We start from the raw sequence: 55,488 nt of genomic DNA on the forward strand, positions 1-55,488 counted from the left end.
GGGCGAATTCAATTCAGCCCCACAACACAGGCTTCGCCACCATCAGCCAAAACGTGGCGATCACGGCGAGGAAGGCTGGCCAGCCCAGCGCGAACCAGGTACGCATGCAGCGATGGTAGGCCGGCGGCAGGGCGGTGCCGTCGCGTAGTGCGGCGGCGGCGAGGTTGCGCGCTTTCCATTGCAGCCAGACCACCGGCAGCCAGCAGGCGCCGGTCAGCAGGTACAGCGCGATGGCGGCCTGCAGCCACGGCGTGTGCAGGTCGAAACCCATCAGGCGCATCAGCAGGTAGCCGGACAGCGGCTGCACGATCACCGCCGGCGTGGTGAACAGGAAGTCCGCGCGCACGGTCAGCCGCGTGGCCACCGCGATGGCGGGGAGCTGGCCGCTGCGGTGGGTGAGCCACATGAAGAAGGCCGTGCCCAGTCCGGTGCCGAACAGCAGGGTGGACGAGAGGATGTGCACGGTTTTCAGCAGCACGTAGGCATTCATCGGCGTTGTTCCGTCGCCAGCAGCAGTACCAGCGCCGCGATCAGCGGCAGGTTCTTCAGCAGGCCGCCGAACGGGTCCAGCCAGTGGACGGGCCAGGCGATGCCGATGCCGAAGGTGTAGCCGAGCAGCATCGCCAGCATCAGGCCCAGCACCAGATGCGGCCGCCAGCGCAGCAGGCACAGCGTGCCCAGCAGCAGGTCGGCGCTGGCGGTGGTGCGCGCCAGCGCGAGCAGGCTGCCGGCGGCGAGTGAACTGCCGGGCGCGGCGGCCACCACGTCGGTTGCCGGGGTCAGCCAGCCGACCACGCCCGAACCGATCCACAGCAAAGTCATCGATACGCGCAGCAGCGGCAGGCAGAAATACAACCGCGCATGCCAGCGGTCCTGCACGTGGCTGGGCGCTTCGGCCAGCGCGCGTTGCAGCGTTCGCGGCTGCAGGCCGAGGCGTTCGCGCAGCTGGACGACGGCATTGGCAGCGCCCACGTTGCCGCGTTCCAGCATACGCCCGATGGTGTTGCCGAGCGGGCCGTTGCCGAGGTGTTCGCCCAGCGCGCAGGCCAGTCGCACCAGCGGCATCGGCACGGCGAGCGCGTATGCGCGCCCGAAGCCGAGCCAGCGTCGCCAGGCCAGCAGGTAGTCGCGCAGGGTCAGCACCTCGGGGCCGACCAGTTCGAGCATCTCGCGGGCGACTTGCGGCCGGGCCAGCGCAGCGACGACGGCCAGGCCGACGTCTTCGGCGGCGATCGGCTGCAGCGGCTGCGCGCCGCGGCCGGGCAGGGGCAGCAGGCCGGGCAGCCCGGCCTGTGCACGCAGCAGCGAACTGCCGCCGTACGAGCCATGTGCGCTGTAGACCAGCGACGGGCGCAGCACCAGCCAGTCCAATTCCAGCGCGGCCAGCGCCGCATCGCCACGATGCTTGGAGGCGATGAACTCGCCGTCGGCGGGATCGCCCAGTGCGGAGACCTGGATCACCCGCCGCACGCCGGCCTGCACGCAGGCGCGGAACAGGGCCAGCGGCGCCTGCTCGTGCACCGCCGCGTAGCTGTCCGCGCCGCGCTCGCGCAGGATGCCTGCACAGTTGACCACCGCCTCGATGCCGGCGAGGCGGGGCAGCCAGTCCTCGCTGCGCACGTCGCGGGCCATGTCGCAGGCGATCGCGTCGAGTCCGGGGAAGCGCGTGTCGACACGCGCGCCACGCACGGCGCAGACGACGTCATGGCCGGCCGCGACCAGCGCCGCCACGATGTGCGCGCCGATGAAGCCGTAGGCGCCGGTGACCAGCACGCGCATGGACACTCCCTGGTTTGCCTTGCGGGGAACGATGACGGTGCGCTTCAGGCGTAGCGGTCGGCCAGCCGATCCGTCGCCTGCACCAGCTGGTCGACGATCGCCGGGTCGGTGGCGCTGTGGCCGGCCAGCACCACGTGCAGGTCCGCCTCGGGCCAGGCCTGGCTGAGGTCGTATGCGCTCGTCATCGGGCAGATGATGTCGTAGCGGCCGTGCACGATGGTGGCGGGGATGTGCCGGATGCGCTCGATGTCGCGCAGCAGCTGGTTCGGTTCGAGGAAGATGCGGTGGCGGAAGTAGTGCGCTTCCATGATCGCCAGGCTCACCGCCTTGTGCGGGTCCTCGAAGTCGCCGCCGCCGTGGGGATCGTGCAGCAAGGTGGTGCTGCCGCCTTCCCACGCGCTCCACGCCTGCGCTGCGGCAAGCCGGGTCGCCTCGTCATTGCTGGTGAGCCGGCGCCAGTAGGCTTCCAGCATCGAGTCGCGCTCGGCTTCGGGAATGAAGGCGAGGAAGCGCGCCCAGCGCTCGGGGAAGATCTGCGAAGCGCCGCCATCGACTTCGTTGAACCAGCGCAGTTCCGGTTCGCGGCCGAGGAAGATCCCGCGCAGCACCAGGCCGAGCACGCGCTCCGGATGCGTCTGCGCATAGGCCAGCGCCAGCGTGGAGCCCCACGAGCCACCGAACACCACCCAGCGCTCGATACCAAGCTGTTCGCGGATCGTCTCGATGTCGGCGACCAGGTGCCAGGTGGTGTTGTCGGTGAGTTCGGCGAATGGCGTGGACTGCCCGGCGCCGCGCTGGTCGAACAGCACGATGCGGTAGCGCGCCGGATCGAAGAAGCGACGGTGATAGGCGGACAGGCCGGCACCGGGGCCGCCGTGCAGGAACACCACCGGCAAACCGTCAGGGTTGCCGCATTCCTCGACGTGCAGGGTGTGGATCGCATCGACGGCGAGGCGATGGGTCTGGTAGGGCTCGATGGCAGGGTAGAAGTCGCGCATGGGGATCTTGGCGTGTCGCTGGAAAGGTGCAGCTTACGGGGAAATCGGCTTCGATGAAGTTCGACGCGGCGTGGACCCCACCCCTGCCCTCCCCTGCGGAGCAGGGGAGGGTGTCACGGCGGCGATGGAGTTTCGGGGGGGGCTCGCTTTGCTCCTCCCCCTGCCTGCAGGGGGGGGCGGGAGGGGCTCAGGCGTCGAACTGCAGCGCCGCGGTGAGGTCGCCGGGTGGCGGGCCGCCGGCGGCGATCATCGAGGCGTCGCGCAGTTTCAGGCCGGGCAGTTGCTTGAGGCCGAAGCGGCGGGTGAGGAAGCGCAGGATCGAGCCGGTGTCGTAGAGGGTGTGGTCGACGAAACCCTTCTTCGCGTGGGGCGACACGATGATCGCGGGGATGCGCGAACCCGGTCCCCAGCGATCGCCCTTCGGCGGCGCCACGTGATCCCACCAGCCGCCGTTCTCGTCCACGGTGACCACCACCAGCATGTTCGGCCACAGCGGACTTTTCTGCAGCGCCGCTACCACCTGCGCCAGGTGTTCGTCGCCGGCATCCACGCTGGAATAGCCCGCGTGCATGTTGAGGTCGCCCTGGGGTTTGTAGAACGACACCGGCGGCAGCGTGCCGGCTTCGATCGCGGCGATGAAGTGGTTGCTGTCGGCGCGGTTGCCCACGCCGGCGTCGCGCAGGTGCTGCGCGCGTGCCGGCGTGCCCGGCGCGAAGCTGCGGAAGTAGTTGAGCGGCTGGTGGTGGATCTGGAAGTTCGGTATTTCCGGGAACGCCTTGTGGTCGCCGTCTCCATGGCCGTCCAGCGCCAGCTGCCAGCCGCCGGCGTACCAGGCCCAGTTGACGCCGGCGTCGGACAGCGCATCGCCGATGCTGGCGTGCACCTGCGGCGGCAAGGTGTTGTGGCTGTCCGGATCGGCGAAGCGCGGGTCGCGCTTGTCGTGGCTGAAGGCGGGCGCGTAGGCCGGCCCCATCGTGTTGACCGCCCAGAAGTCCGGCGTCAGTGCATCGCGCGAGGCGAACTCCGGCCGACCCTGCATCGCGCTGGCGGGGGAATCCTCGGCCATCACGCGCTGGAGGCCGGTCGGGTCGTCGCCTTCGACGGTGGCGATCTGGATCTTCGCCGGGTGCCGGTCGGCGTGCGGGAAATACGGCGGCTGCGCGGCGGCCAGGTATTGATGGTTGAGGAAGGAACCGCCGAACGCGCCCATGAAGAAGTTGTCGCACAGGGTGAATTGTTCGGCGAGCTTCCACAGCCGCAGGTTGGCCGCGCCGTCGCCGTAGTGGCCCATCGTCATCGCGCCGGTGTTGCCCCAGGCCACGAAGCCGTCGTTCCTGCCGCCGTTGATCTGCAGCTGGTTCTCGTAGAAGCGGTGCACCAGGTCGCGGGTGATCACCCCGTGCGGCAGTGCGTCGCCCTCGGGCGTGCGCAGGACGAACGGACGGTTGGGCAGGCCGCGGATCGCGTCTTCCCCGATCTGGTAGTGGCGGCCGTCGACGGTCTGCGCGTGTGGCGCCAGGCCACCCCATACCGGCGGCAATTCGTCGAGTAATCGACCATCGCGATCGCGCTGGCGGTAGGCGGGCGAGTCGAGCGCCTGCAGCGGTTGCGCCAGCCCGGGGAAGTTCGCGAACAGGTTGTTGAAGCTGCGGTTCTCGGCGTACAGCACCACCACGTGATGGATGTGCTGGCGCAGTTGCGCATCGAGTGCCGCGTCGCCTGCGCCCGGCGCCGTGGCTGCGCGGCGCTCGCCGAACGGCTGGCAACCGCTCACGCCGAGCGCGGCACCGGCCATCGCGAGGCCGCCGAGCAGGCGGCGGCGTTGCGGATCGGCGGGCGCGTCGGTGGTGGTCGAAGGGGGCGGGGTGGTGGGCTTGTCGGTCATGGGATGGGTCGCAGGGGAGAGGGTCAGTCGCGTGACGCGGCGAGTGCGGCGTTCCACATCGCGCGGGTCAGCGGGCGGTGTTCGTGCGGCGTCTGCAGCACGATCAGGGTGGTGGTGCTGTTGCTGGCGCCGGTCTTGAGCAGGCGGTCGAGCACCGATTCCAGGTGGCCGATCGACATCGCCACCACGTGCAGCAGGGCGGAATCCTCGCCGGCCAGGCGGCGACACTCAAGCACCTCGGGGATGTCCTCCACCAGTGCGCCGATGCGCGCGCAGGTGACGCCGTCGCAACGCAACCGGATCATCGCGCTGATGCCGTAGCCCAGCCGCCGGGGGTTCACCGTGGCGCGGTAGCCGCTGATCACGCCGGCCTCCTCCAGCCGCTTCACCCGCTCGGCGACCGCCGGTGCGGACAACCGCACCTTGCGGCCCAGCTCGGCGTAACCCAGGCGCGCGTCCTGCTGCAGCGCTTCGAGCAGCTGCCAGTCCTTCGCGTCCAGTTCGAGCTTTGATTCCATGACTTTCGATTCCAAGGCAAGGTCAGCCATCGATGGATTCGATCGCTGGCGAAACGGCGCGAAAACGCTTCGGTGCATTATTCCTCGGCGCGGCCGGCAAGACTAGGATGCGCACTTCCCCGTTTCAGGAATGCGTCCCCATGGGTACCGTTGAACGTCTCGATGGCCGCGCGCTGCTGGCCATCGCGATCGCCCTGCTCACCTGGTCGTCGGCGTATGCCGCGATCGCCTATGCGTTGCCCTCGTTCACGCCGGGCGAGGTGGCCTTTGCGCGGCTGCTGACCGGCTCGCTGTGTTTCGCCGTCCTGCTGTGGGTGAAGCGGGTACCCCTGCCGGCGCCGCGTGACTGGCCGCAACTGGCGTTGCTCGGCGTGCTCGGCCTCACCGTCTATCACCTGTGCCTGAACTACGCCGAGACGCGGATCGCCAGCGGCACCGCCTCGATCCTGATCTCGCTGGTGCCGGCGGCCACCGCGGCGGTGTCGGCGTTCTGGATTGGCGAGCGGCTGACCCTGCGTACCTGGATCGGCCTGGCGCTGGCCCTGCTCGGCACGGTGCTGGTGGTGCTGGCCAGTGGGCAGCGGGTGGAGGTGGACCCGCATGCCTTGCTGGTGCTGGTTTGCGTCGCCGTCTCGGCGATCTTCTTCGTGGGCCAGAAGGCGCTGTTCGCCCGCAGCAGCATGGTCGGCGTCACCGCGTTCGCGATGTTCGCCGGCACGCTCGGCGCGCTGCCGTTCGGCTGGCATCTGCCGCAGGCGCTGGTGGCCGCGTCGTGGTCGCACATCGGCGCGCTGCTGTGGCTGGGCATCGCGCCCACCTTCATCGGCTACCTGGCCTGGAACATGGCGGTGAACCGCGCCTCGGCATCGCAGGTCAGCAGCTTCATCTACCTGTCGCCGCCGATCGCGCTGCTGATCGGCTGGCTGTGGCTGCGCGAGGTGCCGAACGCGCTGATCCTGGTGGGCGGCGCGGTCACCATCGGCGGCGTGGTGCTGGCCAACGCGCGGCGGCGGCCCGTGCGGGTCGCGCCGCCGATCGAAACCTGCGAACAGAACTGACTGACCCGGGAGGACTGGCCACATGTATCAGCTGCACATCGCCAACAAGAACTATTCGTCGTGGTCGTTGCGGCCGTGGCTGCTGCTCAGCGAGCTGGGCATTCCGTTCGAAGAACACCTGGTGACGTTTGCCCAGGGCAACGGCGCCAGCTGGCAGGCGTTCCGCGCCTTCTCGCCCAGCGGCAAGGTGCCGTGCCTGCACGACGGCGAGCGCGTGGTGTGGGATTCGCTGGCGATCGCCGAATACCTGGCCGAGCGGCATATGGACGTCTGGCCATCCGATCCGGACGCGCGTGCCTGGGCGCGTTGCGCCGCCGCGGAAATGCACGCGGGCTTCGCGGCCCTGCGCAACCAGTGCGGCATGAACTGCGGCCTGCGCATCCGCCTGCCCGAAGAGCTGCCGGCGGCGTTGCAGGGCGACATCGCACGCATCGATGAATTGTGGAGAGAAGGACTGGCACGGTTTGGCGGACCGTTCCTGGCCGGCGCGAAATTCGGCGCCGTCGATGCATTCTTCGCGCCGGTGGCCTTCCGCATCCAGAGCTACGGCCTGCAGCTGGGCGCGCCAGCCTCGGAGTATGCGCAACGGCTGCTGGCGCTGCCCGGCATGCGCCGCTGGTATGACGCCGCGCTGCAGGAGAGCTGGCGCGACGAGGAGCACGAGCGCGAGGCACGGCAGTCGGGCACGGTCTGGCAGGACCTGCGCGCGTCGGCCAGCTGAGGCGCGCCGCGCTCAGTTCAACCGCGTCACGCGAACGACGGCGGGATCGTCGGCATGCTCCAGCAGCAGGCACTTCACCCGCTCCTGCCACGCCTGGCCAAAGGCCGCGCGCTGTTCCGGCGTGGCCTGCGGATCGAGCGCTGCCCCCAGCAGCGGACGCAGGCTGGCCGGCGCGGGGACATCGCCGAGATCCAGCTCCACCGACACGCTTTTCCCGTTGTCGCGTCGATGCACCCGCAGGCCTGCACCTGCGTCAGGCGTGGAGAAGTGCAACAGCGAATGCCGGGCGAAGCGGCCGGCAATGCCGTGGAAGCCGTTGGCTGCGGCGGCGCCGGTGACCAGGGTGAACACCTGGCCGATCACGCCGTTGACGCCCTCGTCTTCCGCGCCGCTCATTTCCACGCTGACTCCGCCGCGTTCGGCGGGGCCATCGGGATAAAGCGCGCGCAGCGCGGCACGCGCCATCAGCCAGGCGCCGGCCACAGTGGGACAGGAGTGGCCGGCCAGCCGCACGGCGTCGATGTAGCGGTAGTCGATCAGGCCGTCGTCGGCGGCGCCAAGCAGGTCCGCCAGCGGATCGCGCAAGGTGATCGCCGGCGCCTCGTCGAAGAAGGGCGGGTAGCGCATCACTCCACCGGCAGGCCGGTGATGCCGAAGTCGATCACCACCGCGTCCGCATCGCGCTGGCGGTAGGTCACGCTGAGGTTGTCGCCGAGGCGTTCGCGCAACTGGGCGATCAGCGGAATCGGATCGTGGTCGTTGACGAAGCGCATCGTCTCGCCCGAACGCAGCGCGCCGATCGCGCCGAAGATCGCCGAATGGCGGAAGCGGCGGGCCACCCCGCGCGCATCGAAAAGGTGGGTGTTCTGTTCTGCAATGATGTCGCTGGACATGGGGCGGGCTCGTCGGGAAAGGAAGCCCAACATACGCCGCGCGTCGCGGCAGGCCACTGATCTGGATCAGGACGATCCCGGTCGCGGTTGAGGCCGCTGCCGGCTGATGCCCGCGTCTGCGGTGATTTGCTTCCGGATTCGCGACGGCATGAGCGGAAACCGCGGTTGTCGAGGCGTATATTCCCGCAAAGATTCCGCCTGCCCGTGCAGCGCCCGACGCATCGCGCCGAGGTGGCCCGGACGAGCCTGCCCGTGACACCACTGACGAAGGAATGGAGTTCGCAAGATGCGTCTTGGCTATCTTGGATTACTGGCGCTGGTGCTTCCGGCCGCCCATGCAACGAGTCCGTCCCTGTTGCGGCTGGACACCACGCCCGCCCGGGCGGCCATGGTGAGCCCGGCCAGGACACCTGTGGTGCTTGATGAAAACGCCGCGCTTGCCGCGATGCAGACTGGTGGCCTGTGGCTGGACAATCCGACGGGCGGACGCAGCTATGTCCGTTACGTGCGGCATGAAACCTTTCCCGATGGCGACTGGACCTGGATCGGCAGTGTCGATACGCAGCATGGTCCGCAGTCGGTGGTGCTGACTTTCGGCGCGCATGCCAGTTTCGGCAATATCCCGCAGGCTACCGGCGCCTCCTTGCGCATCTACACGGATCGCAAGGGCAGCTGGCTGATGGCGCCGGCGGCGCAGTCGCGACTGCGCCTGCGCGCGTTGGGACCGGGCCGCAACGATGCGCGGATTCCCCCACGCGACGCGCGAAAGGCATCGTTCGCGACCGCAGAAGTGAGCCTGGCGGCACAGCAGGCGGCGATCAGCCCGCCAACCTCCCCGCCGACCGGCACCACCCTGGTCGACGTGCTGGTGGCCTACACACCGGACATGGTCCAGCAGCTGGGTTCCACCGACAACGTGCTGACCCGCATCCATTACCTGATCAGCTACGCCAACCAGGCCTATGCAAACAGCCAGGTCGACATGCGCGTGCGGCTGGCGCGCGCGGTCCCCGTCGACTACACCGCCTCCACGTCCAACGAGCAGGCACTGGACGACCTGACCACGGTCGGCGGCACCACGGCGCTGGAACCGTTGCATGCGCTGCGCGACCGTTACGGTGCCGATCTCGTCGCGCTGTTGCGTCACTTCGACAACGCACGGGATGGCAGCTGCGGCAATGGCTGGCTCAGTGGCGGCGACGGAACCTCGATCACCGACTACTACGATTTCTCCGCCGGCTATGGCTTTTCGGTGGTGAGCGACGGTTCCGACGAGAGCGGTTACTACTGCGAAGACAAGTCCTTTACCCACGAACTTGGCCACAACATGGGCCTGGCCCATGACGTGGACAACGCCGACGGCACCGGCGCCTATCCGTATGCCTACGGTTACAAGAAGACGGTCGGCTCGGGCGGCTTCGGCACCATCATGGCCTACGAGGACGCGGGGCAGGATTCGACCCAGGTGTTCTCCAGCCCGCAGCTGACGATCTGCCAGAATTTCCCCTGCGGCGTGCAGGATCAGGCTGACAACGCGCGCGCGCTGCGGCAGACCGACTGGCTCATCGGGGGCTTCCGGCACAACCGGATCGCGCCATTCAACGCCGATGGCGACACCACCTCCGACCTGCTCTGGCACAACCCGAATGATGGCCGGATGGTGTATTGGCCGATGCTTGGGGCAGCCCACGATGGTTATCGCAACCAGTCAGTCAGCACCTCGCTGCGGCTGCTCGGTACCGGCGATTTCAATGGTGACGGCTTCGTCGACCTGTTGTGGGCCGACAGCAGTCGTCGCATGACCATCTGGCTTGGCGGTCGGAATGCCGGCAAGAGCGACTATGTCGCCAGCAGCTTCGGCACTTACAACAGCAATGACTGGTATCTGGCCGGCATCGGCGATGTCGACGGCGACGGCAAGGACGATCTGGTCTGGCACAACCAGGTGCAGGGCACGCTCGCCTACTGGCTGATGGACGGTCCCGGCAGGAAGTCGGCGCGCAGCATCGACGTCAACAAGGCCTACCGTGTTCTGGGCGTCGGTGATTTCAACGGTGACGGGCTGGTCGACGTCCTGTGGGGCAATGCGCAACGCACGATGTATGTGTGGCTGGGCAATGGCAGCACGTTCTCGATCAATGCCTTCGGTTCCTACAACGCCGGTGGCTGGAAGCTGAAGGGCACCGGTGACGTCGACGGCGACGGCAAGGACGACCTGCTCTGGTACAACCAGAGCCAGGGCACGTTCGCCTACTGGACGATGAATGGCGCCAGCAGGAAGGGAGCGAAGAGCTTCACGGTCAATGCGGCTTACGACGTGCTGGCCACCGGCGACTTTGACGGTAACGGCGTGGTCGACATCATGTGGGGCAATGCTTCGCGAGTGCTGTACGCCTGGCTCGGCAATGGCAACACCTTCGACGTACAGGCGGCCGGAAGCTACTCGACGGGCGGCTGGAAGGCGATCAATCGCAAGGGCGTGACCGACGCGGACATGGCGACACCCTGAAGCGAGGAAAGGTCGCAGCGGCGCGACCGTCTCCGTTCCGGCCTGTCGCATGCGCCCGGAATGGCATGGGCGGCGAGGCTGGAAGGCAAGGCGACGAGGAAGGCGCTATGCCGCCGAGCCGAGCACGCTGGTGGCGGCGGATTCGCCGGCTGGCTCCGTCGGGGCCGGCGGTTTCGCGACGTCGGCGGCGGCCTGCCGGGCGGCCTTCTGCGCGCGGGCGCGGGCGATGCGGGCGAACAGTCGGGTCAGCAGGGGAATCGTCAGCAGCACGAAGTTGTTCTGTCCTTCCCAGAACATGCCAGCCCCAGCGACATTGCCGCCACTACCGGCAAGCCCCACGCCCGTCCCAATGCCCCGGCCACGTCCACGGGGCTGATGTCGTCATGCAGGAAGCCCGAACGCAGCGCACGGCCGAACAGCCAGCGCTGGAGCAGCGCTGCCAGCAACAGCGTGGCGGAATAGAACATTTCCGACACGCGCGACAGCGGGTTCGAAATCATCAGCGCGGTGGCGAACGGCATGAACGCGATCACCAGCAGCATCAACAGATTGGGAAGCATGACGCCGGGGCTGTAGCCACAGATCATGCCGAATACGCGGTGGTGTGCCGCCCACAAGGCACCGATCACCAGAAAGCTGAGCACGAAGCCGAAGATGCTTGGTCCCAGCGTGGTGAGTTCTGCGAGGAAGACCCGATCGCTGACCATGCCCCAGTGGCGGTACATGGATTTCGATCACCAGCAGGGTGATCGCTATCGCGAACACCGCGTCGGAGAAGAAGACCAGGCGTTCCAGCTGGTGGTTGTTGCTGCTCATGCGGCGACGGCCCTGGGGAGGGTACGGTCGATATCTGGCTCAGAACTTGTACGCGCGGTGGATCGCCACGATGCCGTTGGTGAGGTTGCGCACCTCGACGCGGCCGAAGCCGGCGCGCTCCATCATGCCTTTCAGGGTTGCCTGGTCGGGATGCTTGCGGATCGACTCGGCCAGGTACTGGTAGCTGTCGGCGTCGCCGGCGAACAGCTGGCCGAGCTTCGGCAGGATCCTGAACGAGTGGAAGTCGTAGAGCTTGCCGAACAGCTCGCTCTGGACCTTCGAAAATTCCAGCACCAGGGCGCGGCCGCCGGGTTTCAGCACACGGCAGATGTCGGCCAGCGCCTTGTCCTTGTCGGTGACGTTGCGCAGGCCGAAGGCCATGGTCACCGCATCGAAGCTGTTGTCGGGGAACGGCAGCGCCTCGGCGTTGAGCTGGGCCCAGCGCAAGCCGGAAACCAGGCCGCGGTCGGTCATGCGGTCGCGGCCGACGCCGAGCATGGCCGCGTTGATGTCGCCCACCACGATGTCGCCCTGGTCGCCCACGACCGGCTTGAGCAGCGCGGCGATGTCGCCGGTGCCGCCGGCCAGGTCGAGCACCCGGTCGCCCCGGCGCACGCCGCTGGTGGCCACGAAGTGGCGCTTCCACAGCCGGTGCGTGCCGAACGACATCAGGTCGTTCATCAGGTCGTAGCTGCGCGCGACCGAGGTGAACACCTGGCCGACCAGCTTCTGCTTGTCGCCCACGGGCACGTCGCGGAAGCCGAAGTGGGTGGTCGATTCGGGCGTGGTCTTGGGCTGTTCGTTCATGGCCGGCAATGCTACAGGAACGCCGTCGTCAGGCGTCGGGAGTGGGGCCGCGACGATCGTCGCCGCTGCGTCGTTCGTGTTCGTGCTGCTCGGTGTCGACGTGGCGCTGGTGCAGGTCGGCGGCGGAGGCGTCGTCGGGCAGCGCCATGGCCGGCGCGGGCACGGCATCGGCCGGTTCTTCGGTGGCCGTTTCCCGCTCGCCGCCGGGGGTGATCTTCAGGATCGAATGGCGCACTTCGCGCGACAGGATCACCCGCGCATCGCGCACCATGCCTTCCAGCGCGCTGTCGTAATCGAGCTTGCCGTCGGCATCGGTCCACACGATGCGCCGCTCGCGCAGCTTCTGGATGAAGCCGCGGAACAGCGCCTTGTCGAAGAACTCCGGCGCGCTCAGTTCGTTGAGCAGGGACAGCCGCTGCGCGGTCAGCGTGCAGGCGCTTTCCAGTTCGCCGCCGCTCATCGTGTGCGGACCGTTCTTGGCCAGTGCGGCGATGGTGATGTAGTAGCGCTCGAACGCCTGGATCAGGCTGCGGGCGATCACCTTGAGCTGGAACGCGCCGTCGTCCTGGCCGGGGCTGCGTTCGAGGCTGCGGCCGTCGTTGGTGGATTCGAGCAGGCCGCGACGCACGAAGAAGTCGATGGTCGCTTCCAGCTGCGCCACGAAGCCGTCCGTGTCCCAGGGCAGGAACAGCTCGCCCTGGATGAACGGGTAGATGATCTGGCCCAGCCGCAGCACCGAGGCGCGCGACATACGGCGGTTGTTGAGGAAGCAGCAGGCCACCCACGCCGCGGTGGCGTTGAGATGCAGCACGTTGTTGCGGAAGTAGCTGAGCAGCACCGCCTGTTCGGCGCTCACCGTCAGCACGTCGCCCAGCGGATGCTGCACGCGCTGGATCCAGCCCATCTGTTCGCCGTAGGCGATGATCGCGGCCGGATTCATCGGCGTCAGCGTGACCCGGTCCGAATACGGCAGTTCTTCCAGCATCGCCTTGCCCAGTTCCAGCTGGGTCAGCAGGTCGGCCTCGGCCATCGCGTGCTTGGGCGTGGCCAGCAGGGCCAGCGCCAGCAGGTTGATCGGGTTGACGTCGGCGGCGCGGTTGATGTTGATCTGGATCTGCTCGGCCAGCCGGTCGGTGACGCTGTTCAGCCACTCCGGCTTGGCGTCGGGATCGGCGCCGGCGGCACGCCAGTCGCTGCTGGCGGCGTCGAGCAGCGGGGTCAGTTCGATCGGCTCGCCGAAGTTCAGCGCCACGTGGCCATAGCGCTGGCGCAGCACCTTGAGGCCGCGCAGCAGGCCGATCAGCGACTCCTTCTCCTTCGCCTGGCCGCTCAGTTCGCCGGCGTAGGATTTGCCCTCCATCAACTTTTCATAGCCGATGTAGACCGGCTGGAACAGCACCGGCCGGCGTGGCGCGCGCAGGAACGCGCGCACCGTCATCACCAGCATGCCGGCGCGTGGCGCCAGCAGGCGGCCGGTGCGCGAGCGACCGCCCTCGATGAAGTATTCCATCGGCACGCCGCGATCGATCAGCTGCGCCACGTACTCGTTGAACACCACCGAATACAGCGCGTTGCCCTTGAAGCTGCGGCGCAGGAAGAAGGCGCCGCCGCGACGCAGGATCGGCCCGATCACCGGCAGGTTGAGGTTCACGCCGGCGGCGATGTGCGGCACCACCACGCCGGACACGTGCAGCTGGTAGCTCATCAGCAGGTAGTCGGCGTGGCTGCGGTGGCAGGGCACGTAGATCACTTCGTGGCCGGGCGCGGCGGCGCGGGCCTTGTCGAAGTGGTGCATCGCGATGCCGTCGTACAGCTTGTTCCAGAAGTTGCTGAGCAGGAACGAGGCCGAGCGCACCACCGGGTGCGAATAGTCGGCGGCGATTTCCAGCAGCAGCTTGTGCGCCTTGCGCCAGGCCTTGGCGTGGCTGATCTTTTCCTTGGCGGCGGCAGCGGCGATCGCCGCGCGCACCGGTTCGGCGTTCAGCACCGCGTCGACCACGGTGCGCTTGTGCGACAGGTCGGGACCGATCACCGCCGCACGGATGCGATGGAAATGGGTGCGCAGCACCCGGGCGACCTTGCGCGCGAAACGCTCCGGCGCGATCGTGCCGGACTCGTCCAGCATCTGCCGCAGCGACACCGGCGCGGAGAAGTGCACCACGGTGTCGCGTCCGTTCAGCAGCAGCGCAAGCAGGCGTCCGAAGCGGCCCACCATCACCCAGTTTTCCGAGAACAGCACGCGGAACCAGCCGCTGTCGCGGCTGGGCGCGCGGCCGACGTAGATCGACACCGGCACGATCTGCACGTCGAGTTCGGGCCGGCCTTCCAGCGAATGCACCAGCTGGCGCAGCGGCTCGCTGGCGGCGCGCTTGCGGTTGCGACCGAAGAGCCAGCCGTCGCGGCGGGTCAGCGCGAACACCGAGCGGCGCCGGCGGGTGCCGGACAGCGCCTGCATCGGGCTGGGCAGGCCGGCCTCGCGGCAGGCGCGCTGCAGGATCAGGGCGTCGGAAAAGCCGTCACGCTCGATCACGTAGCAGACCGGCACGCCGGCCTGCAGCAGGGCCGCCGGTTCGGCCGGATCGCGGCGGATGCGCACCCAGGGCTGCAGCAGCTGGCCGGCGAGGTTGAACCACCAGGGAGCGGGTTGGCGGGCAGGAGCGTCCGCGGTCGTGATCATGGGCATCCGCCTATTCTAACGGTTGGGCGGATCAGTCTTTCGTTACGGGGCTGGCCGCGGCGGCGACCGTGCCGGCCAGGGCCGCCTGCTGCTGCAGCCGGGCGTGCGAGCGGCGGGCGTTCTCGAGCAGTTCCTCGTTGTACCAGCGACCGTTTTCCTCGACCATTTTCGCTTCGGCGGACAGCGGCTTGCCGAGCAGGGTGTAGTCGAGCTTCACCACGGCGTGGCCGTTGCTGTTCGTCACCGGGGTGAAGCGGACCGAGTCCAGCGTCTGATCGATCGACAGGCCGTAGATCGCCAGCAGCTGCTTGGCGCCCGCGTAGCCGGTCGCGTACCTGGTCATGGTGGCGTCGAAATCCAGGCCGCGCAGCTGGTCGGCATCCTTGATGTCCAGCTTGCGCGCGGTGGCCACGGCCACGCCGATCGCCTGCTTCGCATGGGCCGCGTCGAACCACGGGGCCTGCTGCGCCCACGGCAGCAAGGTGTCCAGCACGCTGCCGAGCTGGGCTTTCTGCGTCTCGCCCAGGCTCGGGCTCCGCGCGATGGAACGCTTCAGGAGCGCCTCGCCCACGCTGATCAGCACCGGCAGCTGGTCCTGGTACTGCTGCTGCATCTGCGTAAGCTTCGGCTGCAGCTCCGCATACAGCGTGTTCTCCGCGTCCGGGGCCGTCAGCTTGCGCAGGGTTTCGCTGAAGCGGGCGCGCTGCGCGGCGCTGTCCGGCTGGGCGTGGCGCTGTTGCAGGGTCCAGTCCGCGCGCATGTTGGCGTAGTCGGCCGGCGGCAGCAGATGCCTCCACAGCCCGTTGATGTCACCGCTGCGGAGCAGGTCCACCGACGACTGCAGCGCCGCTTCCGGCGTGCTGCCGCCGGCCTGTGCCGGCTCGTCCCTGCCGTGGCAGCCGGCCAGCAGCAGGGTGGCGACGAGGGGCAGCAGGGCGTGACGCAGGACGGGCAGGCGCATCGAATCGGTTCTCGCGTGGGGAGCGGGCGCGGATGCGCCGCCTGGCGGGTAGGCGCGCAGGGTAAGGGCCGTGACGAGGTCGAGACAAGCGCGGCTGCAGGTTTTTGCGAAGCCGCCAAAAGAAAACCCCGCGGGCGCTGGCCTCGCGGGGAAATCCGGCAGAGCCGGAAGGGAAATGGCCTTGCCTGCAAAGCACTTCGGTCAGCAGGTGTTGGCAGCGAGATATTAACGATTCGTCAAAGCTGAGGCAACACTTTTCTTTTGTTCTACAAGTTATTGATTTAAAAATGAAATTCAATGCGTGCGCAAGGCCTCGATCTTCTTCTGGCGACGCTGCTCGGGCGAAGCGGACCAGTCGTTGCCGAACAGCGCCGGTTCCCACGAGCCGTAGGTGGGGTTGGGCAGCACGAACCAGCGCGTGCCGATCCACGGCAGGTAGTCGGCCACCGCCTTGCGCCGGCCGTCGAGCGTGTTCAGCGGCACGTCGACGAAGTCGCCGATCTGGTCGCCGAACTGCATCAGCACGCGATAGTGCCGGGCCACCAGCTGGCGGCGGCAACCCTTCTCCGAGCCGGCCTGTTCGCAGCCCTCGACCACGGTGCCCAGGCCCAGGAACGATTCCGGACCGGCGACCGGCAGGCCGGCCTTGCGCAGGTTGGCCAAGGTGACCTGGTCCAGATCCTTCGCGCGGTTGGAGATGTAGATCACCGCGATCCCGTGCTTCGCCGCAAACTGGGTGAACTCGACGGCGCCGGGCAGGGCGCGGGCAATGGCCTCGCGGCACCAGGCGGCCCATTCGGCCTCGTTGTATTCGCGGTTGCCCTGGATCATGCGGGCGGCGGACGGCGAGTTGTCCAGCACGGTTTCGTCGATGTCCAGGATCACGGCGGGCTTGAGGCCCTTCAACGGCGTGGTGCGATCGTTGCGGCCCAGCGCATCCCAGTGGCGGTCATGCAGCGCGGCCAGCAGGCGCGACTGTGCGTCGCGGTAAGTCTGCAGGTAGATCAGGTCATGTTCGATCGCGTGCTGGCTCCACGCCACCGCATTGAGGTTGTCGTTGGCGGCGACCGTCGGCGTGGCGACAGGCACCGGCGGTGCAGGCGGCGCGATGGCCGTGTGCTGCGTGGGCGTGGCGGCGCAACCGGCCAGCAGGGCGAACGCGAGCAGGGTCGAGGGAAGACGCAGTGACATGGGGAATCCTTGGCAAGACGGACTGGAGCTGATGCGGTAGGACAGCATGAATGGAGTCTACGACAGTCGCATGGCGGGGCTGGCCGCGGCGGCGGCCTGCTGACAGACTGGCGTCCCCGCCGCCACGACTTCATCCGCATGGATTCTTCCCTGCCCGCCTCGCGCGCGCCTTCGCCGGCCATCCGTTACGCGAGCTACCTGCTGACCGCGGCGGCCCTGCTGCTGGTCATCGAAATCCATCTGCTGCCGGCGCTGCTGGCCGGCCTGCTGGTGTTCGAACTGGTCCAGGCGATGGTGCCGCTGCTGGGCCGGCGCATTTCCGGCGATCGCGCCCGCGTGGTGGTGGTGGCGGTGCTGGGCGCGGTGGTGGTGGGCCTGCTGATCCTGCTGATCCTGGGTGCGATCAGCCTGTTCCACAACGAGATCGGCAACCCGCAGCTGTTGTGGCAGCAGCAGCTGATGCCGCTGGTGGAAAAGGCCCGCGCGCAGTTGCCGCCGCTGCTGGTGAACAACCTGCCCGACAGCGTGGACGACCTGCGCGTGGGCGCGATCGAGCTGGCGCGCAAGCATGCGGCGACCCTGCAACTGGCCGGCAAGGGCGCGGTGCGGGTGTTCGTGCACATCATCATCGGCCTGGTGCTGGGCGCGATCGTGGCGCTCAGCCGCACCCGTCCCGCGCACCAGATGGGGCCGTTGTCCGCCGCGCTGAGCCAGCGTTGCCAGCGCCTGGCCGAGGCCTTCCACAACATCGTGTTCGCCCAGATCAAGATCTCGCTGATCAACACCGTGTTCACCGCGATCTTCCTGCTCGGCGTGCTGCCGTTGATGGGCATCCACGTGCCGCTGGCCAAGACCCTGGTGGTGGTGACCTTCGTGGTCGGCCTGCTGCCGGTGCTGGGCAACCTGATCTCCAACACCGCGATCGCGGTGGCGGGACTGTCCGTGTCGCTGGGCGTGGGCATCGCCGCGCTGGTGTTCCTGATCCTGATCCACAAGCTGGAATACTTCCTCAACGCGCGCATCGTGGGCACGCAGATCCGCGCCCGCGCCTGGGAACTGCTGGTGGCCATGCTGCTGATGGAAGCCGCGTTCGGCCTGCCCGGGGTGATCGCCGCGCCGATCTACTACGCCTATCTGAAGAGCGAACTGGAAGCGGAGTCGCTGCTTTAGGCCGCGGCCAACATCGGTTCCTTTCCGGGGTAACCCGAGACGCGACTTTCGGTGTCGGCGCCCGGCCGTGCCCAGACAGGGATTGGCAGCGAACACCTTGCGCGGCGGCTCCGTGTCGCTGCTTCCAGCCCGTGGCAACGGCCTGATGACGGGCTTCGCCCTCGCGCCGGTTCTTCAGTCTGCCTTGGGCGGGGCGGTTTCCGTGCCTTTCGGCACTGGCCGGGAAAGTGCGTGGTGCATGTAAAGAAATCGTTGCGTGAACCGTCCCTGAGTGCTAGAAACGGACCGGCCATGATGAATCGACAGGCGGGGGCCTTCGATTCACACGTGCGCAGGTTCATACCGGTATCGGGTGACATTTTCGAGAATCGAAGAAAATTTCAGGGGAGTTACATGGGAATGATCAAATCAAGGCTGGCTGTCGCCGTCGTTGCGGCCCTGGCGTTTGGCTACACCAGCGTGCACGCGCAGTCCACCGCGGCGGACGCCACGCCGCAGAGCACTGACCAGGCGCCGGACAGCAACAAGGCGAAGAAGCTCGAAGCGGTCACCGTCACCGGTTCGCTGATTCCGCAGACACAGATCGAGACGGCAGCGCCGATCATCACGATCACCGCGGAAGACATGAAGGCGCGCGGCTTTACCACCATCGCCGAGGCGTTGCAGCAGTCCTCGTTCGCGACCGGCAGCGTGCAGGGTTCGCAGTTCACCAACTCCTTCACCCCGACGGCACAGACGCTGAGCATGTTTGGCCTGCCGGTCGGTTTCGTGAAGTACCTGATCGACGGTCGCCCGATGGGCAACTTCCCGGGCCTGTACAACGGCAGCGATACCTTCAACAACCTCAGCGGCATCCCGATGGACATGGTCGATCATATCGACGTGCTGCCGGGCGGCCAGTCCTCGCTGTACGGTTCGGACGCCATCGCCGGCGTCATCAATATCGTGCTGAAGAAGCATATTGATGCGCCGACCATCGACGTGCGCTATGGCTGGTATTCCCAGGGTGGTGGCGCCAGCCGACGCATCAGCTTCGCCGACGGTTTCACGGCAGGGCGTTTCAACTCCATTTTCGGCGTGCAGATCGACAACTCGCAGCCCATCTGGACCAAGGACCGCCACATCACCAGCCAGTTCTACGATCAGGGCACGAGCCCGCAGACGGCTTCGCGTGACTATCTGGTATTCGGCTACTACACCGGCTATCACTTCCTCGACCCGAACAACTGCGCCGGCGTGGCCGACCAGTGGAACGGGACCGAAGGCAAGAAGCATCGCAACGGCAGCGGCGACTATTGCGGTTCGGTCTACACGCCGGGCGCCAGCACGCTGACCACCGACAGCAACAGTGCGAACCTGTACACGCACAACACCTTCGACGTCAGCGACAACCTGCAGCTGTACGGCGACCTGCTGTACAACTACCAGGAGCAGAAATACACGAACGGTTCCAGCACCACCTGGTGGGGCACCAGCTTCGTCGACGGCTATTTCTGGGACCCGAACATCGGCGATTTCATGAATATCCAGCACGCCTTCTCGCCGGAGGAGGTCGGGCAATATTCGAACATCATGAGCAAGCAGACCGAAAACTCCTACATGCTCACGGTGGGTGGTCGCGGTACGTTCGGCGAATCGAACTGGGATTACGACCTCGGCTTCACCCATTCGGACGACAAGACCCTGGATCATGATTTCCAGCGCTTCACCGATCCGATGGAAGCGTACTTTGCGAAGATGATGGGCCCGCAGATGGGCACGATGTACGGCTATCCGCAGTTCACTCCGGATTATTCGCAGCTCTATCACCCGGTCTCCCGGGCGGATTTCCAGTCTTTCACGGGCTATACCGACAGCAGCGCGAAAACCTGGGACAACATGTTGCGTGGCCAATTGACCAACGCGTCGCTGTTCTCGCTGCCGGGCGGCGATGCTGGCGTCGCTGTGGTGCTGGAGGGTGGCAATCAGGGTTGGGACTCCAGTCCTGACCCGCGCCTGCTGCAGACCACCACCGTCAACGGCATCGAAGTGCCGTACGTGTGGGGCACCAGCTCAACCCCGGGTGCGGGCCATCGTTCGCGCTACGCGGCCACCACCGAGCTGAAGTTCCCGATCTGGAACCAGTTGACCGTGGATGTCTCCGGTCGCTACGACAGCTACAACGTCGGCGGCACGAAAGTCAGCCATCCCACGTACAACCTGGGTCTCGAATATCGTCCGTTCGATAGCCTGCTGCTGCGTGGCCGTTACGGCACCGCATTCAAGGTGCCGACCCTGTCGGACGAGTTCCAGCTCCCCAGCGGCTACTACAGCAGCGTGACCGACTACCTCAATTGCGGTCGCCAGGGACATGGCATCGACGACGTCGCCAATTGCACCTCGCCGTACAGCAGCGTCCAGTTCAACGGCCGGACGTACGGCAATCCGAAGCTCAAGCCGATCACCGCCAAGGTGTGGAGCTACGGCTTCGTGTGGGCCCCGGTCGAACGGATGTCGCTCACGGTCGACTACCTGCACTGGGACATTGACAACGAAGTGTCCTCGGTCAGCGCCGACACCTTGTCGCAGACGGAATATTTCTGTGACATCGGCCAGATCGATCCGGGTTCGCAAACCTGCGCCCAGGCGTTCAACCTGATCACCCGTGGCCCGGGCACCGGGCAGTACCTCGGCAAGATCTTGCAGATCGACACGCCGAAGCTCAACGTGGCGAACGAACAGGTCAACGCGATCTCGGCCGGCTTCAGCTATGTGCGTGACATCGGTGCACTGGGTCGGCTGTCGCTGCACCTGTCGTACTCCGATGAGTTGAAGCATACCTACCAGGCCTATCCGACCGATCCGGTCATCGATCTGCTCCGTCATCCGAACTGGAGCACCGATTTCAAGACCAAGACGAATGGTTCGCTGACCTGGGGCAAGGACAAGTGGAGCGCCACGCTGTTCGCAAACCGCTACGGCGCGGCTCCGAACTATCTTGCCAGCGTCAAGGACAACTACACCGCCGCAGGCACCGGCAAGTTGGCGGCCTGGACCTTGTACAACGCCAGTGTGACGTTCAACCCGACCCGCAGTCTGGGCCTGTCGTTCAACGTCAACAACCTGTTCAACAAGATGCCGCCGGTGGACCATGGCTACAACGGCCTGACCGCCAAGCCGTACAACATCTTCAACTACAACGTGTTCGGTCGCGCCATGTACATCGAAGCGAACTACAAGTTCGGCAGCGACGGCGGTTGATCGCCCGCGTGTCGTGAGCAGTTCAACGGCCCCGCTTCGGCGGGGCCGTTTTTTTTTCTGGGATGGCAAAGGCGCGAACCGGGCAGCACCCATGTAACCGGCCTTGACGGCGAAGGGTGAGTGCCGGCAGAAACTCGTCAGCCGCAATCGATGCCGGCGTCCGCCAGCAGCTGGCGTAGCGGAGCCAGCTGCTGCGCGTAGTGCCTCCAGCGCTGCAACGCCGCGCGATGCAGCGGTTCGCGCACCTGCAAGGTGCTGGCCGTGGTGGACGGAGCCCGATTCTGATCGAAGTGCAGGCACGCCTCGTCCCATGACAAGTCGCAGTGGTCGAGCAGTTGGCGGGTCACCGTTGCCTGCGACGTGACCAGCGATTCGTAGTCGACCTCCAGGATTCGCCCCGGCAGGACCTTGCGCCAGTGCGCCATCAGGCGGTCGTACAGGACGTAGTAGCGGCCAATGTCCAGCAGGTCGAACGAGTAACCATGAAACATCGAGGCCGGCGAGAACGGTTCGCGCAGATTGCCCAGACAGGTGTCCAGGGGATTGCGTCGCAGACAGATCATCTTTGCGTGCGGCAGGGCATGGGCAATGAATCCGGCGAACAGGAAGTTGTGCGGCAGCTTGTCGACAAATCGCGGCTTCAGGCTGGTCAACGGTCGCGTCGCGGCAAGGTACTGCTCGCCCAGGGCCGCCCAGTCGACCTGGTCGGCCAGGGCGATCCGGGCGGGGTCCAGCACGGGAGCGGGAGCGCCTGGCAACAGGCGGTCGAGTGTGCCGTGAAATTCGTCGAGTTCACCGGCGCCATGCACGTCGGGATGGCTTGCCAGTATCCGCTCCACCAGGGTCGTCCCCGAGCGCGGCATGCCGAAGACGAAGATCGGCTCATCCGTGGGAAATCCGCCGGCAAGCTCTCGCGAGACGGGGAAAGCTTCCTCCAGGGCCTGCATCGTGGCTGCGTGAGGTCCGCTGGCGGCCGGCCGTGCCGCGTTCTTTGCCGTCACGAAATGGCCGAACGCATGCTCGTAGTCGCCCAGGTCTTCAAGCTCCTTGCCCAGAGCCATGTGCAGGGTGGCCGATGCAGCCGGATCGGCGCGAGTGGAATCGAGCAGGGCCTGCAGGCGCGCCACGTGGTTGCTCGCGGGAGTTTGTCTGGCAAGCCGCGACAGCAGGGCGTGCGCAGGCCAGCAGGTCGGATCAAGCGTGATGCAGGCTTCGAGTTCGTCCGCTGCGGCGGTCTTCTCGCCGCCGAACGCCAGCGACATGGCGGCGTTGAAACGACACGGCGCGCTGTCCGGCATGAGTGCAACGGCACGCCGGAAAGCCGCTGCCGCACGCTCATGCGCGTGGCACTGGTTGTAGATCAGGCCCAGCGTGGACAGCGCCAGTGCATCGTCATGCACAAAGGCCAGCGCCGTATTCGCGGCGCGCAGCGCCTCGCCTCGGTTGCCGGCACGCAGCAGCACCTTGGCAAACTCGACGAGATGCTGCGCGCGCCGCGGCGGCAGGCTGGCGGCCTGGTGCAGGTGCTGCAGCGCCAGGGGAAGCTGGCCCCGTGCCTGCGCGGCCATGCCGGCCAGGTAGTGGGCATCGGGCAGGAAGGGCTGCTTGCGCAGCACCTGCATGGCCAGGTCCGCGGCAAGCTGGGGGTGGCTTCGACCGAGCGCCGCCCGGGCCTGGGCAAGGAGATCATCCGGACCTTCCTGCGTGGTTGAAGGTGGCATGGTGTGCTCCGGACGACTTCGCGAGTGGGATGAATGCGTTGCCGCTCAGCGGCCGGGAATCAGGCCGGCTTCGACCAGCAACGCCAGCAATGGCTCTAGCCCGGCCTCGAAATGCCGCCAGCGGCCCAGGGCTCCGCGATGCATCGGTTCGCGCACCTGCAGCGCGCTGGCCGTGGTTGCGGCGGACGGATGGTCTTCGAAGTGCAGACAGGCGTCGTCCCAAGGCAGGCCGCAGAACTGCAACAGCTTGCGCGTGGAGACTTCCTGCCGGTCGACCAGGGCTTCGTAATCCAGTTCGAGTATGCGACCGGGCAAGACCCGCTGCCAATGCGCCATCAACCGATCGAACAGCACGTAGTACCGGCCGATGTCGAGCAGATCGTACGAATAGTCATGGAACGGCGAGTTCGGCGCGAACAACTGGCGAAAGTTTCCGAGGCAGGCATCGCGTGGATCGCGGCGCAGGCAGATCATGCGCGCGTTGGGAAGGGCTCTGGCGATCGCGCCGAGGTACAGGAAATTGTGTGGCAGCTTGTCCACGAAGTGCGCCGTGTGGCCGGTGCGCGGGCGCGTGCTGGCCAGGTAGGCGGCACCCAGCGCGGACCAGTTCGTCGCGCCCAGGGCGTGCACGGTCAGGGGATCAAGCAACTGCGGCGAGTGACTGCCGGAAAAACGCTTGCACGCCAGCGCGAAGTTGCGCAGCTCGCCGGCGGCGTGCACCTGGGGGTGGCTGGCGAGAATGCGCTCCACCAGCGTCGTGCCGGAGCGGGGCATGCCGACCACGAAAATGGGCTCCCCGCTGGGGCAGCCTCCTGCGCCAGGCGGAGCGGAGAATTCTTCGGCGATGGCGGCGAACAGGGCTTCATCGCGCTCGATCGCGTAGCGCCGGCCGGCCCCTGCGGCGGCCTTGCCACGGCCGTAGTGCGCGAATGCTTCCCCGTAGTGGCCGAGGTCCTCGTGCTCCTTGGCCAGGGCCATCTGCAGGCAGGTTTCCGCCGCCGTCGCGCCACTGGCCTCGGCCAGCGCCAGCGTCAACTGTTCAAGATGATTGGCCGCGGGGGTCTGGCGCCGCAATTGCGACCGCACGAAATAGGCGCGCCAGAACTTCGGGTCGGCGGCGAGGCAGGCTTCCAGTGCGTCGCCGGCTTCGTCCACCTTGCCCAGAAAGGTCAGCGACATGGCCAGGAAGTAATGCCAGGAAGCCTGACGGGGTTGCGCGACGCAGGCCCTGCGCAACAAGGGTTCAGCGGCCTGGTGCTCACCTTCCTGGGCGTAGACCATGCCCAGTGCAAGCCATTGCGCCGGTTCTGACGGAGCCAGCTGGAGGGCGGCATGGGCGGCTTCCAGGGCCGGCAGCTGGGCCATCGAAAGCGCCCGGGCCCGGGTCACCGCGAACTGGACGCGCCCGGGCTCCAGTGCGACGGCGCGATCCAGATGTCCGAGTGCCGCGGGCATGCGCCCGAGTTCAAGGCTGGCCGCGCCGGCGACGTAATGGGCGCCGGCATGTTGAGGCGACTGTCCGAGCAGGTCGGTGGCCAGCTGGATCGCCAGCTGCCATTGCCCGTGCTGGCAGGCATCGAGCGCACGCGCATACAGGTCGGCTGTCATGCGCAGGTCCGCCTCCCGTCGATACCGTCGGGTCGGTGCGGACAGGTCAGGGCGAGCGTCATCGATCCACCTTGATGCCGGACCCTTCCAGAAGGTCCAGCAGCGCGCCCAGCTGCGGTTCGTACTTCTTCCATCGCTTCAGTGCATTGCGATAGATTGGGCTGCGCACCTGCACCGCGCTGGCGGTGGCCACGGGCGAAGGATTGTCTTCGAAGCGCAGGCATGCGTCGTTCCATTCCAGTCCACAGAATGCGATCACTTCACGCGAGCGCTGCTCCTGGTGCTCCACCAGGTCCTCGTACCCGACCTGCAGCACGCGATCAGGAAGCACCCGTTGCCAATGGGCCATCAGCCGGTCGAAAAGCACGTAATAGCGGCCGGTATCCAGCAGGTCGTAGGAATAGTCGAAATAGGGCGACTTTGGCGCGAACAGCTGGCGGAAATTGCTCAGACAGGTGTCCACCGGGTCGCGGCGCAGGCAGACGATCCTGGCGTTGGGCAATGCCTGCGCAATGAAGCCGGCGTACAGGAAGTTGTGCGGCAGCTTGTCGATGAATCGCGGTTTCCGGCTCGCCGCCGCCCGCGCTCTGGCCAGATAGGTTTCGCCAAGCCGGCGCGGATCGGTCCCGCGTGCGCCGATGATGGTGGGCAGGTCGATCAGCACCGGTGTCCGCGCGCCGGACAGGAACTTCACCGACATGGGGAAATCAAGCAGCTCGCCAGCCGAATGGACGTCCGGATGGCTGGAGATGATGCGCTCGACCAGGGTGGTGCCAGTGCGTGGCATCCCGATGATGAAGATCGGCTCGTCGGACGTGCATCCCGGCGATGGCGCGAGCGGTTCGGGAAAGCTCTCCGCGATGGCGGCAAACAGTGCCTCGTCGTGCTCGATCGAATAGTGGCGGCCCGTGCCGCCGGCGGACTTGCCGCGCACCAGGTGCGCGAAGGCCTTCGGATGGTCGCCGAGGTCCTCGTACTCCTTGAACAGCGCCATGTTGAAACAGATCTGTGCGGGCAGGTTGGCCGGGTCGACCTGTGGCAGCAGCGACTCCAGCCGGGCGACGTGGTTGCTGGCGGTGCTCTGCCGATGCAGTTGCGACAGGGTGAGATGGGCGCGCCAGTGCATCGGGTCGAGCGCCAGACATGCTTCGATCTCGACTGCTGCGCCGTCGAGTTCGCCGGCGGCGACCATCGACGTGGCGAGGTTGTAGCGGTAGGTCGCGACGTCCGGTGCGATCGAGGTAGCCTCGCGGAATGCCACGATGGCCTGGTCGTAGTCGCCGATCTGCGTGTAGACCACGCCCAGCGTGTCCAGGGCGGCCGGATCGCGGGGCGCCAGCGCAAGGGCGCGATCGGCGACCACCCTGGCGTCGCGGTTTCGCCGTGCAAGCGAAAGAGCCTTGGCGTACTGCACGACGAAATCGCTGCGGGTGGGTTCCAGGGTTTCGGCCTGGTGCAGGTGATCCAGCGCCGGCAGCAGGTCCTCCAGCTCCAGGCACGCGATGCCGGCCATGTAGTGGATGCCGGAATGGCGTGGCGCCACGGGCAGCAACTGCATCGACAGCTGGCGGGCCTCCTTCCAGTGGCGCTGGTTGAAGGCGGCCAGAAGCTGGGCATAGAGATGGGCCGGATCTGCCATGGATGTCCGCGGGTTCGTGACGGCACGCGTTGCCGAGACGTGGTGGCAAGCGTGCCAGCCGAGGCCGATTGTAGCGTGGCTATCCCGGCGTTCCGGCCAGCATCGCCTTGATCCGCGCCATGTGCGACTCGGCGGTTTCGCGGGTCACTTCCTTGTCCGCTTCGGGGTCCTTGCCCTGCCAGTGCAGGTCGTCCTGCGGCAGCTCGTGCAGGAAGCGACTGGGCTGGTTGCGGTGGACCTCGCCGTAGCGTTTGGTCTGCGCGCACCACGACAGCGTCAGCAGTTCCTTGGCGCGGGTGATGCCCACGTACATCAGCCGGCGCTCTTCCTCGACGCGACCTTCGTCGATCGCGCCTTCGTGCGGCAGGGTGCCGTCCTCGCAGCCGACGATGAAGACGAAGCGGAACTCCAGGCCCTTGGCCGCGTGCATCGTCATCATGCGCACCGCGTTGCCCGGCTCGTCGCGATCGGCGTGGCTGAGCAGGGCCAGTTGCGAGGCGAGGTCGCCCGCCGTGTTGCCACCTTTCTGCATCGCGCGGAACCAGCCGGCCAGTTCCTGCAGGTTGCCCAGCTTGCGATCGCGCGCGCTGGCGTCGGGCGTGCTGGCGATGATCTGCGCGGCGTAGCCGGTGCGCTTAAGGATCAGCTCGACCAGGTCGGCGGCGTTCTCGTGCAGCGAGGCGCTGCGCAGTTCGTCCAGCAGATTCGCGAACGAGGCCAGCGCCGCCGCCGGGCGCGGGGTGAGCTGGCGCAGCACGCCGTCGCTGCGGGTGGCGTCGAGCAGGGACGAGTGACGCGACTGCGCAAGCTGGCCCAGCTTCTCCAGCGTGGTCGCGCCGATCTCGCGTTTGGGCACGTTCACCACGCGCAGGAAGGCGGCGTCGTCGCTGGGATTGGTCAGCAGGCGCAGGTAGCACAGGATGTCCTTCACCTCGGCGCGGTCGAGGAAACTCAGCGCGCCGGTGAGGTGGTAGGGAATCCGCGCCAGGCGCAGTGCCTTTTCCAGCGGCCGCGCCTGGAAGTTGCCCCGGTACAGGATCGCCATGTCGTCCCAGCGCGCCTTGTGTTTCTCGGCCAGGGTGGTGGCGATCGCGGCGACGCGCTCGGCCTCGTGTTCGGCTTCCTTGCATTCCAGCACGCGAATCGGCGCGCCTTCGGGGTGCTCGCTCCACAGCTTCTTTTCGTGCAGGTGCGGGTTGTTGGCGATCAGCTTGTTGGCCGTGCGCAGGATGCGCTTGCCGCAGCGGTAGTTCTGCTCCAGCTTGATCACGCGCAGGTTGGGCCAGTCGCGGCCGAGCTGGTCGATGTTCTCCGGGTTGGCGCCGCGCCAGGCGTAGATCGACTGGTCGTCGTCGCCCACGCAGGTGATGCCGCCGCGCTCGCCGGTCAGCGCCTTCAGCAGGCGGTACTGTGCGTCATTGGTGTCCTGGTATTCGTCCACCAGCAGGTAGCGGAAACGTTCGCGCCACGCCTCGCGGCATTCGGCGTCGGACTCCAGGATGCGCAGCGGCAGCCGGATCAGGTCGTCGAAATCCACGGCGTTGAACGCGCTCAGGCGCTGCTGGTACAGGTCGTAGATGGTGGCGGCCTCGATCTCGCGCGGGCTGCGCGCGGCGGCCAGCGCTTCCTCCGGCGACAGGCCGCCATTCTTGGCGCGGCTGAGCAGGTTGCGGATGCCGAACAGCACGTCGTTCTTCACGCCCTTGGGCGCCAGCTCCTTGACGATGCCGCCGCTGTCGTCCGCGTCCAGCACCGAAAAGCCGCGGCGCAAGCCGGCACGCGCGTGCTCGATCTGCAGGAACTTCAGGCCCAGCGCGTGGAAGGTGCTCACGGTGAGCGCGGCCGCGTCCTCGCTGCTGACCAGCTTCGCCACGCGCTCGCGCATCTCCTTCGCGGCCTTGTTGGTGAAGGTGATGGCGGCGATCTTGTGCGCACTGAGCTTGCGGCGCTGGATCAGGTACGCGATCTTCTGGGTGATCACGCTGGTCTTGCCGGAACCGGCGCCGGCCAGCACGAGCAGCGGCCCCTCGCAGTGTTCGACGGCGGCCTGTTGTTGGGGGTTGAGCATGGATCGGAACAGTGCGTGATGCGGAGGCCGATGTTAGCAGAGCCTCGCTGGCGCGCCGCCGCGCATCGGCCATAATCCGCCCACGACAGTCGCTGGGGAGAGGCATGGCGGAGCAGCAGGTGGAGCAGCAGGTGGAGCAGCAGGTGGAGCAGCAGGTGGAGCAGCAGGTGGAGCAGCAGGTGGAGCAGTGCGACGTGGTGGTGATCGGTGGCGGCCCGGGCGGCAGCACCGCGGCGACGCTGCTGGCGCGCAAGGGCTACAAGGTGATCGCGCTGGAAAAGGCGCATCACCCGCGCTTCCATATCGGCGAGTCGTTGCTGCCGATGAACCTGCCGGTGTTCGAGCGCCTCGGCGTGCTGGACAAGGTGCGCGCGATGGGCGTGTTCAAGCCCGGCGCCGATTTCGAGGCGGACAACGAACGCGGCTACAACACCTACGCGTTCGCCCGTGCGATCGGGCAGAGCCCGCCACATGCGTACCAGGTGTGGCGGCAGGATTTCGACAAGATGCTCTACGACCACGCCCGCGAATCCGGCGCAGATGCGCGCGAGGGCCACGAGGTAGTGCAGGTCGAGCAGCGCGGCGCCCGCGAGAGCTGGCTGGACGTGAAGACCGACCAGGGCGACAGCTACGCGATCCAGGCCCGCTACGTGGTCGACGCCAGCGGTCGCGATGCCTTGCTGTCTTCGAAGAAGAAGCTGCGCCGCAAGAACGACCAGCACCAGAGCGCGGCGATCTTCGGCCACTTCCGCGGCGCCGAAACGCGCGCCGGCGAAGACGCGGGCAACATCAGCATCTACAGCTTCGGCTACGGCTGGATGTGGATGATCCCGCTGCCCGATGGCGTGATGAGCGTGGGCGCGGTGTGCCGGCCGGAGTATCTGAAGCAGCGCAAAGGCCGCACCGTAGACTTCCTGCTCGATACCTTGAAGCTCAGCCCGGCACTGTGGGCGCGCCTGCAGCATGCCGAGCTGGTCGACAACGAGGTGCGCGTCACCGGCAACTACTCCTACGACTCCACCTGCATGGGCGGGCCGGGCTGGATCCTGGTCGGCGACGCGTTCGCCTTCCTCGACCCGGTGTTTTCCTCCGGCGTGTACCTGGCGATGAGCGGCGCCGAGCAGGCGGCGGAGGTGGTTGACCAGGCGTTGCGCGAGCCGTCGCGCGAGCTGTCGCTGCTGCGCAAGCTGGAAAAGCGCCAGCGCGCCGGCATGGCCCGATTCTCGTTCTTCATCTACCGCTTCAACGGCCCGGTGATGCAGCAGATGTTCCGCCAGCCCCGCAATACCTGGCAGCTGGAGCAGGGCGTGATCTCGATGCTGGCCGGCGACCTGTTCGACACGCCGAAGGTGCTGCGGCGCCTGCAGCTGTTCAAGCTGGTCTACGCGATCTGCGGCCTGCGCGACTGGCGCCGCTGGCGTGACGAGCACAAATACCGGCTGGGTCAGGCCCACACGCAATTCACCGGCGGCAATACGCCGCTGGACAAAGGTTGAGTACGTAGGAACGCACCCTGTGCGCGATGCTCTCCATGTCCTGGTGCGGAGATCTCACGCGAAGACGGACGACTTGCTGGCTTCCGCACCGGTTTCGAGTGATAGGGGATGGTTGGCGACATCACCTTATCATTCGAGCCAGCCCTTCTTGCTTGCCATATCAATGGGTTGCGGCTTAAGTAAGTACCATTCGGACCCGACCCCGAGATTTTTCCGCAGTGAATCGGTTACGAGGCGCTCGGGGAAGATGAGGTCGGCGGACGCTTGCGAAAGAGTAGAATTAACCACCACCCAATTTAATTCCAAGACACGCCACAGGTGGTGGTGGGGCACCCATTTTCGTTAAAGCAAATCGAATGCCCGACGCAGAAGTTTTGCTGCCCTGAACGCAATCCACATCGATTAGCATTTTCTGAAGCTTTGGCACAGCCATTTTAGCACGCTGGCCAAGGTTGCCTAGGGATCTAGCTACCCAATAACGTACCCCATCATTTGGGGAGTCCATCAGGGATAGTATGTCGATCACTGTCTTTTCATCAACATCCTGAGCATCAATTTTTTGCGTCAACTTCGCCAGATGTTCCGCAGCATCTTCGTTCAACCCCGCTGCCGACCGCTCGTCCATGTGCATTTTTATCACTACTGCTCTAAGCTCTCTTATGGATGCGGAGTCACCTGCCAAGGCACTATTCGCAGGAATAATGATCGGCGCAGTCGCAATAATCAAAGTAAAAATAGATTTTTTGAGTTTATTTTTCAGCATACGATAACCTCGGAAATAAAATTATTATTGTTACCACCATGACCATACTCTATCAATAGGCACGGTTGTACTAGCCGGCAAATAAGGGTTGATCGCAGTAGATGGCAACTCGCCTGCGTTAGTATCAGAGCAAAAAGGGGACGTGGCCAATTAAGCCGAGACCACCCTCGGCAGCGTCCCCGCCGGCAGATCTGGTCAGCCACCTGCAGCACTGAGGCGGCATGTACCCCAACCGATTTAATTAGCCACGTCCCCTTTAGTTTGGAGCAGGCGGCGGAGGTGGTTGACCAGGCGTTGCGCGAGCCGTCGCGCGAGCTGTCGCTGCTGCGCAAGCTGGAAAAGCGCCAGCGCGATGGCATGGCCCGATTCTCGTTCTTCATCTACCGCTTCAACGGCCCGGTGATGCAGCAGATGTTCCGCCAGCCCCGCAACACCTGGCAGCTGGAGCAGGGCGTGATCTCGATGCTGGCCGGCGACCTGTTCGACACGCCGAAGGTGCTGTGGCGCCTGCAGCTGTTCAAGCTGGTCTACGCGATCTGCGGCCTGCGCGACTGGCGCCGCTGGCGTGACGAGCACAGGTATCGGCTGGTGCAGGCGCGCTTGCGGTTCACTGGCGGCAATACGCCTTTGGATCGGGAATAGGGAATGGGGAACGGGGAACGGTCGGGCGGCGGCTCTGGCAGTCCGGTGTCTGTGAGAAACTGGGCGGCGTGGTCTGGCCTCGGCGCTGCTCCTGCCGTTCCCTGTTCCCCGTTCCCATTCTCCAATCCCGGCACCCATGGCCAAGCTCTATTTCTATTACTCGGCGATGAACGCCGGCAAGACCACCACGCTGCTGCAGAGCGCGTACAACTATCACGAGCGCGGCATGCGCACGCTGATCCTCACGCCGGCGCTGGACAACCGTTTCGGCGAAGGCGTGGTGGCTTCGCGGATCGGCCTGAAGGCGAATGCGCGCCGTTTCAGCAATGACGAGGACCTGTTCGCGCTGGTCGAGGCGGACATCGCCGCGCGGGGTGCGCTGAACTGCGTGTTCGTCGATGAGGCGCAGTTCCTCAGCAAGGCGCAGGTGTGGCAGATCAGCGACGTGGTCGACCGGCTGAACATCCCGGTGCTGGCCTACGGCCTGCGCACCGATTTCCGCGGCGAGCTGTTCGAGGGCAGCCGCTACCTGCTGGCCTGGGCCGACAACCTGGAAGAGATCAAGACGATCTGCCATACCGGCCGCAAGGCGACCATGGTGGTGCGCGTGGATGAGCACGGCCGTGCCGTCACCGACGGCCCGCAGGTTGAGATCGGCGGCAACGATCGCTATGTCTCGGTGAGCCGCGCCGAGTTCAAGAAGATCAGCGCGGGCGACGGCCGCATCGAGTTGCAGCAGGCCGTGCTGCCGCTGGGCGAGCGTGAATGAAACGGACCATCAAGGAATCTGCATGAGCGAAGTCACCCCCGCAGTCAGCTGGCCGCGGCCGTACTGGCAGCCTGGCGAAGAAGAGGCCGTGCTGCAGTTCTACGTGTTCGGCAAGTTCGAGCCCGAGCTGCTGATCCCGTCGCCCCGCTACGGCAGCCCGGGCCTGCCCGAAGGTGTCGAGATCCAGCGTTTCCAGAACGCGGTGCTGCGGCAGTGGGAAGGCTATCCGCTGAATGGCGCACTGGGCCAGCTGATCAAAGAAGACACGCCGGCGGCGTACGAGAACGCGCGCATCGCGCCCGAGGTGCTGGTGGTGCGCGGCGTGCTCAAGGACTCGGACACCCTGGACTACCTGCGCGACACGCTGGGCGTGCTGGCCGGCATGCTCGACGTGGGCGGCACGGCGGTTCTCGATCCGCAGATCCTCACCCTGTTCGACGCCGACCACTGGCGCCGCCACTACCTGGTGAAGGACGGCGCGCCGCCGCGCAACCACGTGCTGATCCTGCGCAGCGGCGAGGAAGCGGCCGATCGGTCGTGGATACACACCCGCGGCATGCGCAAGTTCGGCCGTCCGGACCTCAGCCTGCACAACGTGCCCGAAGGCGACATCGATCGCGCCGGCGTGCTGTGCGAACGACTGGTGGAACTGTTGTCGCTGGGCGCGAACTTCGCCGCCGGCCAGGAACTGGAGGTCGACGGCCTGGCCGAAGGCCTCGTCGCGCAACCCGGCGGCAGCCTCGACGATCCGGATTTCAACAACACCCATATCGCGTTCCACTGGCCGCAGTAAGCGCCGCCGCGGCCGCAACGACAAAGGGCGACACCGAAGTGTCGCCCTTTTTTTCGCCAGCCCGAAGGATGAGGGACTGCGAATCAGTCACTCGCGTGACCGATCCGCGACCGGCCATCCGTGGCCGAGCCAGCTCACAACCTCTCAGCCCTTGACGATGAAGCGCTGGCTGTCGTCCATGAAGGCCTTCTCGCCGAAGCCGCCTTCGTGCGAACCGAACGGCATCTGCGCGCGCAGTTTCCAGGTCGCCGGCACGCTCCATTCCTGGCGGGTCGCCTCGTCCGCCACCGGGTTGTAGTGCTGCAGGCTGGCGCCCACGCCGGCCTCGGTCAGCGCCAGCCACACGGCGAACTGGGCCATGCCGCCGGCCTGTTCGGACCACACCGGGAAGTTGTCCGCGTACAGGGCGAACTGCTCCTGCAGACCCTTCACCACCGACTGGTCCTCATAGAACAGCACCGTGCCGACGCCGGCGGCGAAGCTGTCGAGCTTGGCGGCGGTGGGGGCGAAGGCGTCGGCCGGCACGATCCTGCTCAGCTCGGCCTTGGTCAGCGCCCAGAACTTCTCGCTCTGCTCGCCGAACAGGATCACGGCGCGCGAACTCTGCGAATTGAACGACGACGGCGTATGCCGGATGGCTTCCTTGATGCGCTGGGTCAGTGCGTCCTTGTCCAGCGACACGTTCTTGCCCAGCGCGTACTGGGTGCGGCGCTGCTTGAGCGATTCGATCAGGGTGCTGTTCATGGGGATTCCTCGGGCAATGGGGTCAATGCATGGGAATCGCGGATTGGAGAAGGCTAGTTATGGAAACAGTGCCGGATGGCCGTGTTGTCCCTTGTGGCCACGGAATAGTTCCGCTTTGTCGCCTTCATCGCTGCATTTCGCGATCCATGGCGAACATGTTAGGCCCGGAAATCGGCCTGGCTAGCCGGCGGCTCGTGGTTAGTCTGTTTCCAGAAAGAAACAATGAGCGTACCGGCCTGCTTCAGCGCTGGCAGTGCGGGCACCAGAACGTCGAGCGCTGGCCCAGGGTGACCTGGCGGATCGGCGTGCTGCACACCCGGCAGGGTTCGCCGGCGCGGCCGTAGACCATCAGCTCGCGGAAGAAATAGCCCGGTGCGCCGTCGGGGCTGATGAAGTCGCGTAAGGTGGTGCCGCCGCGCTCGATGGCCCAGGCCAGCAGGCGTTTCACCTCGGCGGCCAGTCGTGCGTAGCGTGCCCGTGAGACCTTGCCCGCGGCGAGCCGGGGATCGATGCCGGCGTAGAACAGCGCCTCGCTGGCGTAGATGTTGCCCACGCCCACCACGACGGCGTTGTCCATCAGGAACAGTTTCACCGCCGCCGTGCGTCCGCGCGACAGGTGCCACATCAGGTCGCCGTCGAAGGCGTCGGTCAACGGTTCCGGCCCCAGCTTGGCCAGCAGTTCGTGGGTCTCGCCGGGCGCCTGCCACAGCAGGCAGCCGAAGCGGCGCGGGTCGGTGAAGCGCAGGATGCGCGGCGCCTGCGCCGTCATGCGTTCCAGCGCGATGTCCACGTGATCGTGCTTGCCGATGGGCGCGTCCGGAGGCAATACGCGCAGCACGCCGGTCATGCCCAGGTGCAGCAGCGCGCTGCCGGCTTCGGTGTGCAGCAGCAGGTATTTCGCCCGGCGTTCCACCGCGTCGATGCGCTGGCCGGGCAGCACGGAGCTGATCTCCGGCGGAATCGGCCAGCGCAGGTCGGGACGACGCAGGGTCACCCCGGTCACGCGCCGGCCGATCAGGTACGGCGCGATGCCGCGACGGGTGGTTTCGACTTCGGGCAGTTCGGGCACGTTCGATCCGGTCGCTCAGAGTTTGTGAAGAAAACCACTTCCTGTGGTTTTCCTCTATCGCACGTCCGGTACACGCCCGGACGTGCTCACACGAATCAGTCATTTACATGACTGATTCGCGCCCGGCCATCCGTGGCCGGCCTGAGAGGTTGAAGCTCACAACCTCTCAGTGCAGCTCGGTCACGGCGATGGCCGGCGATCGCGGCATGTAGCGCGACGACACCAGCGCCACCCGATCGCCCACGCGCACGTAATGCTGCGGTCCGGTGACCGAGCTTTCGCCGAACTCGAGCCTTTCGCCATCCAGCACCAGCACCGCGCGAGGCGGCTGCAGGCCGATTTTCGCCGGGTCGAAGTCGCTGGCCGGGCGCCAGCTCAGCACATGGGCGGCGGCGATGCCGGCGAGATCGTCGAGGCGGTCGTCGTTGGCGACGCGGCCGGGCGTGCCGTCGGTGCGCCACCAGTGGCCGTCGTCGTGCTTGCGGTAATCCAGCGGGGTGGCGCCCGGCAGGGTGAGGCTGATCTGCGTGATGGTCGCCGGGTCCAGCGTGGTCAGCGGGCCGGTTTCCCGGCTGGCGTCACGCTGCAGTTGCCAACCGGCCACGCCGAGCAGGGCCAGCACGCCCAGCACCAGGAACAGCTTGCCACGCTGCGCGCGCTTCATCGCTCAGCGCCGCCGCCGACGCCACACGATGGCGCCGCCGATCAGCAACAGCAGCAGCGGCAGCGCGATCAGGAAGCCGAAGCTCAGCGTGTTGAGTTCGCCCTGCGATATCTGCAGCAGCCGGTCCGGCGCGCCCCGCGGCGGCAGGTTGACCAGCTTGTCGTCGCCGAGCAGCCAGTCGAACACGCGTTCGCCCAGCGCGCGATTGCCGCCATTGCCCAGGTAGGTGTTGGACAGGAAATCGCCGTCGCCGATCACCACCGCGCGCTGCTCACTCTTGTCCGGACTGGGCGACAGCCGGCTCAGGGCGAAGCCGAAGTCCAGCGGACCCTTCAGCTCGCCCACGTCGGCATCGAAGCGGATGTCGGACGACTTCGCGTTGTCGATCGGCTGGAACTCGGTCCAGCTTTGCGCGCTGGAACGCAGGAACGGCGCGAACGCCCAGCCGCTCTGGTCGAGTTGCGCCAGCGTGGAGGCCTGCGGAAACAGCGTGGTCAGGCTGAAGCCGCGGGTGATCGCTTGCGCCGGGTAGTCGCCCAGGGTGATCAGGCGCGGGTCGTGCAGGCCCAGCGCGGCGCCCGAACCATCGACCAGCACGCCGGGCAGCACGCGCACGCCCAGCGCAGCGGCCAGCGGCCTGAGGCCCAGGTCGTCGTTGGCCGGCTCGGCCAGCCACAGCAGGTTGCCGCCGTTGGCCACGTAGTTGACCAGCGCCTGCACCGCCGCCGGCGGCAGCGCCACTTCCGGACTGGCCAGCACCACCAGGTCGGTGTGCTCGGGCACGGCGCTGACCTGGCTGAAGTTCAGCGGCACCGCGCGCATGCCGCGGCTTTCCAGCTGGGTGATGAAGGTGCCCAGGTCGCCATTGCCCTGGCCGTCGGCGCGCCGCTCGCCGTCGCCGGTGACGAAGGCCACGATGCGGTCGCGGCCGCGCAGCAACCGTTCCAGCGCATTGGTGAGGCTGCGCTCGGACAACTCGTCCAGGCGTTGCTCGCGATCCTGGTAGTGCAGGATCAGCGCGCCGTCGACGGTGATGCCCAGCTCGCGCATCTTCGCCGGGTCCAGTTGCGGGTCGACGAAGCGCAGCGTGAGGTCGGGCTTCACCGCCTGGTAGCGCTGCAGGAAGCCGGCCACGGTCTGGCGCAGGTCGCCCTGCGGCCGCGCGTAGCTGACGATTTCCACCGGGCCCTGCAGCTGCGCCAGCACGGCGCGACTTTCCGCCGACAGGCTGGTGCGGCCGTTGGCGGTCCAGTCGGACTGCTTCGCGTAACGGGCCGAGAGATAGCCCAGCGCGGCGAAGGCCAGCACCAGCAGCGCGGCAAACAGCCAGCCGTCCAGACGTCTGAACAGGTTTCGCATCAGCCACGCTCCCGGTCGGCGGCGAGCCGGCGCGTCGCCAGCACCAGCGACAGCGCGGCCAGCAACACGAACCACGCGACGTCGGCGCTGGACACCAGTCCGCGCAGCAGCGGCTGCAGGTGCGAGCTCATCGCCAGCCAGTTGATCGCGCCGCCGTTGATGCCGGCCAGTTGCGCGCCCAGGTTCACGCTCCACAGCGCCAGCGCGATGACCAGGGCGGCAGCCGCCGCAATCGCCGGATGCGAGGCGAAGCTGGAGCAGGCCACCGCGATCGCCGCCAGCGTGGCCAGCATCAGGGCGAGGCCCAGGCTGGCGGCGGCCAGCTTGCCCCAGTCGAAGTGGGTGGCGTGCATCAGCGCCAGCGGCATCGCCAGGGTCAGTGCTAGCCACAACAGCAGCCAGCCGAGCAGGGCCAGGTACTTGCCCAGCACGATGCGCGAAGCGGGCACGCCCGCGGCGAACATCAGCGGCAAGGTGCCGTTGCGACGCTCGCCGGCGATCACCGACATGCCCAGCAGCGGCACCACCAGGAAGGCCAGCTGGGCGAGCTGGCCCAGCAGCGGCACGCCGACCAGGTCGACGAAGCCGGGGCCGTCAGGCTGGGCGGCGCGCTGGATCTGGCCGGCCAGGAAATTGCCCAGCAGCAGGGTGAAGTTCCAGGCCAGCCAGGCCAGCGTCAACGCCGCCAGCACCCAGGCCAGCGGGCGCACCAGCAACCGGCGCCATTCCAGTCGTGCCACCGCAAGCAGGGTCATGCAGCCTGCGCCTTGTCGCTGCCGTTCATCGCAATCCCGAAGAAGGTCTGTTCCAGTGCCGCGTGGTCGTCGGCCAGCACGGCGCCGTCATGGCGCAGCGTGCCCTCGTGCAGGATCGCCACGCGATCGCACACCGCGGTCACCTCGGCCAGCAGGTGGGTGGACAGGATCACCGCGGTGCCGGCGGCGGCCTGCTCGCGGATCAGCGCGCGCAAGGCGGCGACCTGCACCGGATCGAGCGCGTTGGCCGGTTCGTCCAGCACCAGCAGGGCCGGGCGATGCAGCAGCGCGCAGGCCAGCCCGAGCCGCTGGCGCTGGCCTTGCGACAGCACGCCGGCCAGGCGCCGGGCCAGCGGCTGCAGTTCCAGTCGCTCGACGATTGCGTTGCGGGCCGCGCGCAGGTCGCTGCCGTTCATGCCGCGCAAGCGTCCGTGCGCGTCCAGGTGTTCTTCCACCGTGAGCTCGGCCCACACCGGCGCACGCTCGGGCAGCCAGCCGATCTGGTGGCGGGCGAGTTCCGGATACTCGAGGAAATCCTCGCCGTTCAGCTGGATGCCGCCGCTGTCCGGGCGCAGCGCGCCGGCGATCATCGACAAGGTGGTCGACTTGCCGGCGCCGTTGACGCCCAGCAGGCCCATCACCTGGCCGCTTTTCAGCGCCAGGCTGAGTTCGCGCACGGCCTGGCGGCCGGCGCGTCGGCGGCTGAGGCGATCCAGTTGCAGCACGGTCTTGGGTGAGGCCGGAACGATGGTGGTCATTGCCTGATTGTCATGGCGCCCCCATCCTGAAACAACAGGCGCGTGAATAACGTCGCCTTAGCTTCCACCGCTTGACCAACTGCTATCATTCGTGGTTCGCAACATGCTGGTGGGTACGGAAGCCCCTGATTTACACTGACTTGTCCCTCATCCGGTGCCTTCCATGCTCGACGCGGTAATCAATTTCCTCAACGATGGTCTGACCGGCGCAAGCTGGGGCCAGATCGCCGTGTACATGCTGGTGATGACCCAGCTCACCATCTTCACGGTGACCCTGTACCTGCATCGCAGCCAGACCCATCGCGGCGTGGATTTCCACCCGGCGCTGGCGCACTTCTTCCGTTTCTGGGGCTGGCTCACCACCGGCATGGTCACCCGCGAGTGGGTGGCGGTGCATCGCAAGCACCACGCCAAGGTCGAGACCGCGGACGATCCGCACAGCCCGATGATCTACGGCATCAAGAAGGTGTTCTGGGACGGCGTGTCGCTGTATCGCGACGCCTGCGAGAACAAGCAGGACATGGAGCAGTACGGCCGCGGCACCCCCGACGACTGGGTCGAGAAGCGCGTCTACGGCGCGCATCCCTACTGGGGCCCGACCCTGATGCTGTTCATCAGCGTGGCGCTGTTCGGCGTGATCGGTGCGGCGCTGTGGGCGCTGCAGATGGTGTGGATTCCGTTCTGGGCCGCCGGCTTCGTCAACGGCATCGGCCACTGGGCCGGCTACCGCAACTTCGAAAGCGCGGACACCGCGCGCAACCTGATCCCGTGGGCGTTCTGGATCGGCGGCGAAGAGCTGCACAACAACCATCACGCGTTCCCCAGCTCGGCCAAGTTCGCCCTGCGCAAGTGGGAATTCGACATCGGCTGGGCGGCGATCTGCGGCCTGCGTGCAGTAGGCCTGGCCAAGGTGCTGCGCGTGGCGCCCACCCTCGACATCCGCCCGAACGTGCGCCTGCCCGATGCCGAAACGCTGAAGGCCGTGCTGACCCATCGCTTCCAGGCGATGACCGACTACTACCGCGGCGTGATCCTGCCGACCATCGCCGAAGAAGCGCAGCATGCCGGCGAAAGCCTGAAGTCCACCCCGCGTCGCCTGCGTCGCGCGCTGGCCGACGGTGGCCGCTGGCTGGACAGCGAAGGCCGCGACCGCATGCAGGCGGTGCTGGCCAGGCGTCCGACGCTGGCCACCGTGGTCGAGTTCCGCAGCCGCCTGGTGGCGCTGATGGAGCAGCGCGGTGCCGAGCAGGCGCTGAAGGGCCTGCAGCAGTGGATTCACGAAGCCGAGGAAAGCGGCATCCGGGCACTGCAGGAATTCGCCCAGCGGCTGAAGGGCTACGGCGTGGCCACGGCCTGATCGGAAGCCAGCATGTTTCAGCAGAACCCGCCGTCCGGCGGGTTTTGTTTTTCGGGGATCGGCACGAGGGAAGCGGATGGCCTTGCGCGTAGTGTTGATCGGCGCCACCGGCGTGTTCGGTTCGCGCATCGCCAGCCAGCTGGCGGGCGATCCGCGCTTTCAGCTGGTCGTCGCCGGCCGACGGGCGCAGAGCCTGGCGGCGCTGCGTGATGCACTGGGCGATGCCTCGGTGCAGGTGGCTGCGCTCGACGTGGCCGCGCCGGGTCTGGCCGATGCGCTGGCCGCGTTGCGGCCGCAACTGGTGATCCACGCGGCCGGTCCGTTCCAGCAACAGGACTATCGGGTGGCCGAGGCCTGCCTGGCCTGCGCCAGCGACTACATCGACCTTGCCGACGGACGCGACTTCGTCGGCGGCATGAGCCGTCTGGACGACCGTGCACGGGAAGCCGGTCGCCTGCTGGTCAGCGGTGCCTCCACGGTGCCGGCGCTGAGCAGCGCGGTGGTGGATGGCCTGCTGCCGCGCTTCGCCACGCTGGACGTGATCGAGCACGCGATCAGCCCCGGCAACCGCACGCCCCGTGGCGACGCCACGGTGGCGGCGATCCTGGGTTATTGCGGCCGCCCGGTGGAACTGTGGCGCGACGGTCGCTGGCAGCGGGGCCACGGCTGGATGCTGACGCGGCGCCCGCGGTTTTCGTTCGGCCCGCGCTGGGTCGGCTTGTGCGATGTGCCGGATCTGGCCCTGTTCCCGTTGCGCTATCCCGGCGTGCGCACGGTGATCTTCCGGGCGGGGCTGGAGCTGAAGCTTCTGCACTTCGGCACGCTGGCCGCGGCGTGGCTGGTGCGGCTGGGACTGCTGCGCGACCTGGCCCGCCACGCCACGCGCCTGCGCCGGATCAGCGAGTGGTTCCTCGGTGCGGGCAGCGACGTCGGCGGCATGCTGGTGGAACTGGGCGGGCGCGACACGCAAAGGCGGGCGCTGAAGTTGCGCTGGTCGTTGCGCGCGGCTGCTGGCGATGGCCCGCAGATTCCCGCCACACCCGCGGTGGTGCTGGCGCGCAAGCTGGCCGACGGCAGCCTGTCGGCGCGCGGAGCGATGCCGTGCATGGGCCTGTTCACGCTCGACGAGGCGCTTGAAGCACTCGATGGCTTCGCGATCCAGACGCAGCTGGAAACGCTTACGGGCTGAAACGCGCGCGTTGCTCCGGCGTGGGCACGAAGCAGCTGCGGCTCTGTCCGAAGATCCGGTAGCGGTGGCGGGCCACGAAGCGGTAGGCCGGGTCGCCGAGCCAGCGCGGCACCCGATGCAGCGCATGGCCCAGCCAGCGCCAGCGACGCTGGCCCAGGCTGCGCAGGATCTGCACGATCGCCCGGGTGTCGGTGTAGCCGCGATGGTCTTCGACCAGCAGGAACGACAGCGGCGAGTCCGGGTCCAGCCCGTGCACCAGCAGCAGGGCGCGGCCGTGCTCCGACTGCATCGCGGCGAAGTGATAGCGCGATGCGCGATCGTGCTTCAGCAGGAAGCGCACCCAGCGACTGCACAGCAGGCAGACGCCGTCGAACACGATCACCGGCGCGGCGGTTTCAGCCTTCATCCGGAGCCGCCCCGGCTTGCGAAGGTTCCAGCCAGCCGTGGTAGGCGACCAGCTGGCCCAGCCAAGGCAGCCGCGCGTCGACGCTGAACTGGTAGCGACCGTCACGGATGCCGCTGCGCGAAAGCACCTGGCCGCGCAGCGCCCGCGGGCAGGGCAGGCCGAGGAAGTGCACGCTGCGCAGCTGCCAGTCGATCGCGTCGCCGTCCTGGCGCAGGGCGAAACCCAGCCGGGCCGGCCCCAGCGTTTCGAACAGCAGGGGCGAGCCGTTGCACCGGCCCAGCGTGGAGCGCATCTGCCGAGTGGCGAAACGGCGCGTCCAGATTTCGCGGTCGTCGCGGCGTTCGATGGTCAGTGCCAGTGCCTGTGCCGGGCCTGGCGACGGCAAGCCCAACAGCCGGCGCAACCAGCGTGCGGGCAGGCGGCGGTCGCCGGTGATGTCGGCCAGGCCGCTGGCCTGCAACCGTGGCGACGAGCCGTGCATGGCCTGCACCGCCGCTGGCAACTGTCGCCAGCTCTCGTCGCCGAGCAGCTCGGGAAACAATGCGATCAATGGGGCGGGACTCATCCGGCGATGATGCGTGGCAGTCGCCGGCCCGGCAAGCAGGCAAAAGAAAACCCGCCACGGGGGCGGGTTTTCTTCGGCGCGTCGATCAATTACTTGATCTTGCCTTCCTTGTACATCACGTGCTTGCGAACCACCGGATCGTACTTCTTGAACTCGAACTTTTCCGGGGTGTTCTTCTTGTTCTTCTGCGTGGTGTAGAAGTGGCCGGTGCCGGCCGTGGAGATCATGCGGATCTTGTCTTGGGTCTTGTTAGCCATGGTTTGATCCTCAGACCTTTTCGCCGCGGGCGCGCATGTCGGCAATCACGGCCTCGATGCCATTCTTGTCGATGGTGCGCAGGGCGTTGTTGGAAACGCGCAGCTTGATCCAGCGGTTCTCGCTGGCCACCCAGAAACGACGCTCATGCAGGTTGGGCAACCAGCGGCGACGGGTACGGTTGTTGGCGTGCGAGACGTTGTTGCCGCTCATCACACCCTTACCGGTGACTTGACATACACGGGCCATGACGACCTCCGTAAATTTTTTTGACACCCGTTGGCCAGGGTGTGATCGGCCCAGCGGCGCCATGCGCCACGCGATGCTGGAGGTCTTGCGTCGCGTGAGCGTGAGGTCCGTACCGCGTGGCGGACCGCCCGGAAGCACCGGGTCGACAGAGGCGAGCCGCGTATTCTCGCAGAAAAACAGCGCCCTGCGCAATCTTTGCCGCATTTGGCGGTTCCCGCCGGCGTGCGCGCGGCGGGGATGTATGGAACAATCGTCCTCTTTTATTCAAACGACCCGACTCGAGGAACGCCCGATGGCACAAGAGATCACCAACGACCAGGCCAACGGCCAGTCCAGTCAGCCGCAGCTGGTGATGCAGAAGATCTACGTGAAGGACGTGTCCTTCGAGGCGCCGAACGCGCCGCAGATCTTCCAGGAGATCGACGAGAAGGACCAGCCGCAGGTGCAGCTGAACCTGGGCCAGAAGGCCACCGATCTGGGCAATAACATGTACGAAGTGGTGCTCAGCCTGACCCTGACCTGCACCATCGGCCAGCGCACCGCGTATCTGGCGGAAGTGGAGCAGGCCGGCGTGTTCGGCATCGCCGGCTTCAGCGAGGCCGACCAGGCCGGCATCATCGGCAGCTACTGCCCGAACCTGCTGTTCCCGTACGCCCGCCAGGTGATTTCGTCGCTGGTGCTGGAAGGCGGTTTCCCGCCGTTCCTGCTGCAGCCGATCAACTTCGATGCGCTGTTCGCCGAACAGCAGCGCCGCGCGATGGGCGGCGACGAAGCCCCGGCCACGCTGAACAGCTGAGTCCGGCCCATGCCTGACCACCCGAAGCTGACCGTTCTCGGCGCCGGCTCCTGGGGCACTGCGCTGGCGGCCCTGATCGCACGCAACGGCGTGCCCACCACCTTGTGGGGGCGCGACGCCGGGGCGCTGGCGGCGATGACGGCCGCTCGCGTCAACCAGCGCTACCTGCCGGACATTAAGCTGCCGGAGCAACTGGGCTACGAAAGCGACCTGGCCCGCGCCGTGCGCGGCGCCGGCATCGTGCTGATCGTGGTGCCCAGCCATGCCTTCGCCAGCATGCTGGACGAACTGGCACCGCTGCTTGATGCGGATACCTCGATCGCCTGGGCCACCAAGGGCTTCGAGCCGGGCACCGGCCGCTTCCTGCACGAACTGGTGGCCGAGAAGCTGCCCGGTCGCGCGGCCGCCGTGGTCACCGGGCCCTCGTTTGCGAAGGAAGTGGCGTCCGGCCTGCCCAGCGCCGTCACCGTGCACTCGGACGATGCGGCGTTCGCGCAGCAACTGGCGACCCTGCTGCACGCGCCCAACCTGCGCGCGTATTCCGGCGGCGACGTGCTGGGCGCCGAGCTTGGCGGCGCGATGAAGAACGTGCTGGCGGTGGCCACCGGCATCGCCGACGGCATGGACCTGGGCCTCAATGCCCGCGCCGGCCTGATCACCCGCGGCATGAACGAGATGCTGCGGCTGGGCGTGGCGCTGGGCGCGCGGCCGGAAACCCTGATCGGGCTTTCCGGCCTGGGCGACCTGGTGCTGACCTGCACCGGCGACCTGTCGCGCAACCGCCGGCTGGGTCTGGCGCTGGGCCAGGGCATCGCGATCGACGAAGCGGTGCGCCGGATCGGCCAGGTGGTCGAAAGCATCCTCACCGCCGACGAGGTGGCGCGACTGGCCGACAAGCATGCCCTGGACCTGCCGATCAGTGCCGGTGTGCGCGCCGTGCTGCATGGCGAGGTCACTCCGGTGGAAGGGCTCAAGGCGCTGATGGCGCGCGAGCAGAAGCCGGAATATCCGCACGGGCTGTTCGGCAACGCCTGATTTCCCCCGCGCCCCGGTCCGCATTGGCCGGGGATGCGATCGCGACGGTCGCATCCTGCCCGCGCGCTGCTAAGCTCAATGTTTTGGTCATCGCCACGGACCGCATGCGCATGCAGCAACCGGACGAGAAACAGCACGCCGCCAGCGCAGCACCCGGCGACGACGAAGCCCTGCCGCAGGCATGGCGACGGCTGCTGGCTGCGCCCCGGCCGACCGCGACGGACGAACAGGGCGTGCTCGGTTTCTTCCTGGAAGTGATGCCCGAAGAAAACGCCGCCTTCGTGCGCCTGGACGTGGCGCCGGTGCTGCTCGGCGTGGCCGAGCATGGCCGCTACGCGCGGCCGGTGCCGCTGGACAGTCGGCACCTGGCGCAGTCACCGCTGCAGCCCCACGAGCAGCGCCTGGCCGCGACCATGCTCGGCCTGCCGCAGAGCGTGCGCAAGGGACGCAGCTATGCGCGCATGGGCGGCCATGTCGGCGACACCCTGCTGGCCGAGATCCTCGACACCGCGCCCTGCTTCCTTGGCGGGCTGGCCGGCCTGCGCCTGTCGCGCGGCAAGTCGCACCAGCTCAACTGGCACTGGAAGATGGAACCGGACGGCAGTCAGCGCCTGTTGCCGGTGCTGCCGCACAGCCAGCGCCTGCTGCGCATCGACTGCCTGTGGTATCTCGATGTGGAGCGCGCCACCGTGGGGCGCTTCGATGCCGCCGGCGAGGAAACCCACTGGCTCGACCTGCCGCCGCTGAAGCATGAGCACGGTCGCCGCCTGCGCAACCGCCTGAGCGGCAGCCGGCTGGCCACGCGGGTGCCGCTGCCCCAGGTGTTCGGCGAGGTGCGCCGCTCAGAGCTCGCGCCCAAGCCCATCCTGATCCTGCACGCGCTGACCCGGCATGCGCGGCTGGCCGCCGGCACGCCGCCGCTCGGCTACGCCAGGCTGGCCTTCGACTACGCCGGCGAACGCCTGCCCGGTCGCGGTGGCGAGCCGCTGGTGCGCCGGGTGCGCAACGGCCAGCTGGTCGAGATCAACCGTCGCCGCGCCGAAGAACTGACCGCGATGGAACAGCTCGAACGCGCCGGCCTCACCCCCGGCGTGGATACCGAAGGCCTGCCCTGGGACGTGGCCGAAACCTTGCCCGACGACGCTTGGCTGTTCCCCGGCACCGGTTATGCCGGCGCGCTGGAGGTCAACACGCCGGCCCGCTGGCTGGCGCTGCGGCCCAAGCTGGAGACCGAGAATTTCCAAGTCGAGTACGCGCCCAGTTTTCCGTTCGAAGTGCTGGAAGGCCCGGTGCACTGGTATGGCCACGCGGTGGAGGACGCCGACGACCATGCCTTCGACCTGGAAATCGGCATCGAGCTGGATGGCCAGCGGCACAACCTGCTGCCCGCCGTGGCGCAGGCGCTGGCCGAGCATCAGCTGAACCTGAGCCCGGCGCCGAACGAACCGGAAGACGCGGTGTGGTACGCGCCGGTCGATGCGCGCCGACGCGTGCCCGTGCGCCTGAAGGAGTTGCGCGGCCTGCTGGCGCCGCTGGCCGAATACCTGGAGAAGCCGCGCAAGAAGCTCCACCTGCCGCGGGTGCAGGCCGGCCGGCTCGAAGAGCTGGCCGCGGCGATGCCCGGCGGCAGCCAGCTGGAAGCGGCCGAGCCGCTGCTCGGCTTCGCCGCGCGCCTGCGCGATGCCGCCGAGCGCGCCAGCGATGCGGTGCCCGAAGGCCTCACCGTCGAGATGCGGCCGTACCAGCGCGAAGGACTGCGCTGGCTGAATGCGCTGGCCGAGGCCGGGGTCGGCGGCGTGCTGGCCGACGACATGGGCCTGGGCAAGACGCTGCAGCTGATCACCCATCTGCTGTCGCTGAAACAGGGTGGTGCGCTGAGCCAGCCCGCGCTGATCGTGGTGCCGACCAGCCTGATCCCGAACTGGCAGTCGGAAATCGCCCGCTTCGCGCCGATGCTGCAGGTGCTGACCCTGCATGGCCCGCAGCGCGCCGAGGAGTTCGACCAGCTGGGCGCGCAGGACATCGTGCTGACCAGCTACGCATTATTACCACGCGACGTGGTGGCGCTGCGCCAGCAACCGTTCGCGCTGATCGTGCTGGACGAGGCGCAGCAGGTGAAGAACCCGCGCACCCAGGCGCGCCGCGCCTTGCTCAGCCTGCGCACGCCGCGTTATGTCTGCCTCACTGGCACGCCGCTCGAAAACCATCTGGGCGAGCTGTGGTCGCAGGTCGACCTGGCGGTGCCCGGCCTGCTCGGCGACGAGAGTGCGTTCCGGCGCTTCTACCGCGTGCCGATCGAGAAGCAGCACGACGAGGAATGCCAGCAGCGGCTGAACCTGCGCATCTCGCCATTCATCCTGCGCCGGACCAAGTCGCAGGTGGCCAAGGAGCTGCCGCCGAAGACCGAGATCACCCGCCGCGTGGTGCTGGAAGGCCGCCAGCGCGAACTGTACGAAGGCCTGCGCCTGTCGCTGGCCGAGGAACTGCGCGAGGTGATCGCCGAGCGCGGCATTTCGCATTCGGGCATCGTGGTGCTGGACGCCCTGCTCAAGCTGCGCCAGGTCTGTTGCGATCCGCGCCTGGTGAAGCTGGAGGCCGCGCGCGGCGTGCATGAATCGGCCAAGTTCGAACTGCTGATGGACATGCTGCCGGCCCTGCTCGACGAAGGCCGCAAGGTGCTGCTGTTCTCGCAGTTCACCGGCATGCTGAAGCTGATCGCCGCCGAACTCGATCGCCGGCGCATCCGCTACGTCACCCTCACCGGCGACACCCGCGATCGCGCCGAGCCCGTGCAGCGTTTCCAGAACGGCGACGTGCCCCTGTTCCTGCTGTCGCTGAAGGCCGGCGGCGTGGGCCTGAACCTCACCGCCGCTGACACCGTGATCCACTACGACCCGTGGTGGAATCCCGCCGCCGAAGCGCAGGCGTCCGACCGCGCGCACCGCATCGGCCAGGACAAGCCGGTGTTCGTGTTCCGCCTGATCACCTCGGGCACGGTGGAGGAGCGCATCGAGGAACTGAAGGAACGCAAGGCCGAACTGGCCGCTGCCGTGCTGGAAGGTGGCGGCAGCCGGCAGAAGCTCAGCTTCGACGAGGGCGACCTGGACGCGCTGCTGGCGCCGGGCTGAGCGCTTCGGCAGCGCGCGACGCCGCGGCGGATCGCCGCTGTCCCACAAATTACTTGTCAAAGCAGTCAACAGCCGCAAGACTCGGGGAAGTGTTCGACGGGGGCGGCAACACGATGGTGCGCATGGAGGCGGTGACACGTCATTACCGGATCGGCGGGCAGCTCATCGCCGCGCTGGACGGGGTCAGTTTCGCGGTGCCGCAGGGCCAGTTCATGGCCATCGTCGGGCCGTCCGGTTCGGGCAAGTCCACCTTGCTCAACATGCTTGGTTGCCTCGACCGCCCGGACAGCGGTCGTTACCTGCTGGATGACGTCGACGTCTCCACCTTCGACGACGAGCGCGCCAGCGACTTCCGCAACCGGCGCATCGGCTTCGTGTTCCAGTCATTCCACTTGCTGCCGCGTTTGAGCGTGCTGGAGAACGCACTGCTGCCCCGGCGCTTCCTGCGCGGCTCCGACGAAGGGCTGGAGCAGCGCGCCCACGAACTGCTGCAGCGGATGGGCCTGCAGCGGCATCTGGCGCATCGCCCGGGGCAGCTGTCCGGCGGCCAGATGCAGCGCGTGGCGATCGCCCGCGCCTTGCTGATGAAGCCGGCCCTGCTGCTGGCCGACGAGCCTACCGGCAACCTCGATTCGAAGAGTGCCGCCGACGTGCTGGCCCTGCTCGCCGAGGTACATGGCGATGGCCAGACCGTGGTGATGGTCACTCATGACGCCGACGTTGCCGCGCGGGCGCAGCGCCAGATCAGCCTGCGCGACGGGAGGATCGAGCATGATTCGGCGGCTTGAGGCGCTGGCGCTGCTGCTCCTGCTGCCGCCGCTGGCATCGGCGACGGTGTTCAGCGGCGAGGTGCAGGTGGCCGGCGCACAGGAGATCTTCACGCCGCCCTCGATGAGTTCGCCGGTGGTGTTGCGCTATTACATCGCCGACGGCGCGAAGGCGAAGCCCGGCGACGTGCTGCTGCGCATCGACGCCGGTCCGGCCGAGACCCAGCTGCGCACGCTGCAGGCGCAGCTCGACCAGGCCATCGCCAAGAACGCCAAGGAAATCGCCGAGCTCGAACTGAAGCAGGCCGACGCTGAACTCGCACTCGCCGATGCCCAGGCCGAACGCGACACCGCGGCGGTGGACGCGGTGATCCCCAAGTCGCTGATCTCGGCGCTCGACTACGACCGCCACCAAGGCGAGATGCAACGCACCGAGCGCGCGCTGGCGCTGAAGAAGCAGGAGGTGGCCCAGGCCATCGCCGCGGTGACGAGAAGGCGGCAGGACAGCGAGCTGGAACTGGGCAAGCAGCGCGCCTCGCTGGATTTCTACCGGAAGCAGGTGGCCGGCGCGGTGGTGCGCGCCAGTCACGCCGGCACCGTGGTGCACGGCTTCGACGACGTGTTCGGCAATGGCGGCCGTTACGAGGAGGGTTCGACCAGTTTCCCCGGCGTCAAGGTCGGCGAGCTCGTGGGCGAGGCCAGCGGTTACACCGTGCGGGCCTGGGTGCTGGAACCGGATCGCCCGGGCCTGCGCGTGGGGCAGCCGCTACAGTTGCACGTGGACGCCCTGCCGGGCAGCAGCCTGCGCGGCAGCATCACCAGCATCGCCGGTGCATCGGCCAGCAAGGATGCCTGGGGCGACGGCCGTTACTTCGAGGTCGACATCGCCTTGCCCGCCGGGATGAACCTGCCGTTGCGCCAGGGCATGAGCGTTCGCGTCGACAGCGACCTCGATGATCCGCAGCCGCACGCCGGCGCGTCGGGTGGCGGCATGCTGGCGCCGCTGAAGGCCGATGGCGAGGTGTTCGCCCAGCGCAGCCTGGCGATCTCGCCGCCGTCGGTGGATGGCCTGTGGCAGATGACGGTGAGCCAGATGGCCGGTGATGGCGAGTCGGTGAAGAAGGGCGACATGCTGGTGGCGTTCGAGGCCTCCGAGGTGGTCAAGAACCTCACCGCCAAACAGGGCGAGCTGGCCGAAAAACGCCGCAAGCAGGAACAGCTCAAGCTTGACCTGGCCGATCGCGCCCGCGAAGCCGAGCTGGCCACGGCGCAGGCACGGGCCGAGATGGAGAAGGCGCGGCGCAAGGCCGATCAGCCGAAGGATTACATCGCGCGGGTGGATTACCAGAAGCTGGTGGTGGCGCGGACCAAGGCAGAGCGGCGGCTGAGCCTGACCGCGCAGCGACAGCAGGTGGCGGCGCGCGAGCGCAGCGCCGAGCAGGCCATGGCCGATGAGGACGTGGACGCGCTGGAAACGGAGGTCGGCAAGTTGCAGGAGTCGCTGGGCGCGCTGACCGTCAAGGCGCCGCGCGACGGCATCGTGGTGCACGAGGACAGCTGGCAGGGCGGCAAGGTCGATGTCGGCACGCAGATCTGGCGCGGCCAGTCGGTGGCGCAGATGCCCGACCTGTCGACGCTGGCCGTGCGCGCCGCACTGCCCGAGCGCGAGCTCACCCGGGTGAGCAAAGGACAGCGCGTGCGCGTGCTGGTATCCGGCGGCGATCGCAGCCTGTCGGGCGTCATCGCCGAAATCGGTGGCACCGTGCACAGCAAGTCGCGGGTCGAGGCGATACCCGTGGTCGATCTGATCATCCATCTGGACCAGGGCCAGCCACGCCTGAAGCCGGGCCAGCCGGTGCGGGTCGAGATCACCGCGGCGGCGGGAGCGAAACGATGAGCCGGTACGCATGGCTGCTGCTGTTCCTGCTGGGTGGATGCACCCATGCAGACGCCGATCACACCGTGCTGGAACAAGCGCACGCGGGGCCGCTGGAATTCAGCGTGCTCGGCGAGGGCGAGCTGCATTCGACCCGGCCGACGCCGCTGCTGGTGCCCGGCAAACAATGGAGTTCGCGCCAGCTGAACTGGATGCTGCCCGACGGCAGCACGGTGGAGAAGGGCGAGCTGGTGGCGCGGTTCTCGGCCGACCAGAGCAAGCAGGATCTGCTGGAAGCCCAGATCGACCTGCAACGCAACGCGCTGGCGCGTGCCGGCAAGCAGGCCGAACTGGATGACAAGAATGGCCAGCTCGATGTCGACCTGATCCAGGTAGCGGCGCAGCACGCGATCGCCGCGCGCTACGCCAACGCCAGCCTCGACGCGATGGCGCGCAACGACATCCTCGACGCGGTGCAGGACGTGCACTACCTCGACGTGCGCCAGCGCATCCTGCAATGGCGCGAAGACCAGTCGGCGTCACGCGGAGCCGCCGAGCTGGCCGTGCTGGATGCCCAGCGCAACAGCTTCGAAACCCTGGCGAAGCAGAAGCAGGCCGATCTGGAGGCGCTGGAACTGCGCGCCCCGCATGCCGGCGTGCTGGTGCTGGAAAGGGACTGGAGCGACCAGGTGCCGCACGTGGGCGGCAGCCTCTACGCGGGCAACACCTTCGCCAGCCTGCCCGACCTGGCGGCGCTGGAAGTGCAGTTGAGCGTGCCGCAGATCGAGGCCCAGGGCATTCGCGTGGGCGACGTGGTGCAGCTGCATCGCTGGGGCATCCCGGCGCAGACGGTGAGCTCCCGCATCAGCTGGATCGCCTCGGCGGCGCAACCGCGCAGCCGCGACAATCCGGTGAAATACCTGTCGCTCAAGAGCACCCTGCCGGCTGACGTGGCGCGGCGCTACGGGTGGATTCCCGGGCAGCGCTTCGTCGGCAAGATCATCCTGCTGCAGGCGCAGGGCTACAGCGTGCCGAACATGGCCTTGAGTCACGACGACGGGCACGACAGCGTGCAGGTGCTGGCCGGCAACGAAGTGCGCACGAAGCGGCTGAAGCTGGGCGTGCGTGGCGCCACCCGCACCCAGGTGCTCGATGGACTCCAGAGCGGCGACCGCATCCTGCTCGCCGGCAAGGCCGGGGAGGCAAAATGATTTCCGCATTGTGGCGCGAGGCCATCGAGGAACTGTCGCGGCGCAAGCTGCGCACCCTGCTGACCCTGCTCGGCATGATCTTCGGCGTCGGCGCGATCGTGGCCATGCAGGGTGTCGGCGAAGGCAGCCGGCGCGAGGCGCTGAAACTGGTCGACAGCCTGGGCCTGCACAACCTGATCGTGGAAGCGAAAAGCCAGGACGGCGATGCGCTGAAGGAAGCCCGCGCCCGCAGCATCGGCCTCACCGTGGCCGATGCGCGCGCGGCGCTCGACGTGGTGCCTTCGGCCGAACGCTACGCCGCCGAAAAGCGGGTCAAGCGCTGGGACGTCTACAGCGATGGCGGACATGCCGACGCCGAGATCAGCGGCATCAGCCCGGACTACTTCCAGCTTGCCTCGCTGCATCTGGCCGAAGGCCGCGCGCTCACCGCGGACGATGATGCGGGCCTGGCTCCGGTGGCCGTGCTCGGCCACCAGGTGGCGCACGACCTGTTTCCCGATGGCAAGCCGCTGGGCCGGCTGTTCAAGGTCAACCAGGTCTGGTTGCGCGTGGTCGGCGTGCTGGCCGATCGCGACCTGGGCCAGGACAAGTTCGAGGGCGTGGCGCTGGGGGCGGAGAGCAATCGCGTTTTCGTGCCGCTGGCCAGCGCCCGGGCGCGCTTCCGCTTCCAGCCGATGGAGGACGAGGTCGACCGCTTCCTGCTGCGCCTGAAGGACCCCGAAGGTCTGGCTGCCGGCGCCCGCGTGCTGACCGCCCTGCTCGACCAGCGCCATGCCGGCGTGGGCGATTACCGGCTGATCGTGCCGCAGCAGTTGTACCGGCAGAACCAGAAGACCCAGCGCATCTTCAGCGTGGTGATGGGCTCGATCGCCGGCGTGAGCCTGCTGGTCGGCGGCATCGGCATCATGAACATCATGCTGGCCAACGTGCTGGAGCGCCGCCGCGAAATCGGCCTGCTGCGGGCGATCGGTGCGCGCCGGCAGGACATCGTGCAGCGCTTCCTGCGCGAGGCGCTGGTGATCTGCCTGGCCGGTGCGCTGGCCGGCCTGCTGTTCGGCGCCCTGCTGGCCTACGCGATCGCGGCCTTCGCCGGCTGGCAGGTGGCGTGGGCACCGATCGGCGTGATCGCCTCGGTGCTGGCCTGCGTGCTGATCGGGCTGGCCTTCAGCATCTACCCGGCACGCCAGGCGGCGGCACTGGACCCGATCGCGGCGATCCGCGACGAGTAACCGGCAATCCGGATGTCAGGACGACTGCGGCGGCAGTCGCGTGCGCAGCAGGGCGTCCACCGACTGCTGCCATTCCGGTGAGCCGGGTTGCGACTGCGGCGCTTCCTCACCCAGCTTGCGCTGCACCGCCTGGTTCCATTCGGCCGAACCCTGGTCCGGGCCGTGGCCGTCGTCGCTGATATGCAGGGATTGATCGACCCAGGCATACCACTGGGCGGAACCGAGTGCGGCATTGGCCTTCGCTCCCTGGGCGGTAGCGGCTTCCGGCGGCGCCGGCGCCGGCGAGCAGGCGGCGAGCAGCAGGGCGAGCGGCAGACTGGCGAGAAGTCGACGCATGGGCGGCTCCCTTGGCGATGAGTGCAGGATGCAGCGGAGCCTACTGCGTCGCCCGTGGTCGGTGATTAATTTTTCATGAGATGGCGCGTGGCGATTCAGCTGCCGCGCGTGCGCTCAGAACCTGCGAAGAAAACCACTTCCCGTGTTTTCTTCCATCGCGAGTCCGGTACACGCCCGGACTCGCTCACGCGGATCAGTCACTTGCGTGACCGATCCGCGTCCGGCCATCCCTGGCCGGACTTCGAGATTGAAGAAATCACAACCTCTCAGTCGCGCGCCGCCACTTCGTCCACGTGGCGCAGCAGGTCGGCCGGATCGTCATACACGCGGAACGCGCCCGACTGCTGCAGCTCGGCCATGCCGTAGCCGCCGCTGAGCACGCCCACGCCCAGCGCCCGGGCGCGCTGGGCGGCCAGCATGTCCCACACGCTGTCGCCGATCACCAGCGACTGGCGGATGTCCACGCCGAGGCGTTCGGCGGCGGCGATGAACAGGTCCGGGTCGGGCTTGGCGTGACGCACCTGGTCACGCGTCACCACCGGCACCTTCGCCGGGTCGACGCCCAGCGCCTGCAGGTTGGGCGCGGCGGTTTCCATCCGCCCGCTGGTGGCGATCGCCCACGGGATGTCCTGCGCGGTGAGGTAGTCCAGCAGTTCGCGCGCGCCGGGCAGCGGTCGCACGGCACCTTGCGCATGCTGTCGGTTGAACGCCTCGGCATGCCAGCGGCGCAGGCGTTCGAGGCGGTCCTCGGTGATTTCCAGCCCGGTCTCGCGCAGCAGCATGTGGGAAAACAGTCCGCCACTCATGCCGATCTTGCGATGGATGCGCCACACCGACAGCTCCACGCCTTCGCGATCCAGCGATTCCTTCCACGCCAGCACGTGCTGGTACACGCTGTCGATCAGGGTGCCGTCGAGGTCGAACAGGAAGGCGGTGTCGCGGCGGGGCATGGGGGACTCCGTGCTGGATCGGTAGGTGGTTTCAGGGCCGCTGCAACAGCGACCGCCCCGACTCCAGCACCGCCAGCGCCGCCGCGCCAAGCAGGCCCGGTTCCGGATTCATGATCGCCTGGGTCGGCACTTTTTCCATGATGTCGCGGAAGCGGCCCTTGGCTTCGAAGCGCTCGCGGAAGCGGCCGCGTTCCAGCCACGGCAGCAGGATCGGGATCAGCCCGCCGGTGAGATAGACGCCGTCCCACGCGCCCAGCGTCAGCACCAGGTCGCCGGCGACGCTGCCGAAGATGCCGGCGAAGGTTTCCACCGTGCGCGTGCACAGCGGGCAGCTGCCGTCCTTCGCGCGGGCGGTGATGTCTTCCGGTTTCAGGTCGGCGGGTGTCGCGCCGACCATGTGGCAGATCGCGTCGTAGAGGTTGACCAGGCCCTGGCCGCAGATCAGCCGCTCGTTGGAGACGCGACCGTACTTGTGGTTGAGGTAGTCGAGGATCGCGATGTCTTCCGGCGTGTGCGCGGCAAAGCCGGCGTGGCCGCCCTCGGTCTGCAGCACGCTGCAGTGGCCGGCGCGCACCAGCAGGCCGCCCACGCCCAGGCCGGTGCCCGGCCCGACGATGGCGAAGGTCTGCTCGGCCTCGGCGCCGATCACCGGTCGCGGCAGCGTGCCCACGTCGACCAGGTCGTCGCCGTGCAGCAGGGTCACCGCCATGCTCTGCGCGGCAAAGTCGTTGACCAGATGCACGTACTCCAGGTCCAGCGCGCTGGCGGTCTGCTGCGCCGAGATCGCCCACGGATTGTTGGTGACCTTGACCGTCTCGCCGTCCACGATGCGCCCGGCCGCAGCCACGATCGCGCGGCGCACTTCCAGGCCGGTGTCGGCGAGGTACTGCTTCGCGGTGGAAACCAGCGAGTCGTGCTCGGCCACGCGGTAGCGCCGGATGCTGTCGGTGATCAGCGGCTTGTCGCGCGAGGGGTCGGCCACGCCGAAACGGACATTGGTGCCACCGAGATCGACCAGCAGGGTGGGGGCGCTGCGAGACTGGCTCATGGAGCTTCCTGACGACGTGAAGCGACAAGCCTGCCGGCCCGCTGGCGGTTAGTCCAGTGTTTTGCTCACCGTACGGCGCAGAATGGCCGGGCCGGTACATTCGGTGGAGGCTCGCCGCAACGGCGTAAAATGGGCGGATGCCCCGCCACGAGACCACGCCATGAGCTTCCCCGCCATCCGCATGCGCCGCATGCGCCGCGACGCCTTTTCCCGCGCCCTGATGCGCGAGCACACCTTGCTGGTCAGCGACCTGATCATGGTGGCCTTCGTGATCGAGGGTGAAGGCCAGCGCGAAGCGGTGCCGTCGATGCCCGGCGTCGACCGTCTCTCCATCGACGAGTTGCTGAAGCTGGGTGGCGAATGCGTGCGCCTGGGCATCCCCGCGCTGGCGCTGTTCCCGTCGCCCGGGGCCGACGTGAAATCACTCGACGCCAGCGAAGCGTGGAACCCCGACAACCTGATGCATCGCGCCACCCGCGCGCTGAAGGCGAAGTACCCCGAGCTGGGCCTGATCGGCGACGTCGCGCTCGACCCGTACACCACCCACGGCCAGGACGGCCTGATCGACGACACCGGCTACGTGATGAACGAGCCCACCGTCGAGGCGCTGATCAAGATGTCGCTGGCCCAGGCCGAGGCCGGCATGGATTTCGTGGCGCCGTCGGACATGATGGACGGCCGCATCGGTTCCATCCGCGAGGCGCTGGAAGACGCCGGCCACATCCACACCCGCATCCTCGCCTACTCGGCGAAATACGCCTCCGCCTTCTACGGCCCGTTCCGCGACGCAGTCGGCTCGTCGGCCAACCTCGGCAAGGGCAACAAGCACACCTACCAGATGGATGTCGGCAACAGCGACGAGGCGCTGCGCGAGGTCGAGCTGGACATCCTCGAGGGCGCCGACGCGGTGATGGTGAAACCCGGCATGCCGTACCTCGACGTGTTGCGCCGGGTGAAGGACACGTTCGGCGTACCGACCTTCGTCTACCAGGTCAGCGGCGAATACGCGATGTTGAAGGC

The 55,488-nt window shown here is 67.4% G+C and carries 50 protein-coding genes and 1 pseudogene (1 of these 51 running past the window's edge); 19 read left to right on the plus strand and 32 right to left on the minus strand.

Translation table 11 applies throughout. The annotated features are described in order from the left end of the window. Positions 1-13: 13 nt before the first annotated feature. From AC3A56_RS13370 to AC3A56_RS13390, 5 genes are all read right to left on the minus strand, one after another. Positions 14-490, minus strand: coding sequence for a DUF2269 family protein (locus AC3A56_RS13370; RefSeq protein WP_487770642.1), 477 nt, complete (start codon positions 488-490; stop codon positions 14-16). Beyond that, positions 487-1,779, minus strand: coding sequence for an NAD-dependent epimerase/dehydratase family protein (locus AC3A56_RS13375; protein ID WP_487770643.1), 1,293 nt, complete (start codon positions 1,777-1,779; stop codon positions 487-489). The genes AC3A56_RS13370 and AC3A56_RS13375 overlap by 4 nt, the downstream gene beginning before the upstream one ends. Positions 1,780-1,823: 44 nt before the next feature. Beyond that, on the minus strand, positions 1,824-2,777 hold the full coding sequence (pip, locus tag AC3A56_RS13380; protein WP_487770644.1) for a prolyl aminopeptidase: 954 nt from the start codon (positions 2,775-2,777) through the stop codon (positions 1,824-1,826). Positions 2,778-2,964: 187 nt separating this feature from the next. Beyond that, complete coding sequence (gene acpA / locus AC3A56_RS13385) at positions 2,965-4,662, minus strand: acid phosphatase (protein WP_487770645.1); 1,698 nt, start codon at positions 4,660-4,662, stop codon at positions 2,965-2,967. Between the two features lie 23 nt (positions 4,663-4,685). Next, positions 4,686-5,180 (minus strand): Lrp/AsnC family transcriptional regulator, encoded by a 495-nt coding sequence (locus AC3A56_RS13390; RefSeq protein WP_056716064.1) that lies wholly within the window; start codon positions 5,178-5,180, stop codon positions 4,686-4,688. A gap of 140 nt (positions 5,181-5,320) precedes the next feature. Between AC3A56_RS13390 and AC3A56_RS13395 the strand changes: the two genes are divergently transcribed. Together AC3A56_RS13395 and AC3A56_RS13400 are read left to right on the plus strand one after the other, a co-directional pair. After that, positions 5,321-6,238, plus strand: coding sequence for a DMT family transporter (locus tag AC3A56_RS13395; protein ID WP_487770646.1), 918 nt, complete (start codon positions 5,321-5,323; stop codon positions 6,236-6,238). 22 nt (positions 6,239-6,260) lie between these two features. Further along, complete coding sequence (locus AC3A56_RS13400; RefSeq protein ID WP_487770647.1) at positions 6,261-6,959, plus strand: glutathione S-transferase family protein; 699 nt, start codon at positions 6,261-6,263, stop codon at positions 6,957-6,959. A 12-nt stretch (positions 6,960-6,971) separates the two neighbouring features. Here the strand turns inward: AC3A56_RS13400 and AC3A56_RS13405 are convergent, their stop codons facing one another. Further along, on the minus strand, positions 6,972-7,586 hold the full coding sequence (locus AC3A56_RS13405; protein ID WP_487770648.1) for a hypothetical protein: 615 nt from the start codon (positions 7,584-7,586) through the stop codon (positions 6,972-6,974). Further along, a complete protein-coding gene (locus tag AC3A56_RS13410) occupies positions 7,586-7,852 on the minus strand; it encodes a DUF2249 domain-containing protein (protein WP_204110360.1) in 267 nt (88 codons plus the stop codon). The genes AC3A56_RS13405 and AC3A56_RS13410 overlap by 1 nt, the downstream gene beginning before the upstream one ends. Before the next feature lie 286 nt (positions 7,853-8,138). Here AC3A56_RS13410 and AC3A56_RS13415 point away from each other — a divergent pair, with 286 nt between their 5' ends. Further along, complete coding sequence (locus AC3A56_RS13415; RefSeq protein WP_487770649.1) at positions 8,139-10,361, plus strand: reprolysin-like metallopeptidase; 2,223 nt, start codon at positions 8,139-8,141, stop codon at positions 10,359-10,361. 105 nt (positions 10,362-10,466) lie between these two features. Here the strand turns inward: AC3A56_RS13415 and AC3A56_RS13420 are convergent, their stop codons facing one another. From AC3A56_RS13420 to AC3A56_RS13450, 7 genes and pseudogenes are all read right to left on the minus strand, one after another. Beyond that, positions 10,467-10,658, minus strand: coding sequence for a hypothetical protein (locus AC3A56_RS13420; RefSeq protein WP_487770650.1), 192 nt, complete (start codon positions 10,656-10,658; stop codon positions 10,467-10,469). Further along, complete coding sequence (locus tag AC3A56_RS13425; RefSeq protein WP_487770651.1) at positions 10,622-11,086, minus strand: TMEM175 family protein; 465 nt, start codon at positions 11,084-11,086, stop codon at positions 10,622-10,624. The genes AC3A56_RS13420 and AC3A56_RS13425 overlap by 37 nt, the downstream gene beginning before the upstream one ends. 22 nt (positions 11,087-11,108) lie before the next feature. Beyond that, positions 11,109-11,177: pseudogene (locus AC3A56_RS13430) on the minus strand (hypothetical protein); the annotation flags it as partial. Between the two features lie 39 nt (positions 11,178-11,216). Further along, the gene (gene ubiE / locus AC3A56_RS13435; protein WP_007810385.1) at positions 11,217-11,984 is read right to left on the minus strand and encodes a bifunctional demethylmenaquinone methyltransferase/2-methoxy-6-polyprenyl-1,4-benzoquinol methylase UbiE; all 768 of its coding nucleotides are present in this window, start codon (positions 11,982-11,984) and stop codon (positions 11,217-11,219) included. A gap of 28 nt (positions 11,985-12,012) precedes the next feature. Then, positions 12,013-14,661: a glycerol-3-phosphate 1-O-acyltransferase PlsB gene (gene plsB, locus AC3A56_RS13440; RefSeq protein WP_487770652.1), complete on the minus strand. Its 2,649-nt coding sequence runs from the start codon at positions 14,659-14,661 to the stop codon at positions 12,013-12,015. 31 nt (positions 14,662-14,692) lie between these two features. Further along, complete coding sequence (locus AC3A56_RS13445) at positions 14,693-15,622, minus strand: hypothetical protein (RefSeq protein WP_487770653.1); 930 nt, start codon at positions 15,620-15,622, stop codon at positions 14,693-14,695. 294 nt (positions 15,623-15,916) lie between these two features. Further along, positions 15,917-16,813: a 5'-nucleotidase, lipoprotein e(P4) family gene (locus AC3A56_RS13450; protein ID WP_487770654.1), complete on the minus strand. Its 897-nt coding sequence runs from the start codon at positions 16,811-16,813 to the stop codon at positions 15,917-15,919. Positions 16,814-16,951: 138 nt separating this feature from the next. Between AC3A56_RS13450 and AC3A56_RS13455 the strand changes: the two genes are divergently transcribed. After that, positions 16,952-17,983 (plus strand): AI-2E family transporter, encoded by a 1,032-nt coding sequence (locus AC3A56_RS13455; protein ID WP_487770655.1) that lies wholly within the window; start codon positions 16,952-16,954, stop codon positions 17,981-17,983. A 399-nt stretch (positions 17,984-18,382) separates the two neighbouring features. After that, positions 18,383-21,223: a TonB-dependent receptor domain-containing protein gene (locus AC3A56_RS13460; RefSeq protein ID WP_487770656.1), complete on the plus strand. Its 2,841-nt coding sequence runs from the start codon at positions 18,383-18,385 to the stop codon at positions 21,221-21,223. 137 nt (positions 21,224-21,360) lie between these two features. On the opposite strand, the gene AC3A56_RS13465 is transcribed toward AC3A56_RS13460, so the two are convergent. The 4 genes from AC3A56_RS13465 to AC3A56_RS13480 all read right to left on the minus strand — a co-directional run bounded on the left by AC3A56_RS13465 (position 21,361) and on the right by AC3A56_RS13480 (position 28,259). Continuing rightward, positions 21,361-22,944 carry a tetratricopeptide repeat-containing sulfotransferase family protein gene (locus AC3A56_RS13465; protein ID WP_487770657.1) on the minus strand — a complete coding sequence of 528 codons (1,584 nt, stop codon included), beginning with the start codon at positions 22,942-22,944 and terminating at the stop codon, positions 21,361-21,363. A gap of 45 nt (positions 22,945-22,989) precedes the next feature. Beyond that, the gene (locus tag AC3A56_RS13470; protein ID WP_487770658.1) at positions 22,990-24,552 is read right to left on the minus strand and encodes a tetratricopeptide repeat-containing sulfotransferase family protein; all 1,563 of its coding nucleotides are present in this window, start codon (positions 24,550-24,552) and stop codon (positions 22,990-22,992) included. 58 nt (positions 24,553-24,610) lie between these two features. Beyond that, the gene (locus AC3A56_RS13475) at positions 24,611-26,191 is read right to left on the minus strand and encodes a tetratricopeptide repeat-containing sulfotransferase family protein (protein WP_487770659.1); all 1,581 of its coding nucleotides are present in this window, start codon (positions 26,189-26,191) and stop codon (positions 24,611-24,613) included. A gap of 79 nt (positions 26,192-26,270) precedes the next feature. Next, positions 26,271-28,259, minus strand: coding sequence for a UvrD-helicase domain-containing protein (locus AC3A56_RS13480; RefSeq protein ID WP_487770660.1), 1,989 nt, complete (start codon positions 28,257-28,259; stop codon positions 26,271-26,273). A 104-nt stretch (positions 28,260-28,363) separates the two neighbouring features. Here AC3A56_RS13480 and AC3A56_RS13485 point away from each other — a divergent pair, with 104 nt between their 5' ends. After that, complete coding sequence (locus tag AC3A56_RS13485; RefSeq protein WP_487770661.1) at positions 28,364-29,755, plus strand: NAD(P)/FAD-dependent oxidoreductase; 1,392 nt, start codon at positions 28,364-28,366, stop codon at positions 29,753-29,755. A 280-nt stretch (positions 29,756-30,035) separates the two neighbouring features. Here the strand turns inward: AC3A56_RS13485 and AC3A56_RS13490 are convergent, their stop codons facing one another. Beyond that, positions 30,036-30,518 (minus strand): hypothetical protein, encoded by a 483-nt coding sequence (locus AC3A56_RS13490; protein WP_487770662.1) that lies wholly within the window; start codon positions 30,516-30,518, stop codon positions 30,036-30,038. 279 nt (positions 30,519-30,797) lie between these two features. Between AC3A56_RS13490 and AC3A56_RS13495 the strand changes: the two genes are divergently transcribed. The 3 genes from AC3A56_RS13495 to AC3A56_RS13505 all read left to right on the plus strand — a co-directional run bounded on the left by AC3A56_RS13495 (position 30,798) and on the right by AC3A56_RS13505 (position 32,722). Beyond that, positions 30,798-31,160: a hypothetical protein gene (locus tag AC3A56_RS13495; RefSeq protein WP_487770663.1), complete on the plus strand. Its 363-nt coding sequence runs from the start codon at positions 30,798-30,800 to the stop codon at positions 31,158-31,160. Positions 31,161-31,296: 136 nt separating this feature from the next. Then, entirely contained in the window at positions 31,297-31,929 is a 633-nt protein-coding gene (locus tag AC3A56_RS13500; protein WP_487770664.1) for a thymidine kinase, read from the plus strand. 22 nt (positions 31,930-31,951) lie between these two features. Continuing rightward, positions 31,952-32,722, plus strand: coding sequence for a hypothetical protein (locus AC3A56_RS13505; RefSeq protein WP_487770665.1), 771 nt, complete (start codon positions 31,952-31,954; stop codon positions 32,720-32,722). A gap of 144 nt (positions 32,723-32,866) precedes the next feature. Here AC3A56_RS13505 and AC3A56_RS13510 read toward each other — a convergent pair whose 3' ends face one another. From AC3A56_RS13510 to AC3A56_RS13535, 6 genes are all read right to left on the minus strand, one after another. Continuing rightward, complete coding sequence (locus tag AC3A56_RS13510; protein WP_487770666.1) at positions 32,867-33,466, minus strand: nitroreductase family protein; 600 nt, start codon at positions 33,464-33,466, stop codon at positions 32,867-32,869. A gap of 241 nt (positions 33,467-33,707) precedes the next feature. Continuing rightward, entirely contained in the window at positions 33,708-34,535 is an 828-nt protein-coding gene (gene mutM, locus AC3A56_RS13515; RefSeq protein ID WP_487770667.1) for a bifunctional DNA-formamidopyrimidine glycosylase/DNA-(apurinic or apyrimidinic site) lyase, read from the minus strand. A 166-nt stretch (positions 34,536-34,701) separates the two neighbouring features. Then, positions 34,702-35,199: a hypothetical protein gene (locus tag AC3A56_RS13520; RefSeq protein ID WP_487770668.1), complete on the minus strand. Its 498-nt coding sequence runs from the start codon at positions 35,197-35,199 to the stop codon at positions 34,702-34,704. A gap of 3 nt (positions 35,200-35,202) precedes the next feature. Continuing rightward, a complete protein-coding gene (locus tag AC3A56_RS13525; protein WP_487770669.1) occupies positions 35,203-36,558 on the minus strand; it encodes a GldG family protein in 1,356 nt (451 codons plus the stop codon). After that, positions 36,558-37,313, minus strand: coding sequence for an ABC transporter permease (locus AC3A56_RS13530; RefSeq protein ID WP_487770670.1), 756 nt, complete (start codon positions 37,311-37,313; stop codon positions 36,558-36,560). Before AC3A56_RS13530 ends, AC3A56_RS13525 begins: the two co-directional genes overlap by 1 nt. After that, positions 37,310-38,071 carry an ABC transporter ATP-binding protein gene (locus tag AC3A56_RS13535; protein ID WP_487770671.1) on the minus strand — a complete coding sequence of 254 codons (762 nt, stop codon included), beginning with the start codon at positions 38,069-38,071 and terminating at the stop codon, positions 37,310-37,312. The genes AC3A56_RS13530 and AC3A56_RS13535 overlap by 4 nt, the downstream gene beginning before the upstream one ends. 163 nt (positions 38,072-38,234) lie before the next feature. On the opposite strand from AC3A56_RS13535, the gene AC3A56_RS13540 reads away from it, so the two are divergent. Continuing rightward, a complete protein-coding gene (locus AC3A56_RS13540; protein WP_487770672.1) occupies positions 38,235-39,428 on the plus strand; it encodes a DesA family fatty acid desaturase in 1,194 nt (397 codons plus the stop codon). 76 nt (positions 39,429-39,504) lie between these two features. Beyond that, complete coding sequence (locus AC3A56_RS13545; RefSeq protein ID WP_487770673.1) at positions 39,505-40,617, plus strand: saccharopine dehydrogenase family protein; 1,113 nt, start codon at positions 39,505-39,507, stop codon at positions 40,615-40,617. Here AC3A56_RS13545 and AC3A56_RS13550 read toward each other — a convergent pair. The 4 genes from AC3A56_RS13550 to rpmB all read right to left on the minus strand — a co-directional run bounded on the left by AC3A56_RS13550 (position 40,607) and on the right by rpmB (position 42,092). Then, positions 40,607-41,023: a thiol-disulfide oxidoreductase DCC family protein gene (locus AC3A56_RS13550; RefSeq protein WP_056763514.1), complete on the minus strand. Its 417-nt coding sequence runs from the start codon at positions 41,021-41,023 to the stop codon at positions 40,607-40,609. The genes AC3A56_RS13545 and AC3A56_RS13550 overlap by 11 nt on opposite strands. Further along, complete coding sequence (locus AC3A56_RS13555; RefSeq protein ID WP_056763516.1) at positions 41,013-41,588, minus strand: DUF4166 domain-containing protein; 576 nt, start codon at positions 41,586-41,588, stop codon at positions 41,013-41,015. The genes AC3A56_RS13550 and AC3A56_RS13555 overlap by 11 nt, the downstream gene beginning before the upstream one ends. Before the next feature lie 89 nt (positions 41,589-41,677). Continuing rightward, entirely contained in the window at positions 41,678-41,845 is a 168-nt protein-coding gene (gene rpmG / locus AC3A56_RS13560; protein ID WP_007810357.1) for a 50S ribosomal protein L33, read from the minus strand. Positions 41,846-41,855: 10 nt separating this feature from the next. Further along, the gene (gene rpmB / locus AC3A56_RS13565) at positions 41,856-42,092 is read right to left on the minus strand and encodes a 50S ribosomal protein L28 (RefSeq protein ID WP_007810354.1); all 237 of its coding nucleotides are present in this window, start codon (positions 42,090-42,092) and stop codon (positions 41,856-41,858) included. Between the two features lie 292 nt (positions 42,093-42,384). On the opposite strand from rpmB, the gene secB reads away from it, so the two are divergent. From secB to AC3A56_RS13600, 7 genes are all read left to right on the plus strand, one after another. Beyond that, positions 42,385-42,888: a protein-export chaperone SecB gene (secB, locus tag AC3A56_RS13570; protein WP_007810352.1), complete on the plus strand. Its 504-nt coding sequence runs from the start codon at positions 42,385-42,387 to the stop codon at positions 42,886-42,888. Positions 42,889-42,897: 9 nt separating this feature from the next. Then, positions 42,898-43,923, plus strand: coding sequence for an NAD(P)H-dependent glycerol-3-phosphate dehydrogenase (locus tag AC3A56_RS13575; protein WP_487770674.1), 1,026 nt, complete (start codon positions 42,898-42,900; stop codon positions 43,921-43,923). Positions 43,924-44,033: 110 nt separating this feature from the next. After that, positions 44,034-47,051 carry a DEAD/DEAH box helicase gene (locus AC3A56_RS13580; RefSeq protein WP_487770748.1) on the plus strand — a complete coding sequence of 1,006 codons (3,018 nt, stop codon included), beginning with the start codon at positions 44,034-44,036 and terminating at the stop codon, positions 47,049-47,051. 89 nt (positions 47,052-47,140) lie between these two features. Next, positions 47,141-47,839 carry an ABC transporter ATP-binding protein gene (locus tag AC3A56_RS13585; RefSeq protein WP_487770675.1) on the plus strand — a complete coding sequence of 233 codons (699 nt, stop codon included), beginning with the start codon at positions 47,141-47,143 and terminating at the stop codon, positions 47,837-47,839. Next, the gene (locus AC3A56_RS13590) at positions 47,823-49,715 is read left to right on the plus strand and encodes an HlyD family secretion protein (protein WP_487770676.1); all 1,893 of its coding nucleotides are present in this window, start codon (positions 47,823-47,825) and stop codon (positions 49,713-49,715) included. Before AC3A56_RS13585 ends, AC3A56_RS13590 begins: the two co-directional genes overlap by 17 nt. Beyond that, the gene (locus AC3A56_RS13595; RefSeq protein WP_487770677.1) at positions 49,712-50,905 is read left to right on the plus strand and encodes an efflux RND transporter periplasmic adaptor subunit; all 1,194 of its coding nucleotides are present in this window, start codon (positions 49,712-49,714) and stop codon (positions 50,903-50,905) included. The genes AC3A56_RS13590 and AC3A56_RS13595 overlap by 4 nt, the downstream gene beginning before the upstream one ends. Continuing rightward, positions 50,902-52,134 (plus strand): ABC transporter permease, encoded by a 1,233-nt coding sequence (locus AC3A56_RS13600; protein WP_487770678.1) that lies wholly within the window; start codon positions 50,902-50,904, stop codon positions 52,132-52,134. Before AC3A56_RS13595 ends, AC3A56_RS13600 begins: the two co-directional genes overlap by 4 nt. 15 nt (positions 52,135-52,149) lie before the next feature. On the opposite strand, the gene AC3A56_RS13605 is transcribed toward AC3A56_RS13600, so the two are convergent. The 3 genes from AC3A56_RS13605 to glk form a co-directional block, all read right to left on the minus strand. Beyond that, positions 52,150-52,470: a hypothetical protein gene (locus AC3A56_RS13605; protein WP_056763520.1), complete on the minus strand. Its 321-nt coding sequence runs from the start codon at positions 52,468-52,470 to the stop codon at positions 52,150-52,152. Positions 52,471-52,736: 266 nt separating this feature from the next. Continuing rightward, positions 52,737-53,420 (minus strand): HAD family hydrolase, encoded by a 684-nt coding sequence (locus tag AC3A56_RS13610; RefSeq protein ID WP_056715989.1) that lies wholly within the window; start codon positions 53,418-53,420, stop codon positions 52,737-52,739. A gap of 31 nt (positions 53,421-53,451) precedes the next feature. Continuing rightward, positions 53,452-54,468, minus strand: a complete 1,017-nt coding sequence (gene glk / locus AC3A56_RS13615) for a glucokinase (RefSeq protein ID WP_056763523.1) — start codon at positions 54,466-54,468, stop codon at positions 53,452-53,454. Positions 54,469-54,628: 160 nt separating this feature from the next. Here glk and hemB point away from each other — a divergent pair, with 160 nt between their 5' ends. Further along, positions 54,629-55,488, plus strand: partial view of a porphobilinogen synthase gene (gene hemB, locus AC3A56_RS13620; RefSeq protein ID WP_487770679.1) — the 5' portion only. 133 nt of this gene lie beyond the right edge of the window; only the first 860 of its 993 coding nucleotides appear in the window; the start codon lies at positions 54,629-54,631; its stop codon lies beyond the right edge, outside the window.

This window comes from Rhodanobacter sp. Soil_C_14 (assembly GCF_057657335.1).

Excerpts from the sequence above, each read along its gene's own strand:
- AC3A56_RS13370 (WP_487770642.1), bottom strand. The coding sequence starts at position 490 with ATGAATGCCTACGTGCTGCTGAAAACCGTGCACATCCTCTCGTCCACC.
- AC3A56_RS13375 (WP_487770643.1), bottom strand. The coding sequence starts at position 1,779 with ATGCGCGTGCTGGTCACCGGCGCCTACGGCTTCATCGGCGCGCACATC.
- pip (WP_487770644.1), bottom strand. The coding sequence starts at position 2,777 with ATGCGCGACTTCTACCCTGCCATCGAGCCCTACCAGACCCATCGCCTC.
- acpA (WP_487770645.1), bottom strand. The coding sequence starts at position 4,662 with ATGACCGACAAGCCCACCACCCCGCCCCCTTCGACCACCACCGACGCG.
- AC3A56_RS13390 (WP_056716064.1), bottom strand. The coding sequence starts at position 5,180 with ATGGAATCAAAGCTCGAACTGGACGCGAAGGACTGGCAGCTGCTCGAA.
- AC3A56_RS13395 (WP_487770646.1), top strand. The coding sequence starts at position 5,321 with ATGGGTACCGTTGAACGTCTCGATGGCCGCGCGCTGCTGGCCATCGCG.
- AC3A56_RS13400 (WP_487770647.1), top strand. The coding sequence starts at position 6,261 with ATGTATCAGCTGCACATCGCCAACAAGAACTATTCGTCGTGGTCGTTG.
- AC3A56_RS13405 (WP_487770648.1), bottom strand. The coding sequence starts at position 7,586 with ATGCGCTACCCGCCCTTCTTCGACGAGGCGCCGGCGATCACCTTGCGC.
- AC3A56_RS13410 (WP_204110360.1), bottom strand. The coding sequence starts at position 7,852 with ATGTCCAGCGACATCATTGCAGAACAGAACACCCACCTTTTCGATGCG.
- AC3A56_RS13415 (WP_487770649.1), top strand. The coding sequence starts at position 8,139 with ATGCGTCTTGGCTATCTTGGATTACTGGCGCTGGTGCTTCCGGCCGCC.
- AC3A56_RS13420 (WP_487770650.1), bottom strand. The coding sequence starts at position 10,658 with ATGTTCTGGGAAGGACAGAACAACTTCGTGCTGCTGACGATTCCCCTG.
- AC3A56_RS13425 (WP_487770651.1), bottom strand. The coding sequence starts at position 11,086 with ATGTACCGCCACTGGGGCATGGTCAGCGATCGGGTCTTCCTCGCAGAA.
- ubiE (WP_007810385.1), bottom strand. The coding sequence starts at position 11,984 with ATGAACGAACAGCCCAAGACCACGCCCGAATCGACCACCCACTTCGGC.
- plsB (WP_487770652.1), bottom strand. The coding sequence starts at position 14,661 with ATGATCACGACCGCGGACGCTCCTGCCCGCCAACCCGCTCCCTGGTGG.
- AC3A56_RS13445 (WP_487770653.1), bottom strand. The coding sequence starts at position 15,622 with ATGCGCCTGCCCGTCCTGCGTCACGCCCTGCTGCCCCTCGTCGCCACC.
- AC3A56_RS13450 (WP_487770654.1), bottom strand. The coding sequence starts at position 16,813 with ATGTCACTGCGTCTTCCCTCGACCCTGCTCGCGTTCGCCCTGCTGGCC.
- AC3A56_RS13455 (WP_487770655.1), top strand. The coding sequence starts at position 16,952 with ATGGATTCTTCCCTGCCCGCCTCGCGCGCGCCTTCGCCGGCCATCCGT.
- AC3A56_RS13460 (WP_487770656.1), top strand. The coding sequence starts at position 18,383 with ATGATCAAATCAAGGCTGGCTGTCGCCGTCGTTGCGGCCCTGGCGTTT.
- AC3A56_RS13465 (WP_487770657.1), bottom strand. The coding sequence starts at position 22,944 with ATGCCACCTTCAACCACGCAGGAAGGTCCGGATGATCTCCTTGCCCAG.
- AC3A56_RS13470 (WP_487770658.1), bottom strand. The coding sequence starts at position 24,552 with ATGACAGCCGACCTGTATGCGCGTGCGCTCGATGCCTGCCAGCACGGG.
- AC3A56_RS13475 (WP_487770659.1), bottom strand. The coding sequence starts at position 26,191 with ATGGCAGATCCGGCCCATCTCTATGCCCAGCTTCTGGCCGCCTTCAAC.
- AC3A56_RS13480 (WP_487770660.1), bottom strand. The coding sequence starts at position 28,259 with ATGCTCAACCCCCAACAACAGGCCGCCGTCGAACACTGCGAGGGGCCG.
- AC3A56_RS13485 (WP_487770661.1), top strand. The coding sequence starts at position 28,364 with ATGGCGGAGCAGCAGGTGGAGCAGCAGGTGGAGCAGCAGGTGGAGCAG.
- AC3A56_RS13490 (WP_487770662.1), bottom strand. The coding sequence starts at position 30,518 with ATGCTGAAAAATAAACTCAAAAAATCTATTTTTACTTTGATTATTGCG.
- AC3A56_RS13500 (WP_487770664.1), top strand. The coding sequence starts at position 31,297 with ATGGCCAAGCTCTATTTCTATTACTCGGCGATGAACGCCGGCAAGACC.
- AC3A56_RS13505 (WP_487770665.1), top strand. The coding sequence starts at position 31,952 with ATGAGCGAAGTCACCCCCGCAGTCAGCTGGCCGCGGCCGTACTGGCAG.
- AC3A56_RS13510 (WP_487770666.1), bottom strand. The coding sequence starts at position 33,466 with ATGAACAGCACCCTGATCGAATCGCTCAAGCAGCGCCGCACCCAGTAC.
- AC3A56_RS13520 (WP_487770668.1), bottom strand. The coding sequence starts at position 35,199 with ATGAAGCGCGCGCAGCGTGGCAAGCTGTTCCTGGTGCTGGGCGTGCTG.
- AC3A56_RS13525 (WP_487770669.1), bottom strand. The coding sequence starts at position 36,558 with ATGCGAAACCTGTTCAGACGTCTGGACGGCTGGCTGTTTGCCGCGCTG.
- AC3A56_RS13530 (WP_487770670.1), bottom strand. The coding sequence starts at position 37,313 with ATGACCCTGCTTGCGGTGGCACGACTGGAATGGCGCCGGTTGCTGGTG.
- AC3A56_RS13535 (WP_487770671.1), bottom strand. The coding sequence starts at position 38,071 with ATGACCACCATCGTTCCGGCCTCACCCAAGACCGTGCTGCAACTGGAT.
- AC3A56_RS13540 (WP_487770672.1), top strand. The coding sequence starts at position 38,235 with ATGCTCGACGCGGTAATCAATTTCCTCAACGATGGTCTGACCGGCGCA.
- AC3A56_RS13545 (WP_487770673.1), top strand. The coding sequence starts at position 39,505 with ATGGCCTTGCGCGTAGTGTTGATCGGCGCCACCGGCGTGTTCGGTTCG.
- AC3A56_RS13550 (WP_056763514.1), bottom strand. The coding sequence starts at position 41,023 with ATGAAGGCTGAAACCGCCGCGCCGGTGATCGTGTTCGACGGCGTCTGC.
- AC3A56_RS13555 (WP_056763516.1), bottom strand. The coding sequence starts at position 41,588 with ATGAGTCCCGCCCCATTGATCGCATTGTTTCCCGAGCTGCTCGGCGAC.
- rpmG (WP_007810357.1), bottom strand. The coding sequence starts at position 41,845 with ATGGCTAACAAGACCCAAGACAAGATCCGCATGATCTCCACGGCCGGC.
- rpmB (WP_007810354.1), bottom strand. The coding sequence starts at position 42,092 with ATGGCCCGTGTATGTCAAGTCACCGGTAAGGGTGTGATGAGCGGCAAC.
- secB (WP_007810352.1), top strand. The coding sequence starts at position 42,385 with ATGGCACAAGAGATCACCAACGACCAGGCCAACGGCCAGTCCAGTCAG.
- AC3A56_RS13575 (WP_487770674.1), top strand. The coding sequence starts at position 42,898 with ATGCCTGACCACCCGAAGCTGACCGTTCTCGGCGCCGGCTCCTGGGGC.
- AC3A56_RS13580 (WP_487770748.1), top strand. The coding sequence starts at position 44,034 with ATGCAGCAACCGGACGAGAAACAGCACGCCGCCAGCGCAGCACCCGGC.
- AC3A56_RS13590 (WP_487770676.1), top strand. The coding sequence starts at position 47,823 with ATGATTCGGCGGCTTGAGGCGCTGGCGCTGCTGCTCCTGCTGCCGCCG.
- AC3A56_RS13595 (WP_487770677.1), top strand. The coding sequence starts at position 49,712 with ATGAGCCGGTACGCATGGCTGCTGCTGTTCCTGCTGGGTGGATGCACC.
- AC3A56_RS13600 (WP_487770678.1), top strand. The coding sequence starts at position 50,902 with ATGATTTCCGCATTGTGGCGCGAGGCCATCGAGGAACTGTCGCGGCGC.
- AC3A56_RS13605 (WP_056763520.1), bottom strand. The coding sequence starts at position 52,470 with ATGCGTCGACTTCTCGCCAGTCTGCCGCTCGCCCTGCTGCTCGCCGCC.
- AC3A56_RS13610 (WP_056715989.1), bottom strand. The coding sequence starts at position 53,420 with ATGCCCCGCCGCGACACCGCCTTCCTGTTCGACCTCGACGGCACCCTG.
- glk (WP_056763523.1), bottom strand. The coding sequence starts at position 54,468 with ATGAGCCAGTCTCGCAGCGCCCCCACCCTGCTGGTCGATCTCGGTGGC.